This window comes from Janthinobacterium amylolyticum (genome assembly GCF_051380655.1).
Taxonomy (GTDB): Bacteria; Pseudomonadota; Gammaproteobacteria; order Burkholderiales; family Burkholderiaceae_D; genus Janthinobacterium.
In genome coordinates this window covers 225465-281200 of sequence record NZ_JBNYXL010000009.1, presented here as the reverse complement: position 1 = coordinate 281200, position 55736 = coordinate 225465, and the positions used below count along the sequence as shown (strand labels likewise).

The window sequence follows — 55736 nt, the reverse complement described above, 5'->3', positions numbered from 1 at the left end:
TCTACGAATACCCTTTCAATGAACGCATACGTACCTTGTTGCGGCTGGAAGACTTGTACGACAAATTCAAGTTCTTCATTCAGCAAGAACATGCAATGCAGCATCATGTTGCCTTGGCAACTATTTTCGACATGCTCGAAGTGGCCGGCCGCGCCGACCTGAAGTCCGACCTGCTGCAGGAACTCGAGCGCCAGCGCCAGAGTTTGCTGGGCTACCGCAGCAACCCCAATGTGGAACCGGAAACCCTGGATGCCATCTTGGGCGAACTCGACAGTGTCAGCGGCGCCCTGGTGGCGGCGCAAGGCAAGACGGGCCAGAATATCCGCGACAATGAATGGCTGATGAGCATCCGTGGCCGCACCATCATCCCGGGCGGCGCCTGCGAATTCGACTTGCCGTCCTACTTTGCCTGGCAAAAACGCAGCTCGGAGCAGCGCCTGACCGATATCCACGCGTGGTTCGCCCCGCTGGCGCCCCTGTTCGATGCGCTGGCACTCGTGCTGCGCCTGCTGCGCGATTCCGGCGGCCCCGTTAAACTGATCGCCAACGGCGGCAGCTACCAGCAAATGCTGCAAGGCAAGGTGTACCAGATGCTGCGTTTGAGCCTGGATGAAAACAGCGGCGCCATTCCGGAAATTTCCGCCAACAAATACATGCTGTGGGTGCGCTTCACTACCCAGGGCGGCGACTTGAAACCCAAGCCGCTGGAAGAAGATGTCCCATTCGAGCTCACGCTCTGTAATTTTTAACTGTAATTGCCATGACCGTAGTCAACTGCCCTACCTGCGCCGCCAAAGTCGAATGGACTGAAGCCAACAAATACCGCCCCTTCTGCTCGGAACGCTGCAAACAGATCGACCTGGGTGCCTGGGCCGAGGAAAAATACACGATCCCCGCCGCCGACCCGTTTGAAGATCCGCTGGCAGACGAAGACAACAAGCCGCAGTAAGACGTAATAAGCCGCCATACGCCTCACTTAAACGGATTTTCCAGGCGCAGCCCCTGCGCCGCGAAACTGTCGAGCCTGCCACTGACCACCGTCAAGCCATAGGCGATACCCATCGCCGCGATCTGCCTATCGACGCCGTGCGTCTGGCCGCGGGCATGCAGGCGCGCACACACGAGCGCGCAATCGAGGTCGAATTCCAGCAGCCGCGGCGCATACTCCGCCAGCACGGCTTCCAGCCAGCCTTCCAGCGCCAGTGCTTCCAGCGCCGCCTCGCGCCGCCAGCTGCACTGTATCCCTGCGCGCAATTGCGCGATCACCTGCACCGGCACATAGCGCGCCTCGGGCGCCACCCGCTCGAAAAAATCGGCCACGCCCGCCTGTGCGGCGCCGCCCTTGCGCGATGCAACGATCACATCCGTATCGAGCAGGTAAGCGGGCATAATCGTGGTGATTCAGGGGCGGCGCTCGAAATCCGCATCCAGCCCCACGTCGGGCATGCTGCGCAAAATATCGTCGAGCGGACGCTTTGGCAGCGGCCGCAAGGCGCTGCGCAGGATGTCGCGGTGCTCGTCCTCGATGCTGCGCCCGTGCGCGCGGGCACGCTTGTGCAAAGCGGCAATCAGCAATTCATCGGTATCGGTAAAGGTCAGTGTCAGCGGCATGCGAGACTCCCCGGTGCGTGATGAAAGCACTGTAGCGCAAAGCGCGCGCGATACAAGGAAAGTAACAGGAAAGCTTGCGCCAGCACGCAGCATGCTGCTGCCCGCTGGCACAAGTAAGATTATGCGGGCGCGAGGGATTCCCGGCGTACCTCATCCAACCATTCCAGCAGGGGAATGGTGGCAGGCAGCAAGGGCTCGACGCCCACCGTGCCCTGCCAGGCGAACGCCTGCCCTTCCAGGCTTTGCGGCTCGCCCCGCCACTCGCGGCTGATGTAGAAATGCAGGCGCACATGGGCGTGCGGATACACATATTCCACGCCGCACCAGGCTTCGGCGCTGTCGATATACAGGCCCAGCTCCTCGACAAACTCGCGTTTGAGCGCATCGAGAATGGCTTCGCCCGGCTCGACTTTGCCGCCAGGAAACTCCCAATAGCCGTCATACGGCTTGCCGGCCGGGCGCTGGCCCAGCAGCACGTCGCCATTCGGCTTCATCAGGATGCCGACGGCCACGTCGACCGGTTGGATTTTGACTGCGCTCATTGCGGCAGCTTCCCTGCAGGAAGTTTCCCCGCATAGTCGCGCGCGAATTGCCAGGCTACCCGGCCCGAGCGCGAACCGCGCTGCAAGGCCCAGCGCAGGGCGTCGCCGCGCGCTTGCGCGATCTGCTCCGGCGTGCAGCCGAACGTGGCCAGCCAGTGGGCGGCGATATCCAGGTAGTCATCCTGCTTGAACGGGTAGAACGACAGCCACAGGCCGAAGCGCTCGGACAGCGAGATTTTCTCTTCCACCGTCTCGCCCGGATGCAAATCGCCGTTGTCGTCCGTCTTGTAGCTGGTATTGTCCGACATGCGCTCGGGCATCAGGTGGCGCCGGTTCGAGGTGGCGTAGATCAGCACGTTGTCCGATTGCGCGGCGATGCTGCCGTCGAGCGCCACTTTCAGCGCCTTGTAGCCGCTCTCGCCTTCCTCGAACGACAGGTCGTCGCAAAAGATGATGAAGCGCTCGGGGCGCGCCGCCACCATGTCGACGATGTCGGGCAAGTCTGCCAGGTCGGCTTTATCCACTTCGATCAGGCGCAGGCCCTGGCCGGAAAACTGGTTCAGGCAAGCCTTGATCAGCGACGACTTGCCCGTGCCGCGCGCGCCCGTCAGCAGCACATTGTTGGCGGGGCGGCCGCTGACGAACTGGCGCGTGTTCTGCTCGATCTGCGCTTTTTGCGTGCCGATATTGTGCAAGTCGTCGAACGCGATGTGCGACACATGCGCCACGGCCTGCAGGCAAGGCAGCGCGCCCGGCCGGCGGCGCCAGCGGAAGGCAAAGCTGTTCCAGTCCGGCGCGGGCACGGCCTGCGGCAGGATCGCTTCCACCCGCGCCAGCAAGGCCTCGGCGCGGATCAGGAATTGATCGAGGCTGGTCATGAGCGGTAGTCGGCGTTGATCGACACGTAGTCATGCGACAAATCGCAGGTCCACAGGGTGGCCGTGGCATCGCCGCGCGCCAGTTTCACGCGGATGGTGATTTCGCTTTGCTGCATCACGCGCTGGCCGTCCTGCTCCTGGTAGTCGGGATTGCGGCCGCCGTTCTTGGCCACCCACACATCGTCCAGGTACAGGTTCAGCTGGCCCACGTCCAGGTCGTCCACGCCCGCATAGCCGATGGCGGCCAGGATGCGGCCCAGGTTCGGATCGGAGGCGAAGAACGCGGTTTTCACCAGCGGCGAATGGGCGATGGAATAGGCGATCTTGCGGCACTCTTCCACGTTGCGGCCGTCTTCCACCGTGACCGTCATGAACTTGGTGGCGCCTTCACCGTCGCGCACGATGGCTTGCGCCAGGAAGGTCGACAGTTCGGTGACGGCGGCCGCCAGTTCCGCGTAGTGCGGCGAATCGATGGAATCGATCACCAGGCTGCCGGCGCCCGTGGCCACCAGCATGAACGAGTCATTGGTGGACGTATCGCCGTCGATGGTGATGCAGTTGAACGACTTGTCGGCTGCTTGTTTCACCAGCTGGTCCAGCACCGGTTGCGCCACGGTGGCGTCAAACGCCAGGAAACCCAGCATGGTGGCCATGTTCGGCTTGATCATGCCGGCACCCTTGCTGATGCCCGTCAGTGTCACCGCGTGGCCACCGATGGTGACCTTGCGCGAGCCGGCTTTCGGCTGCGTGTCGGTGGTCATGATGGCTTCGGCGGCCGAGAACCAGTTGTCGGACGTCAGCGCAGCCACGGCTTGCGGCAAGCCGGCGACCAGGCGCTGCACCGGCAGCGGTTCGAGGATCACGCCAGTGGAAAACGGCAAAATCTGCTGCGGCGTGCAGCCGAGCAGCTCGGCCAGCGCGGCGCAGCTGGCCTGCGCGTCAGCCAGGCCCGATTCGCCCGTGCCCGCGTTGGCATTGCCTGTATTGACCAGCAGCGCGCGGATCGGCGCGGCGCCGGCTGTGACGGCGGCCAGATTGGCCTTCGAGATTTGCACGGGCGCGGCGCAGAAGCGGTTCAGGGTGAACACGCCGGCCACGGTGGCCGTCGGCGCCAGGTTCAATACCAGCAAATCCTTGCGGTTGGGTTTCTTGATACCGGCTTCGGCAACACCGATTTCAATGCCGGCGACGGCTTGCAAGTCGGCGGCGACGGGCTTGGGAGAATTGACGGCCATAGGAGTTCTTCTGCGAGGGAAAATGGAAGCGCTATTGTAGCGCCTTCGCGGCACCGGTGAACATGCGTGTCCAACCATGCGCGCCCGTCAATTGAAAAGGCATAAAAAAACGGAGACCGTAGTCTCCGTTTTTGCTCAGGCTGTCAAACCGCCTTATGCCAGCTTGCCGTGGCAAGCTTTGTATTTTTTACCGCTGCCGCAAGGGCATGGATCGTTGCGGCCCACTTTGACGCCCATGCTCACGCTCATGTCGTCGACGTTGTCCATGTTGCCGCCGGCCACAGGCGCCAGCAGTTCTTCCGGCGCCGCGTTCGGGTCGAATTCGGCGTGCTGGTAGTGCACGTTTTCCACGTGCGACTGCTGCATTGCCTGTTCGGCGGCATCGACTTCTTCGCGCGACTGGATACGTACCGTCATCACGTGCTTCGTGACGTCGTTCTTGATCATGTCGAGCATCTGGCCAAACAGTTCAAACGCTTCGCGCTTGTATTCCTGTTTCGGATTCTTCTGCGCATAGCCGCGCAGGTGAATACCCTGGCGCAGGTGATCGAGCGCCGCCAGGTGTTCGCGCCAGTGGCTGTCCACGCTTTGCAGCATGACATTGCGCTCGAAGCCGCCAAACGATTCCTTGCCGACGATATCGATCTTCGACTGGTACACGGCGTCGGCCGAGGCCAGCACTTTTTCCAGGATCTCTTCGTCCGTCAGGGTCGGATCGGATTCCAGCATTTGCTGCAGCGGCAAGTCGATCAGCCATTCGCCGGACAAGGTATTTTCCAGGCCCTTGATATCCCACTGCTCTTCCACCGATTCTTCCGGCACGTACTGGTGCACCAGGTCGGTGAACACGCCGTGGCGCAGGGAAGCGATCATGTCCGAGATGTCGGTCGTTTCCAGCAGCTCGTTACGCTGCTGGTAAATTACCTTGCGCTGGTCGTTGGCGACGTCATCGTATTCCAGCAATTGCTTGCGGATGTCGAAGTTGCGCGCTTCCACCTTGCGCTGGGCCGATTCGATCGAACGCGAGACGATGCCTGCCTCGATCGGTTCACCTTCCGGCATTTTCAGGCGGTCCATCACGGCGCGCACGCGGTCGCCGGCGAAGATGCGCAGCAGCGCGTCGTCGAGCGACAGGTAGAAGCGCGACGAACCCGGGTCGCCCTGGCGGCCGGCACGGCCACGCAGCTGATTGTCGACGCGGCGCGATTCGTGGCGTTCGGTGCCGATGATGTGCAAGCCGCCCGCATTGACCACGTGGTCGTGCAGTGACTGCCATTCATCGCGCAGCTTCTGCGCCTGCGCAGCCTTGTCGGCGTCGCTCAGCTCAGGATTGGCTTCGATGAACTTGATCTGGTTTTCCACGTTACCGCCCAACACGATGTCGGTACCGCGACCGGCCATGTTGGTGGCGATGGTGATGGCCTTCGGACGGCCTGCCTGGGCGATGATTTCCGCTTCGCGCGCATGCTGTTTTGCGTTCAGCACGTTATGCGGCAAGCCGGCCTTGGTCAGGATGCCCGACAGCAGTTCCGAGTTCTCGATCGAGGTCGTACCCACCAGCACAGGCTGGCCGCGCTCGTAGCAGTCGCGGATGTCGTTCAGCATCGCGTTGTACTTTTCGGCCGACGATTTGTAGACCTGATCCTGGCGGTCCTTGCGCTGCAGCGGACGGTTTTGCGGGATCACGACCGTTTCCAGGCCGTAGATTTCCTGGAATTCGTACGCTTCGGTATCGGCCGTACCCGTCATGCCGGCCAGCTTGGCGTACATGCGGAAGTAATTCTGGAAGGTGATCGAGGCCAGGGTCTGGTTCTCGTTCTGGATCTTGACGCCTTCCTTCGCTTCGACAGCCTGGTGCAAGCCGTCGGACCAACGGCGGCCCGTCATCAGGCGGCCCGTGAATTCATCGACGATCACCACTTCATTGTTCTGCACCACATAGTGCTGATCCTTGAAGTACAGGGCGTGCGCGCGCAGGGCCGCATACAGGTGGTGCACGAGCGTGATGTTGGCCGAATCGTACAGCGAGGCGCCTTCGGGCAGCAGGCCCATTTCCATCAGGATGCGCTCGGCCTTTTCGTGGCCCGCTTCCGTCAGCAGCACCTGGTGCGCTTTTTCATCCTTGGTATAGTCGCCCGGCACTTCAACCTTGCCCTTGCCGTCCGGCGTTTCTTCGCCGATCTGCAACGTCAGGCGCGCAGGCACTTCATTGATCTTGTGATACAGGTCGGTATGGTTCTCGGCCTGGCCCGAAATGATCAAAGGCGTACGCGCTTCATCGATCAGGATCGAGTCGACTTCATCGACGATGCCGAAGTTCAGGCTGCGCTGCACGCGTTCGCGCGCTTCGTAGACCATGTTATCGCGCAGGAAGTCGAAACCGAATTCATTGTTCGTGCCGTAGGTGATGTCCGAGCTGTACGCCTGCTGCTTGGCGCTGTGCTCCATCTGCGACATGTTCACGCCCGTCGACAGGCCCAGCCACGCATACAGGCGGCCCATGGTCTCGGCATCGCGCTGTGCCAGGTAGTCATTGACGGTAACGATATGCACGCCCTTGCCCGACAAGGCGTTCAGGTAGGCTGGCAAGGTTGCCATCAGGGTCTTGCCCTCGCCCGTGCCCATCTCCGCGATCTTGCCAAAGTGCAAGACCATGCCGCCGATCATCTGCACATCGAAGTGACGCATGCGCAAGACGCGCTTGCTGGCCTCGCGGCAGACGGCAAACGCTTCCGGCAGCAAGGCATCGAGCGATTCGCCAGCGGCGATGCGTTCCTTGAAGGCAGGCGTCTTCGCTTGCAGCTCGGCATCCGACAGTTTTTCGATGGCCGGCTCGAGCGCATTGATCTCGCGTACCGTTTTTTGGTATTGCTTGAGCAGCCGCTGGTTGCGGCTACCGAAAATCTGGGTCAGTAATGACATGCTTGAATTCTTGAAAAAACGCCGTTAAAAAAAGCTCGGTAGGGAACAACGAGGTAGGTATCGTGTCACCGCACGGAGTTCGACTATGGCAAAAGACGATGATTTTATCATGCGTTCCCGACATGGTTGGGGTAATGCGCCATATAACAATAGCTTAATGACAAACAAATGGCAGAAATTGCGGACATTTTCCATACTGTATGGAAATACCGCGAGCCGCCCCGGAAGTCACCGGCCGCCCTGCTCGTCATGCGCGCGCCAGTTGTGATATGTTTCGCCCATGCGAACTCCCACTTATTCTCCGGCACCGCGCCGCGGCTACGGCTTTGCCCGCTCTGGCCCGGCCGTCACGGGCGCGACCGACTTTCTGCGCGGCAATGCGACGATGGCCTCCCTGATGCCCACCGTCACGCGCCTGGCCGCTCTGCAAAAAGACTGCGCCAGGGCCTTGCCGGCCATGTTCGAGCATTGCGACATCCTGCAATTCGAGAGCGGCCAGCTGGTGCTGGCGACGCCGAACGCGGCGCTGGCAGCCAAGCTCAAGCAGCAACTGCCGAAACTGCAGGGAGAACTGGAAAAGAAGGGCTGGCAGATTTCAGGCATCAAGCTGAAAGTGCAAGTGATCAAGAGCATCGCGCCCATCGTGCACACGCGGGCGCTAGTCTTGCCGGAAAAAGCCATGTCGGCCCTGGAAGAACTGAGCACGGCCCTGCCCGCTTCGAAGCAGAATGAACAGCTGATCGCGGCGCTGCGCAACATGGTCCGCCACCACCGCGAACCGCGGGACTGAGAATTACGGCGCTACATTAACGCATATCGCGTAGCTCGGATTAGGCCCTTCGGGCCGTAATCCGACAACACCACGATCAGTGCCAACATGGTTGTCGGATTACGCGGGGCGTCGCCCCGCTAATCCGACCTACGTCAGGGACCACTCGCGCTCCATCTGGCGCAAGTAGGATTGCGGCGCCGCCTCGTTCGTGGCGAACGAAACGATTTCATACGCATCGGGCTGCTCCAGCAGCGCCAGCAGCAGCTGGTTGTTCAGCGCGTGGCCCGACTTGTGCGCCGTGTAGTACGCCAGCAGCGGGTGGCCCACCAGGTACAGGTCGCCGATGGCGTCGAGGATCTTGTGGCGCACGAACTCGTCTTCATAGCGCAAGCCGTCCGCGTTGAGGATGCGGTACTCGTCCATGACGATGGCGTTTTCCAGCGAACCGCCACGCGCCAGGCCCATGCCGCGCAAGCTTTCCACGTCCTGCATGAAGCCGAAGGTGCGTGCGCGCGCCACGTCGTGCACGTAGGACACGTCGCCAAAATCGACGGAGGCGCGCTGCATCGTGCCATCGACGGCAGGATGGTTGAATTCAATGAAGAAATCGAGCTTGAAGCCGTCATACGGCGACAGTCGCGCCCATTTCTCCGCGTCACCCTTGCCATGGCGAACTTCCACGGGCTTGATGACCTTGATGAATTTCTTCGGCGCCTGCTGCTCTTCCACGCCCGCTTGCTGCAGCAGGTAGACGAAGGACGAGGCGGAACCATCCATGATGGGAATTTCTTCCGCATTCACGTCGATGTACATATTGTCCACGCCCAGGCCGGCCGCGGCCGACATCAGGTGTTCCACCGTGGAAACCCTGGCGCCATCCTTGATCAGCACGGATGCCATGCGCGTATCGCCCACGGCCATGGCGCTGGCGGGAAACTCCACCACGGGATCGAGGTCGATGCGGCGAAACACGATGCCCGTGTCGATCGCGGCCGGACGCAAGGTCAGTTCGACCTTGGTGCCTGAGTGCAAGCCGACACCGATGGTGCGGACCAATTGTTTGATAGTGCGTTGTTTTAACATCTGTCGATTATATCCATTTGGCGTCTTTTCGTTGCGGCGAGGCATGATCCACGCCAGAAAAACCACAGCGCGCCGTCAAGGATGCTCGCTTTCCGCATGCACGGCTTCGCGCCGCACCAGGTAAATGCCGCTGCCGATGATGATGGCCGCGCCGATCAATGTGTACTGGTCGGGCAAGGCGCGCCACAGCAGCCAGTCCAGGGCCATGCCCCAGGCCAGGGCCGAGTATTCGAACGGCGCCACGCTGGACGCCTTGCCATGCCGGAACGCCTCGGTAATGGCCAGCTGGCCCAGGAAGCCGCTGACGGACAAGCCCGCCAGCAGCCACCAGTCCTCGCGCCGGATGCTCACCCATTCATGCGCGGACAGGGCCACGCCGCCCAGGGCCATCATCACCATCAGCCAGAAGACCATGCTTTCGCTGGCGTCCGTGCGGCTGAGGATGCGGCCCGTGACGGCCGATATCGCATAGCAGGCGGCCGAGCCCAGCACGGCCAGCCCGGCCAGCGAAAAGAATCCCGAGCCGTCGGGGCGCAGGGCCACCAGCACGCCCAGCAAGCCCACGGCGATGGCGCACCAGCGCGCCAAGTCGACTCGTTCCTTCAGGATAAACACCGACAGGATGGTGATCAGCAAGGGGGCGACGAAAAACAGCGAATACGCCTCGGCCAGCGACATGCGCTTCAGGCCATACGCGAACAGGGTGATCATCATCACGCCGAGCGCGCCGCGCAGCAGGTGCAGCGGCCAGCGCACCCGCATCACATGCTTGAAAGCACCCCGGTACAGCAGGTACAGGCAGACCAGCGGCAACGACGACAAGGCGCGCAAGGCCGTCACCTGCATGGCGGGATAGTGGGCGGACAGCAGCTTCATGGCCGTGTCCATCAGGGAAAACATGGCGACGGCGACCAGCATCACGTAGATGCTGCGCAAGTTGGAATGACGGGATATCAGGACAGACTCCTGGCGAAAGAGCGGGACCGTCATCATGGCGACGGCCGGAGCCAGGACAGCATGGCCTGAAAAGGCAGGGCAAGCGGTCAGCCAGATTATAGCAAGCGCGGCCGCTTTTCCTTATGACACAGGCAACAGCATCACCAGTTTCAATTCATGCTGGCGCGCCAGATGCAGGGTCACCTGATGGTAGCTGAGCAGACCCTGCAGCGGATGCTGGAAGCGCCGCACGCCGCCATCGCGCCCCTGCACCTGCTGCGCGCCCCACCATAGGCGAAATTCAGGGCTGGCCCCGGCCAGTTCGGCGATCAGGCCAGCCAGCGGCACCTGGTCCGCCTGGCGGCCGATGTCGGCGCGAAACTCCGCCACCAGCCGCTGCGCCCGCTCCGGCCAGCCAACGACCAGCGCGCGCGCGCCCGCCTCCAGAAACATGAAGCGCAGCTGGTTCGGTGCGACCGCGTCGTCATGCAGCCAGCCGGCAAACAGGGTGGCCGCCGCGCCATTCCACGCCACGGCGTTCCACGCGCGGTCGAGGATGTACGCGGGCGCGTCAATGGCGGCCACGATGGCGGCCAGCTCGGCGGCGGCAGGACCGTCGCCCTCGCCTGCCCCATGGCTGGGGTCATGCTTGTCCGCCACCTCGAACAGATAGGCGCGCTCGGCCGAGCTCAGCTGCAGCACCTGCGCCAGCCGCGCCAGCATCCTGGCCGATGCCGACACGGGACGGCCCTGCTCCAGCCACGTCAGCCAGGTGGGACTGACGTCGCACAGCTGCGCCAGCTCTTCGCGCCGCAAGCCGGGCGTGCGGCGCCGTCCGCCACCGGGCAAGCCAGCCATGGCGGGGGTGACGGCTTCGCGCCGGGCGCGGATGAATTCAGCGAGTTTATTCGACATGGCAAGTCTGCATGGTAGTGGATATACCAGTATAAGTTATGGTCTTGTTACAGGATAATTTTATCCTTATTCTGCATGTACTCACCCATCACCAGGAGAAAACCATGCAGCAGCACGATGTCGTTACCGAACAGTTTGGCAAGACGGCGAATGCCTACCTGAGCAGCGCAGTACACGCGCAAGGCGCCGACCTGGTGCTGATGCAGGAATGCGCTCGCCGCCATGGCAGGCCGGTAGTGCTGGACCTGGGCTGCGGCGCCGGCCACGCCAGCTTCGCCGTCGCCCCCGAGGCGCAATCGGTCGTCGCCTACGACCTGGCGCAACCCATGCTCGACGTGGTCGAGCACGCCAAGGCACAGCGCGGCTTGCACAATATCAGCACGCAACAGGGCGACGTGGCGCGCCTGCCGTTTGCCGACGCCAGCTTCGACATGGTCGTCACGCGCTTTTCCGCACACCACTGGAACGATGTGGCGGCGGCGCTGGCCGAGGCGTGGCGCGTGCTGCGCCCGAACGGCACCTTGCTGGTGGTCGACATCGTGGCGCCGAAGACGGCCCTGTACGACAGCACCTTGCAGGCGGTGGAAATGCTGCGCGACGCTTCCCACGTGCGCGACTACCGCACGTGCGAATGGGGCGCCAAATTCAACAATGCGGGCTTTAGCCACAGCTTGCGCAGCGTGTGGAAACTGACGATGCAGTTCGACGAGTGGGTGGCGCGCATGCGCACGCCGGGCGAACGCGTGGCAGCCATCCGCAACCTGTTCGACGGCGCGCCAGAGGAAGCGCGGCGCTATTTCGCGCTGCAGGACGATTATTCGTTCAGCATCGATGCGGCCATGTTCGAGGCGACCAAGCCGCAGGTGCAATAAACGTGAAAACGGCGCCGATGGCGCCGTTTTGGTTTACGCGTAGCTTGGGTAGGTTGGATTAGCGCAAGGCGCGTAATCCAACAATGCCAGAGCAAACATGATGCAAACGCAGCACGTCGGCTTACGCTGCGCTAAGCCGACCTACGCCGACCTGCCCAGCCTGCACTCTGCTTAAGCCAGCTGGCCCAGCAGCGTCTCGGCATTCGACACTTCAAACTTGCCGCCCTGCTCGATGTTCAATTGCGTCACGACGCCATTGTCGACCAGCATCGAGTAGCGCTGCGAGCGCGTGCCCATGCCGTGCTTGGAAAAATCGGCGTCCAGGCCCAGGGCCTTGCTGAAGGCGGCATTGCCGTCAGCCATCATGCGTACCACGCCGGTGGCTTTCTGGTCGCGGCCCCAGGCGCCCATCACGAACGCGTCGTTGACGGAGATGCACCAGATTTCATCGACGCCTTTGGCTTTCAGGTCGGCGGCATGCTTGACGTAGCCTGGCACGTGCTGTGCGGAGCAGGTCGGGGTATACGCGCCTGGCAGGCCGAAGATGGCGATCTTCTTGCCCTTGACCAGGTCTTGCACGTTGAACGTGTTCGGGCCCAGTGCGCAGCCTTCGGTTTCGTTTTCGATGAATTCAGCCAGGGTGCCTTCTGGCAGGGTGTCGCCGATCTTGATGGTCATGTTGACTCCTTGTGTACTGTCGGTTGAAGGCGCTGCCCGCTTCTTTGACGCGGACCACGCCCGTGATCTGGTTCTGCCGGCAAGCTGCCGACACTGCGCGATAGTATGCCTGACTTGCCGTATTTGTGCAGAAAATGGCCGAGAAGGCAAAGCCAAAGATCAAGAAGGCGGATAAAAAAACGGCGACCCTCAGGCCGCCGTCATCGCTGCATGCATCAAGCTGCCTTAATCGGCTTGCTTGCGCAGGAATGCTGGAATGTCATACGTCTCCATGCCATTCTTTTCCATCGCGCGCACCTGCTCGGAAGCCGATTCGCGGCGCCATACGGCCGGTGCCTTCATGCCGTCGAAACCGGCTGCCGGCGTGGCCACGCCCACGGTGGTCGTCGCAGCCTGCGCGCCGCCCATCGCCGCCGACGGGGTCAACGGGCTGTTGTGGGTACCGGTGCGCAGCACTTGCTGCGGTACCAGCTGGATGTTTTTCTTCGCGCGGCCCAGGCCCGTCGCCACCACGGTAACGCGGATGTCGTCGCCCATGGCATCGTCGTAGGCGATACCTTGCGCGATCGACGCATCCGGCGCGGCAAACGCGCGCACGGCAGCCATGACTTCCTTGATCTCCTTGCCCTTCAGGCCACGGCTGGCCGTAACGTTGACCAGCACCCCGCGCGCGCCGGACAGGTCAATGCCGTCCAGCAGCGGCGAAGCGACAGCCTGTTCGGCGGCGATGCGCGCGCGATCGACGCCGGACGCCGTCGCCGTGCCCATCATGGCCTTGCCCTGCTCGCCCATGATGGTTTTCACGTCGTTGAAGTCGACGTTGATGTGGCCCGGCACGTTGATGATCTCGGCAATGCCGGCCACCGCGTTATTGAGCACATCATCGGCGTGCTGCATCCATTCCAGCATGCTTTCGTCTTCGTAGATCTCTTCCAGCTTCTCGTTGAGGATGATGATCAGCGAATCGACGTGCAGGGACAGCTGCTCCAGGCCTTCGTCGGCGATGTCCATGCACTTCTGGCCTTCGTACGAGAACGGCTTGGAAACCACCGCCACCGTCAGCGCGCCCAGTTCCTTGGCCACTTCGGCCACGATGGGAGCGGCGCCCGTTCCCGTGCCGCCGCCCATGCCTGCGGCGATGAAGACCATGTGCGCGCCGCGCAGCGAATCGGCGATGCGCGCGCGCGATTCTTCGGCCAGCTGGCGGCCGACTGCAGGCTTCATGCCAGCGCCCAGACCCGTGTCGCCGATCTGGATGATGTTATGGGCCTTCGATGTCGACAGGGCCTGTGCGTCGGTATTGGCGGCAATGAACTCCACGCCCGACATGCCTTTGTTGATCATGTGTTGGACTGCATTGCCACCCGCACCGCCGACGCCGACGACCTTGATGACGGTACCTAAAGCTGTGTTATCGACCATATCGAACTCCATGATGTGCTCCTATCAGATGCGGTTTCCAAGCGCCAGGCCTCATATTGGTAGGAGAACTGGAGATTGAAAACTGCGGTTAAATATAAAATAAAGTTATGTGTGTGTACCTGCGATGCTGCCAAAAAACCTGTACTGCCGGGCGAAAATCATGCCCTTAAAAATTCCCTAAAAACCATTCCTTCATGCGCTGCCAGACTGCCTTCACCGAGCCGTCCTGACGCGTCACGATGTGGCCGCGCAGGTATTGCTTCTTCGCTTCCAGCAGCAGGCCAAGCACCGTGGCATAGCGCGGACTGCGCACCACGTCGGCCAGCTGTCCCCGGTACTCGGGCGTGCCCAGGCGCGCCGGTTTCAGGAAAATATCTTCCGCCATTTCCACCATGCCGGGCATGATGGACGTGCCGCCCGTAAGCACGATGCCCGACGACAGCACGCCTTCATAACCGGATTCGCGCACCACCTGGTGCACCATGGCGAACAGCTCTTCGACGCGCGGCTCGATCACGGCCGCCAGCGCCTGGCGCGACAGGTTGCGCGGGCCGCGGTCGCCCAGGCCAGGCACTTCCAGCGATTCGCCAGGATCGGCCAGGACCTGCTTGGCCACGCCATAGCGGATCTTGATTTCTTCCGCTTCCGCGGTCGGGGTGCGCAAGGCCATGGCGATGTCGTTGGTGATCTGGTCGCCGGCGATGGGAATGACTGCCGTATGGCGGATCGCGCCATCGGAGAACACCGCCACATCGGTCGTGCCGCCGCCGATGTCGATCAGCACCACGCCCAGTTCCTTTTCATCGGGCGTGAGCACCGCATCGGCGGACGCCATCGGCTGCAGGATCAGGTCCGACACTTCCAGGCCGCAGCGGCGCACGCACTTGACGATGTTCTGCACCGCCGACACGGCGCCGGTGACGATATGCACCTTCACCTCCAGGCGGATGCCGCTCATGCCGATCGGCTCGCGCACATCTTCCTGGCTGTCGACGATGAACTCTTGCGGCACCGTGTGCAGCAATTGCTGATCGGTCGGAATGTTAACCGCTTTTGCCGTCTCGATGACGCGCGCCACGTCGGTCGCCGTCACTTCCTTGTCCTTGATGGCCACCATGCCGCTGGAATTGAAGCTGCGGATATGGCTGCCGGCAATGCCCGCGTACACATTGCGGATCTTGCAGTCGGCCATCAGCTCGGCCTCTTCCAGCGCGCGCTGGATGGATTCCACCGTGGCCTCGATATTGACCACCACGCCTTTTTTCAGGCCTTTCGATTCGTGCTGGCCCAGCCCGATCACTTCGTGGCGCCCGTCGGACATCACTTCGGCTACCACCGCCACCACTTTCGAGGTGCCGATGTCGAGGCCGACGATCAGGTTTTTCGCGTCTTTTGTCATTTCTGTCGCCTACTGTATGGGCTATAAATTAAGTTATTGGGTTAAGTCGGTTTTTTAATCGGACTACTGTTTTTCTTCTTCATCACTGGCTTGCCATCCTTGCCCTCGGCCGGTATCACCAGGCCGGCGGAACTGAGCGCCAGGCCATTCTGGTAACGCATGTCGATCGTGTCGATATTTTCCAGGCGGCTCGCCAGCTGCGGATAAATACCCACCAGCCGGTCGACCCGCGCCTTCAGGGTCGTATGATTCTGTTCGCGTCCCAGCGCCACGCTCATGCCGTTATTCAGTTTCACGGTCCACGCATAGCGGCTCGACAGCGACAGGGTTTCCGGCACCATCTTCAGCGGCGCAAACCACTTTGCCAGCTGCACGTAGGTGGCCAGTACTTCCTTTTCGCTGCCATCGGGGCCGGCAAACGCTGGCAATTCATGGTCGTCTTCCGCTTCGGCCACGTTGGCGGTAAACACGTCGCCCTTGACCGACAGCAGCCGTCCATCCTCGCCCCACGTTCCCAGCGCTTCATGTTCTTCCAGCGCCACGATCAGCTGATTCGGCCACTCGCGGCGCACGCTGGCGCGGCGCACCCAGGGTACCGACTCGAACACGCCGCGCACGCTTTCCAGGTTGGTCGTGAAAAAATTGCCCTTGATGCGCCCCAGCGTACCGCTGCGCAGGGTCAGGTAATTCACATGCCGCAGGCCCTTGTCGTCCGCGCTTTCCACCTTGATGGTGCGCAGGTCGAACATCGGACGCTGCGAGACCCACCAGACGCCGGCTGCCACGCACACGACCAGAACCGCGGCCAGCAAGCCGTTGGCGGTCGTGTTCAGGCTTTTAGCGTCATGCCACATATCAGTGCTGTCCCTTGTGCATTTTCAGGCGCGCGCCGGCGACGATTTCCAGGCACAGGTCTTCATAGCTGGTGCCCACCGCGCGCGCTGCCATCGGCACGAGCGAGTGGCCCGTCATGCCGGGCGAGGTATTGACTTCCAGCAGGAACAGCTTGCTGTCGGCCGCGCGCATCAGCACATCGACCCGTCCCCAGCCTTCGCAGCCGAGCGCGCGGTAGGCTTCCACGGCGATGCGTTCCATCTCCGCGACGATCGCCGGGTCCAGCTGCGGCGGGCAGAAATACTGCGTATCGTCCGTGAAGTACTTGTTCTGGTAGTCGTAATTGCCTTGCGGCGCGACGATTTCGATCGGTGGCAGCGCGCGCGCCGAAGCGCCCTTGCCCAGGATCGCCACGGTGAACTCGCGGCCCTTGATGAATTCCTCGGCCAGCACCGAATCATCGAGTCCGGCAGCGATGTCGTAGGCCGCCTGGAAGGCCGATGCCTCGTTGACCGTGGTGATGCCGATGCTCGAACCTTCATGCGGCGGCTTGACGATCAGCGGCAAACCCAGTTCCACGGCCACCTTGGCCAGGTCCGAGCTGTCGTCCAGCACCGCGTACTTGGGCGTCGGCAGCTGGTGCATCAGCCAGATCATCTTGGTGTAGACCTTGTCCATGCCCACCGAGCACGCCATCACGCCGCTGCCCGTGTAGGGAATGCCCAGTTGTTCCAGCGCGCCCTGCAGGCTGCCGTCTTCGCCGAAGCGGCCGTGCAGCGCGATGAAGACGCGGTCGAATTTTTCAGCGGCCAGTTCGGCCAGGCTGCGTTTGCCCGTGTCGAAGCCATGCGCATCCACGCCACGGCTTGTCAAGGCGGCCAGCACCCCCGTGCCGGACATCAGCGACACTTCGCGCTCGGCCGAGCTGCCGCCGAACAGCACGCCGACCTTGCCCAATTGTTTTACATCGATAGCTGAAGCTTGGTTCACATCAGGCCTTTACAGTGTTGGATTGATACGTCGTCAGTTGTTGCGGGATGCCGCTGATGGAACCCGCGCCCATGGTCAGCACGACGTCGCCGTCGCGCGCCACGCTCATGATGGTGTCGGCCATGTCGGTCATGGACTCGACGAAAATCGGTTCGATCTTGCCGCGCGCGCGCAGCGCATGCGCCAGTGCGCGGCCGTCGGCGGCGACGATAGGCGCTTCGCCCGCCGCATACACTTCGGACAAGAGCAGCACGTCCGGGGCGCCCAGCACTTTCACGAAATCCTCGAACAGGTCGCGCGTGCGGCTGTAGCGGTGCGGCTGGAACGCCAGCACCAGACGGCGGCCAGGATAGGCGGCGCGCGCGGCGGCCAGTGTCACTTCCGTTTCCACAGGGTGATGGCCGAAATCGTCGACCAGGGCGAAGCTGCCGCCGTTCGGCAGCGCCACGTCGCCATAGCGCGTGAAGCGGCGGCCGACGCCGGAAAACTCCGCCAGGCCCTGCTGGGTGGCGCTGTCGGCGATGCCGATTTCGCGCGCGATGGCGATCGCCGAGCAGGCATTCTGCACATTGTGCATGCCGGGCTGGTTCAGCACCACGTCCAGGTCCGGATAGCCTTCCTGCAGCACGGTGAAGTGCATTTCCAGTCCCACGGCGCGCGCGTTGACGGCGCGCACTTGCGCGTCTTCCGCGAAACCGTAGGTCGTAACCGGCTTGGTCACGGACGGGATGATGGCGCGCACGTGCGGATCGTCGATGCACAGCATGGCGCGGCCATAGAACGGCAGACGGTGCGTGAACTGCACGAAAGCCTGCTTGAGCTTTTCAAAATCGTGCTCATACGTGTCCATGTGATCGGCGTCGATATTCGTGATGACTTCGATCATCGGCGTCAGGTTCAGGAACGAGGCGTCCGATTCGTCGGCTTCGGCCACCAAGTAGTCGCCCGAACCCAGCTTGGCGTTCGCGCCGGCGCTGGTCAGACGGCCGCCGATCACAAAAGTAGGATCGAGGCCGCCCTGCGCCAGCACGGACGCGACCAGGCTGGTCGTCGTCGTCTTGCCGTGCGTGCCGGCGATGGCGATGCCGCGTTTCAGGCGCATCAATTCACCGAGCATCACGGCGCGCGGCACCAGCGGGATCTTGCGCGCACGCGCGGCCGCCACTTCCGGATTGTCCTGCGGCACGGCGCCCGAGGTCACCACCGCATCGGCGTCGCCGATATTTTCCGCCGCGTGACCGAGCATGACGGTCGCGCCCAGGCTCGCCAGGCGCTGCGTTGCCGCATTGCTGCCCAGGTCGGAGCCCGACACCTTGTAGCCCAGGTTGACCAGCACTTCGGCGATGCCGCTCATGCCGCTGCCGCCAATGCCGACAAAGTGGATATTGTTTACTTTATGCTTCACAGCGCTAACCTCATGCCAGTTTTTCCAATACGTGTGCGATCGCCTCATTGGCGTCGCGCTTGCCTGCTGCCAGTGCCGCCTGCGCCATCTGCTGGCAGGCATCACGCGTCAGCGATGCCAGCAGGGCGCTCAGCGACGCCGCACTCATTTCCGTCTGCGGCAGATGAATCGCCGCACCTTGTTTTGCCATCCATTGCGCGTTGTCGCGCTGGTGGCTGGTGGTCGATGCCACCAGTGGCACCAGCACGCTGGCCACGCCGGCCGCCGTCAGTTCCGACAGGGTGATGGCGCCTGCGCGGCAAATCACCAGGTCGGCTTCCGTATACGCCTTGGCCATGTCGTCGATGAAGTCGACCACATTGGCTTGCACGCCGGCCTGCGCATACGCGGCATGCAGGGCGTCGATATTCTTCTTGCCCGACTGGTGCGTCACCAGCGGACGTTCGCCTGCCGGCATCAAGGCCAGCGCGGCTGGAAGATTGTCGTTCAGCGCTTTCGCGCCCAGGCTGCCGCCCACCACCAGGATGCGCAGCGGCCCGCTGCGGCCAGCGAAACGCGCGGCCGGCGGCGCCATGGCGAGGATTTCCGCGCGCACGGGATTGCCCGTGACGACGGCCTTGCCGGCCGCGCTGCCGAAATCGGCAGGGAAGCCAAAGCACACCTGCTGCGCCAGCGGCACCAGGGTCTTGTTCGACAGCAGCAGCGCCGCGTCGGCATTGACCAGCACCAGCGGCACACCCTTCAGGCGCGCCATCAGGCCGCCCGGCACGGTGACGTAGCCACCCATGCCCATCACCACGTCCGGCTTGCGGCGGGCGATGAAGCGGCGGATCGCAAAGAAGCTGGCCAGCATCCTGAAGCCACCCTTCACCGTGTGCGCCAGACCCTTGCCGCGCATGCCGGAGAACGCGATGGCGTCCATGGGAATGCCGCTTTTCGGCACCAGTTCCTGCTCCATGCCGTGGGTCGTGCCCAGCCAGCTCACTTCCCAGCCGCGCGCGCGCATGGTCTGCGCAATCGCCAGGCCAGGGAAAATATGGCCGCCGGTGCCGGCCGCCATGATCATCAGTCTTTTCGTCGGTTTCAAATTCGTCACGTTGTTCATAGCCGGCCCCCGCGCATGAGGATCCGGTTTTCGTAATCGATGCGCAGCAAAATCGCCAGGCCGATACAGTTAATCAGTACACCCGTGCCGCCATAACTCATCAGGGGCAAGGTCAGCCCCTTGGTCGGCAGCAGGCCCAGGTTCACGCCCATGTTGATGAAGGTCTGCACGCCGATCCAGATAGCGATGCCTTTCGCCGTCAGTCCCGCGAAGGTCTGGTCGATGGCGATCGCCTGGCGGCCGATGTCGAAGGCGCGCTTGATGATCCAGTAAAACATGCCGATCACGATCAGCACGCCCACCAGGCCCAGTTCCTCGCCGATCACGGCCAGCAAAAAGTCTGTATGCGCTTCGGGCAGGTAATGCAGTTTTTCCACGCTGCCGCCCAGGCCCACGCCAAACAGTTCGCCGCGTCCGAAGGCGATCAGCGAGTGCGTCAGCTGGTAAGCCTTGTTCAGCGCATTGTCTTCCTGCCATGGATCGAGATACGCAAAAAACCGCTCGCGGCGGAATTTCGACAAGGCGATGATGGTGACGAAAATCGCCGTCAGCATGGCACCGATGCTACCGAACCAGATGGCGTTGACACCGCCCAAAAACAGAATGCCCATGGCGATGCAGACGATCACGCCAAAGGCGCCCAGGTCGGGTTCCATCAGCAGCAGCAGGCCGACGAAACTGACGGCCAGCGCCATCGGCATGAAGCCCTTGGTCAGCTTGTGCATGTATTCCTGCTTGCGCACCGTGTAGTCGGCCGCGTACAGCACCATTACCACCTTCATCAGCTCGGACGGCTGCGGCCGCAGGCCCGGCAGATTCAGCCAGCGGCGCCCGCCGTTGACCGAGACGCCCAGACCCGGTATCAATACCATCACCAGCAGCACCAGGGTGCCGATGAACAGCCACGGCGCCATCTTTTGCCAGGTGGCGATGCGGATGCGGAACACCATCGCGCCGACGATGATCGACACGCCGATGAACAGCGCCTGGCGCACGACAAAATAATTGTTCGTGTAGGCGGCGAATTTGCGCGCATCCGACAGCGAGATCGACGCCGAATACACCATCACCATGCCCAGCAACATGAGCAGCAGTACCACCCAGACCAGCGGCTGGTCGTACTCCATCATCTTCGACTGCCGCGCGCGGCCATCCAGCGGCTTGGCAGCCGAGCCGGAACCGAAGCGGAATGGCAGTTGGAAGGCCATCAGATATCCTGTCCGTTTTCCAGGGCGATGTCGCGCACGGCGTCGACAAACACCTGCGCGCGATGCGCATAGTTCTTGAACATGTCCATGCTGGCGCACGCAGGCGACAGCAGCACCGCGTCACCCGCCAGCGCCAGGCTGCTGGCGCGCTTGACCGCTTCCGGCAAGGTGGCGCAATCGACGATGTCCACGCCGGCCGGCTCGAGCGCCGCGCGCAAAGCGGGTGCGTCGCGGCCGATCAGCAACACGGCGCGCACATAGCGCGACACCGGTTCTGCCAGCGGCGAGAAATCCTGCCCCTTGCCATCGCCGCCGGCGATCAGCACCAGGCGCTGCTCCGCGCCGCCAAACGCCTTGCCCAGGCCGAACAGGGCCGCCACCGTCGCACCCACATTCGTGCCCTTGCTGTCGTCGTAGTATTCGACCTCATTGACAGCCGTGACCAGTTCCACCCGGTGCGGTTCGCCCTGGTATTCGCGCAAGCCATGCAGCAGCGGCGCGAATGGCAGGCCGATGGCGCGGCACAGGGCCAGCGCCGCCAGCGCATTGGCCGCATTGTGCTGGCCGCGGATTTTCAAGGCGTCGGCCGGCATCAGTTTTTTCGCCATCGTCGGTACCGGTTCCGGCGCCGGATCATTCTTCTTGCGCTTCTTCTCGATCACTTCTTCGCTAGGCACGGCTTGCGCCAGCCAGAAGATGCCGCGCTCGTTGACCAGGCCAAAGCTGTCGACGTCCGCCGGTTCGCCCGTGCCGAAAGTGATGGTGTCGGCCAGCGGATTGGCCATGTGCATGACCAGCGCGTCGTCGCGGTTCAGGATGCGCACGGTTTCATCGCCAAAGATGCGCGCCTTGTCGGCAGCATAGGAGGCCATGTCGCCATGCCAGTCCAGGTGGTCCTGCGACAGATTCAATACCGTGGCCGCATCGGCCTGCAGGCTGAAGGTCGTGTGCAGCTGGAAGCTGGACAACTCCAGGATCCACGCTTGCGGCAAGGTGCTGGCGACAGGTTCGGCCACTTGAATGGCTTCAGCTGCTTCGCCCTCTGCTTCGACAGCGGCGGTAACAGGCGCCGGCTCGGCATCGAGCACTTCGCGCAGCACGTCGAGCGCCGCCGGGCTGATATTGCCGGCCACGCGCGTGGCCAGGCCCGCGCGTTCGCACAGCAGCCCGACCAGGCTGGTCACCGTCGTCTTGCCATTCGTGCCCGTGATGGCGACGACTTTCGGCGCATAGCCGCGTTCGGCCTTCAGGGCGGCCAGCGCCTGCGCGAACAGTTCGATCTCGCCCCACACGGGGATATTTTTTTCGGCGGCGGCCGGCGCGATATGCGCCAGTTCACGCTGCGGCGCCAGACCGGGGCTGACGGCGACGAAATCGACGCCATCGAGCAGTTCCGCCCTGAAGGCGCCAGCGATGAACCGCGCCTGCGGCACGGCGGCCTGCAGGGCGGCCAGGCGCTCCGGCGCTTCACGCGTGTCGGCCACGCGCACGCAAGCTCCGCTGCGCGCCAGCCACAGGGCCATGGCCAGCCCCGATTCGCCGAGGCCCAGTACCAGTGCGGTTTTATCGAGGTACATCATCAGCGCAGCTTCAAGGTGGTCAGGCCGAGCAGCACCAGCATCATGGTGATGATCCAGAAACGCACGACGACTTGCGTCTCTTTCCAGCCTTTTTGTTCAAAATGGTGATGCAGTGGCGCCATCAGGAAGACGCGGCGGCCAGCGCCATAGCGTTTCTTGGTGTACTTGAACCAGACGACCTGGATGATCACGGACAGCGTTTCGACGACGAAGATGCCGCCCATGATGAACAGGACGATTTCCTGGCGCACGATGACGGCGATGGTGCCCAGTGCGCCGCCCAGTGCCAGCGCGCCGACGTCGCCCATGAAGACCTTGGCCGGGTGCGTGTTATACCAGAGGAAGGCCAGGCCGGAACCGGCCAGCGCGCCACAGAAGATCACCAGTTCGCCGGCGCCCGGGATGTGCGGGATGAACAGGTAGCGCGCATAGGTGGCGTTGCCGGTCAGGTAGGCGAACAGGCCCAGGGCCGTGCCCACCATCACGGTTGGCATGATGGCCAGGCCGTCGAGGCCATCGGTGAAGTTGACGGCGTTGCTGGTGCCGACGATGACGCAGTAGGTCAGCGCGATGAAACCCCACACACCCAACGGATAGCTGATGGTCTTGAAGAATGGCACGATCAAGTCGGCTTTTGGCGGCAGGTCCATGGCAAAGCCGGACTGCACCCAGGCGTAGATCAGATTCCATACGTGGCCCGCATCCGGTTCCGAGACGGAGACGGAGAAGGCCAGGTAGAAGGCGGCGACGATGCCGATCAGCGACTGCCAGAAGTATTTTTCGCGCGAGCGCATGCCTTCCGGATCCTGGTGCACCACCTTGCGGTAGTCATCGGCCCAGCCGACGGCGCCAAAGCCCAGGGTGACGATCAGCACGGGCCAGATGAAGCGGTTCGACAGGTCGGCCCACAGCAGGGTGGAAATGCCGATGGCGATGAGGATCAGCACACCGCCCATGGTCGGGGTGCCGTGTTTTTTCAAATGCGTTTGCGGGCCATCCGTACGCACGGCCTGGCCAACTTTCATGCGCGTGAGCATGCGGATCACGGCGGGCCCCGCGCACAGGCCGATCAGGATCGCCGTCAGGGTGGCGAAGACGGCGCGGAACGTGATGAAGTTAAAGACCCGCAGTGGGCCAATGTCGTCCTGGAAATAATGAGCGAGCCAGAGCAGCATGATTAGTGAGCTTCCTTGTTTTTGTTGTTTGAACCAATCAAATGCTGCACGGCCCGTTCCATTTTCATGAAGCGGGAGCCCTTGATTAATACTGTTGCATCCGAACGGCCGGACAAATGCGCATCAAGCGCCGCCAGCAAACCGTCGAACTGTTCGAAAAACTCCACGACCGTGCCTGATTCCTGGCTTGCGGCAGCCTGCGCCGGATTGACCAGATGGCGCGCCAGGCCGCCCGTCGCCAGCACGTGTTCGATGCCTTTGGCGGCGGCGTAGGCGCCGATCTCTTCGTGGAACTGCTGCCCCTGCGTGCCGACTTCGCCCATCTCGCCCAGCACCAGGATGCGCGGCGCGGCCGCTTGCGCCAGCACGTCGATGGCCGCACGCGCCGAATCCGGATTGGCGTTGTACGTGTCGTCGATGATGGTGGCGCCGTTGGCCGCGCGTTTTTTCTGCAGGCGGCCATTCACGGGAGAAAACGCCTGCAGGCCCTGCTTGATATGGTCGATGGCGATACCGGCGCCAATGGCGCAGGCCACCGCCGCCAGCGCATTGCGCACATTGTGCTCGCCAGCCGCCTGCAAGCCGATGAAGAACTGGCGCAGGCTGCCGTCCTGTGCGCGCACGCTGACGAACATGTCGCTGCCAAAATCCTCGGCCGCGCGGTGCGTGCAGCTCACGTCCGCCTCTTTCGACAGGCCGAAGGTGATCACGGCGCGCGCACCGGCCAGCTCACGCCACACGGGCGTAAATTCATCGCCATGCGGGAAGACGGCCACGCCGTCAGCGCCCAAGGCTGCCAGCGCGGCGCCGTTCTCGCGCGCCACCGCTTCCACCGTATGCATGAATTCCTGGTGTTCGCGCTGTGCATTGTTGACCACCGCCAGGGTTGGCGCGGCAATCGCCGCCAGGCGTGCGATTTCACCCGGATGATTCATGCCCATCTCGATGACGGCTGCCTTGTGCTGCCAGCTCAGGCGGAACAGGGTCAGGGGCACGCCGATTTCATTATTCAGGTTGCCGCGCGTGGCCAGGCGGCCTGCTTCGCCAAAGGCCGCCGCCAGGATCGATGCAATCATTTCCTTGACGGTGGTCTTGCCATTGCTGCCGGTGACGCCGATGACGGGTAAATTGAAACGCGCGCGCCAGTGATTGGCGATGCGTCCCAGCGCCACCAGGGTATCGGGCACCACGATGGCCGGCACTCTGACGCTGTCCCAGCTTGCAGGCAGGCGCTCGACCACCACGGCGGCCACGCCGCTGGCGGCCACCTGTTCCAGGAAGTCATGGGCATCGAAACTCTCGCCGCGCAGGGCGACGAACAAGGAACCGGCCGGGGCGCTGCGGCTGTCGGTGGACACGCCGTCAAAAACGGCGTCGCCCGTCAGCTGCGCGCCGTCCAGCGACGGCATCAGTTCTGCCAGGGTAGCGTGCATCAAGCTATCCATCAGTTCGTCCTCATCATCGTCAGGCGCGCGGACAATGCCAGCTGCGCATGGTCGGCATCGGAGAACGGCAGTTTCTTGCCCTTGATTTCCTGGTACGGCTCATGGCCCTTGCCCGCCAACAGGATCACGTCCGGCTTGGCCGCATGCTTGATGGCCGAAAGGATCGCCGCGGCGCGGTCTTCGATCGCTTGCGGCTGCGCGCCATCGGCACGCATGCCGGCGACGATCTGCGCGATGATGGTGTGCGGATCTTCGCTGCGCGGATTGTCGCTGGTGACCAGCACGTGGTCGGCCAGCTGCGCGATGGCGCCCATCTGCGGACGCTTGCCCGGATCGCGGTCGCCGCCGCAGCCGAATACACACCACAGTTCGCCGCCCCGCTCCTGCGCCACCTGGCGCAAGGCAGCCAGGGTTTTTTCCAGCGCGTCCGGCGTGTGCGCGTAGTCGATGACGACCATCGGCGCTTCCTGGCCGCCCACCTGCTGCATGCGGCCCGGGGCCGGCTGCAGCGATTCGATGCCGTCGACGGCGGCGCGCAAGCCGCTGCCGTGCGCCAGCAAGGCACCCAGCACGGCCAGCGCGTTGCTGATATTGAAATGGCCCACCAGCTGCGTCTTGACCAGTGCCACGCCCAGCGGGCATTCCAGGTGGAAGTCCGTGCCCGCATTGCGGCTGCGGAACTGGCTGGCCCGCAGCATCAGCACACCGGGCAGGTCGGGCAAGCTGGCCGCGTCCTGCAAGGTATAGCCGATGACGGGATATTCACCGGCCAACTTGCCGTCCACGTGGCGCGCCAGGCGCAGACCCATGGGGTCATCGAGGTTGATGACGGCCGTTTTCAAGCCCGGCCAGTCGAACAGTTTTACTTTGGCCGCCTCGTAGGCGGCCATGTCGCCATGGTAGTCGAGATGGTCGCGCGTCAGGTTGGTGAACATGGCGACATCAAAATGCATGCCGGCCGCGCGTTCCTGGTCAAGTCCGATGGACGACACCTCGATGGCGACGGCTTGCGCGCCGGCGTCGCGCATGGCGGCCAGTTTGCGCGCCAGCAGCACGGCGTCCGGCGTGGTGTAGCCGGTGACGTCGAATTCGATGGCGCCACGCGGCTTGCACAGGCCAACGCCCAAAGTACCGATGACGGACGCAGTTTCGCCGAGGCGCGCCAGCGCTTGCGCCAGCCACAGCGCGCACGAGGTCTTGCCATTCGTGCCCGTCACGCCGGCGCTGAACATGGCGCTGTCGGGCATGCCGTAGAACGCGTGGGCGATGGGGCCAGCCAGGCGTTTCAGGTCGGCCACGGCCAGCTGCGGCACATTCCAGGCTGCATCCCAGGAGAAACCTGTATCGTCAAACACGATGGCGGCGGCGCCCTGCTCGATGGCGGCGGCGATGAAATGCGTGGCGCCGGCATAGGCGAAAAACACGTCGCCGCGCTGCACGCGGCGCGAGTCGGACGTCAGCTGCCCGTTCGGGGCAGCCGCTTTGATCCACAAACTGATGTCTTGTATGGTCATGAGTGACTTCACATGGCCTCCGGGCCGGCATTGGCCGGGACCACGATTTCGGTAACGGAGGAATCGGGCGGTACGTTCATCGCGCGCAGCGCGTTGGTCGCAATCGCCGCGAAAGCGGGAGCGGCAACCTGGCCGCCATAGTGGGCCGGGCCGGTCGGTTCATCGATCATCACGGCAATGATGAAGCGCGGCGCCGACATCGGCACCATGCCCACGAAAGAGCCGATATATTTGCGCGGCATCGCATAGCGGCCGTTTTCCACTTTATAGGCGGTACCGGTCTTGCCGCCGACCCTGTAGCCGGCGACCTGGGCGCGCTTGGCCGAGCCGTGCGCGCCGGAGACCACCAGTTCCAGCATGGCGCGCATTTCGGCGGCCGTCTTCGGCTTGATCACTTGCTGGCCCACGGGCAGTTCATTGACCTTCTGGAACGACAGGGGAATCGTGTCGCCGTCGCGCGCGAACATCATGTAGGAGCGCGCCAGCTGGATCAGCGAGACGGAAATGCCGTTACCGTAGCTCATGGTCGCCTGTTCCACCGGGCGCCACGATTTATACGGGCGCACACGGCCGGCCACGGCGCCGGGGAAACCCCATTTCGGCTGCTGGCCGAAGCCCACCTTGGTAAACATTTCCCACATTTCCTGCGATGGCATGCCCAGCGCGATTTTCGAGGTGCCGATGTTCGACGACATTTCGATGATTTCGGAGACATTGATCACGCCGTGCGGCTTGGTGTCGGTGATCGTGCGGTCGGCGATGGTGTAGCGGCCAGGTCCCGTGTCGATCAGGGTGCCCGGCTTGACCCGGCCCGTGTCGAGCGCAAGCGAGACAGTGATCGGCTTCAGTGTCGAACCGGGCTCAAAGGTATCGGTCATGACGCGGTTGCGCAGCTGCTGGCCGGTGAGCTTGCGGCGGTCGTTCGGGTCGTAGCTCGGGTAGTTGGCCAGGGCCAGCACTTCGCCCGTGTGCACGTCAAGCACCACGGCGCCGCCGGCCTTGGCATTGAATTTCTCCACCGCTTCCTTCAACTGGGTGAAGGCGATGTACTGGATCTTGCTGTCGACGGACAGGGTCAGGTCCTTGCCGTCGTGCGGTTCGTGGATGAAACCGATGTCTTCGACGATGTGGCCCAGACGGTCCTTGATAACGCGGCGGCTGCCGGTGGTGCCGACGAGGGTTTTCTGCTGCGCCAGTTCCATGCTTTCCTGGCCCACGTCTTCCACATTGGTAAAGCCGACCACGTGGGTCATCACTTCACCCTGTGGATAAAAGCGCTTGTACTCCTTGCGCTCGTCGATGCCGTCGATGCCCAGCTTGGAAATCTTGTCGGCCACGTCCATCTCGACCTGGCGTTTCAGGTAGACGAAGCTGCGGTCCGAATCGAGCTTCTTGCGCAATTCGTTGACGTTCATTTCCAGAAGGCCGGCCAGCGCATTGATTTTTTCGGGCGACGCCTGCAGCACGTCGTCGGGAATCGCCCAGATGGCTTTCACGGGAACGGATGAAGCCAGCACCTGGCCATTGCGGTCGGTGATCTTGCCGCGCGTGGCCGGCAATTCCAGGGTGCGCTCGTAGCGCGCCTTGCCCTGCTTTTGCAGGAACTGCGTCGATACGCCTTGCAGCCACAGGGCGCGCGCGCCCAGGCCGGCGAAAGCGAAGAACAGCAGGAACAGCACGACGCGCGAACGCCAGACGGGCAGACGCACTGCCAGTACGGGGTTCTTCGAGAATGGCACGCCTGTCGATGCCGCCACCCGGCCGTTGCTGTTACCGCCCAACTTCATTATTCACCCTCCGTCAGGTACTGCGTGCGTGCCGCCGTCAGCGGCGTCATGCTCAGGTCGCGCCGCGCAATGGCTTCGATGCGTTCGTGCTTGCCCAGGGTGGACTGGTCCAGCTGCAGCTGCGCCCAGTCGATGTCGAGCTGGCGCGACAGCGCTTGCGCGCGCTCCAGGTCGATCAGCAGGTGGCGCGACTGATATTGCGCGTTCACCAGCGACAGGCCGCAGCACACCAACAGGGCCGACAGCACGACACACAGCTTGCCAGTCATCGGGGGCCGCCAGCTGGAATGGGCAAACGCTGCGCCACGCGCATCACGGCCGAACGCGAGCGCGGATTCGCCTCGATCTCGGCGTCGGACGGCTTCATTTTCGAGATCAGCTTCATTTCCGGCTGCGGCAAGTCGACCGCGCGGATCGGCAGGCGGCGGTCAGGCTGCTCGACGTTCGCCTTCGAGGCGAAGAAGCGCTTGACCATGCGGTCTTCCAGCGAATGGAAACTGATCACGGCCATGCGCGCGCCGGGCGCCAGGCAGGCATACGCCTGATTCAAACCGATCTCGAGATCCTCGAGCTCTTTGTTAATGAAAATGCGTATGGCCTGAAAGGTGCGGGTAGCGGGGTCCTTACCCTTCTCGCGGGTCTTGACGGCGCCTGCCACGATGCTGGCAAGCTGTCGTGTGCTTGAAATTGGCTGGACTGCCCGGCCAGCAACAATCGCCTTTGCAATCTGAAAAGCAAACCGTTCTTCCCCATAATCGCGTATCACTTTCTCTAAATTCTGCTCGGTTTCGACCGCCAGCCATTCAGCTGCGGAGATGCCGCGCGTGGTATCCATGCGCATGTCCAGCGGTCCGTCGTTGCGGAAGCTGAAACCGCGCGCCGCGTCGTCGACTTGCGGCGACGAGATGCCCAGGTCGAGCAGGATGCCATCGACCTGCCGCACGCCACGTTCGGCCAGGCTGGCCGTCATGGTGGCAAAACTGTCGTGGACAATCTGGAAGCGGGGGTCGGCGATCTGTTCGGCCGTGGCGATGGCTTGCAAGTCCTTGTCGAAGCCGATCAGGCGCGCGTCGTCCGCCAGGCGCGACAGAATCAATCGGCTATGCCCGCCGCGGCCAAAAGTGCCGTCGACGTAAATGCCATGCGCGCGTTCGCCCGACAGGTCGAGCGCGTCGACCGCTTCATCAAGCAGCACCGTGCGATGCTGAAATTCCGGCACCGTGAGTAGTGTCATTACGGAGCCTTAGAAAGAAAAATTGGAGAGTACATCGGGGGTGCCGGCATCGATCGCCTGCTGTTCTTGTTCGGCCAGTTTGGCGGCATCCCATATTTCAAAGTGGCTGCCCATGCCGATCATCATCACTTCGCGCGACAGCCCGACGGCGTTGCGCAATTCAGGGGAGATCAGCACGCGGCCCGCCGAGTCCAGCTCGACGTCGCAGGCGTTGCCGAGGAAGATGCGCTGCCAGGCGCGCGCCGACATGGGCCAGGTGGCGATTTGCTGGCGGTGGCTTTCCCACACGGGACGGGGAAAGAACAGCAGGCAGCCATCCGGGTGCTTGGTGAGGGTCAGGCGGCCTTCGCATTGAATCGCCAGCGCGTCACGGTGCTTGGCAGGGATAGACATCCTGCCTTTGGCATCGAGATTGATTGCGGACGCGCCTTGAAACACGGAAGACCTTTTTTAAGCTTGGGTTGCGACATCGTGGTGCCGCGCTGCCAGGGATAATTTCCCACAAAAATACACTTTTTCACACAGTTGCCCACTTTAGAGTAAGCAAAGATAGTGGTCAAGCGGTTTCCGATTGGCAAAACAGGAATTTTATTAATGAAATTAAGGACTTAGCGCATATCGTTGAAGGAGTCTCAAATAAAAATATATCGATAAATTAGATACTTATGACAGATAGTGAATGTGGTACCTCATCTGCACACATGTGTTTTCCTACCGTAAACATCGAAAAAGACGAAATCGAAAAATTGAATTTTTTACAGTTAGTTGACACATGACAATACTTTCGTCAGTCGGACACAACGGTAATTTGCCCGCAGGAAAGACTTGGTTTTCGGCAAAAAAATACTGCACAGGACACCCCCTTCCGCCATTTTCCGGGGCTGGCTTCAGCACCGAAAACTTATTTTGCAATGCAGCAATTAATTAAAACCAAGAAACTTTAACCAATTGTTCATTTTTAGTTGTATATACAACTTTATCTTAAACGCTATATTTTTAGAAACAAAAAAAGCCCCGTTGCGGGGGCTTTTTGGGTGGCGCGCGGCATCCATCTGCCGCGCGCCATGTCGCTGCCTGGCGCGCCAGGAAGCATGAATTCAAGTGAAGCAGGCCGGTAGGCCGGATTTTGTTACGGCGCCTTCCTTGCGGTCGGCGCTATGACAGTCATTCCTCTAGGCGCCAGATTACTCGGGCGCTCAAGCTTTCTACCCGCACGCTCCGCGAGCAGCATCATCGCGTGCCTATTTGAAATTGCACCAGGTGGAGGTTACCGCGTTTCACCGTAACTTAATACGCTCGTCTCTGTGGCCCTATTCCTCGCCTTATACTCCCCCAACATACAAGTACGCCGGGTCGGCTTTCAGCGGACGGCCGTTAACCGTCACCCCGCTCTATGGAGTCCGGACCTTCCTCCCGCCGGCGCATTGCTGCGCCAGCCAGCGACTGTCTGGCCTGCTTCACCCGGCATTGTACCGCGCCGCAGCATGTTTCTGCAAAAAGGCCTGTGCGGGTGCGACACGGCTGTCCGGGCCCTTTGCCGCCCCCCCGCCTGGGGGATTGTGTAATTCGGTGTCGCCATTTCAAAAGCCGGGCCAAATCGGCTCACATAGAATGGCGCAAGCTGCGCGCGTGCCGATGCGGCGCATGCGCACCGTTTGTCCGATTTTTCTTTGCCACCCCCACTAGAACATAAAGAGCCGAACATGACGCAACAATCCCGTACCGGTGGCCAGATCCTGGTCGATGCCCTGCAGATCCACGGCGTCGACACCGCCTTTGGCGTGCCTGGCGAAAGCTACCTCGACGTGCTCGACGCCCTGCACGATTCGGGCATCCGCTTCATCATCAACCGCCAGGAAGGCGGCGCCGCCTTCATGGCAGAAGCCTACGGCAAGCTGACGGGCAAGCCCGGCATCTGCTTCGTCACGCGCGGACCGGGCGCCACCAATGCCTCGATCGGCGTGCACACGGCCTACCAGGATTCGACCCCGATGATCCTCTTCATTGGCCAGGTGGGCAACGATTTCGTCGACCGCGAAGCGTTCCAGGAAATCGACTACCGCCGCATGTACGGCCAGATGGCCAAGTGGGTGGCGCAGATCGACCGCGCCGAGCGCATCCCCGAATACCTGGCGCGCGCCTTCCAGGTGGCCACCAGCGGCCGGCCCGGCCCCGTCGTGCTGGCCTTGCCGGAAGACATGCTTATATCCATGGCGGCCGTGGCCGATACGCGCCCCTACCAGCCCGTGCAGGCGGCCCCTTCCGCGGCACAGCTGCAGCAGCTGCGCGCCATGCTGGCCGGGGCGCAGCGTCCGCTGGTGCTGCTGGGCGGCACCACCTGGACGCCGCAAGCCTGCGCCGACCTGCAGCAGTTCGCCGAAAGCAACCATCTGCCCGTCGCGTGCGCCTTCCGCTTCCAGGACTTGCTCGACAATGCCCACCCGAACTACATCGGCGACGTCGGCATCGGCATCAACCCGAAACTGGCCGCGCGCGTCAAGGCAGCCGACCTGGTCATCGCCATCGGCCCGCGCCTCGGTGAAATGACCACGGGCGGCTATACCCTGTTCGACTCGCCCGTGCCGCGCCAGCGCCTGGTGCACATCCACACGGATGCCGAGGAACTGGGCAGCGTCTATCAGGCTGAACTGATGATCAACAGCGGCATGCCGCAAATATGCGCGATGCTGGCCGCCATGGCGCCCGTCGACGCAGCCGCCTGGCAGCAGACTCCGGCCGAAGCCAGGGCCGAGCTGGCCGCCTACCAGCAGCAGCCGCCCATCTTCCAGGATGGCCAGGCGCCGCTCGACCTGTGGCAGGTAACGCAGGAGATCATGGCGCAAGTGCCGGCTGACACCATCCTGACGAATGGCGCCGGCAACTATGCCTCGTGGGCGCACCGCTTCTACCACTACGGCGGCATGCGCACGCAGCTAGCGCCGACCAACGGCGCCATGGGCTATGGCGTGCCGTCCGGCGTGGCGGCAAAAATCGTGCATCCCGAGCGCACCGTGATCACCTTTGCCGGCGATGGCGAATACATGATGAATGGCCAGGAACTGGCCACCGCCGTGCAATATCAGGCAGGCGTGGTCATCATCGTCTTCAATAACCAGATGTTCGGCACCATCCGCATGCACCAGGAGCGCGACTACCCAGGCCGCGTATCGGGCACGACCTTGCATAACCCGGACTTCGCGGCGCTGGCGCTGGCGTATGGCGCGCACGGCGAAGTGGTGAATACAACGGAAGAGTTCGCTCCCGCCCTGCGGCGCGCGCTGGCGCATGCCCAGGCACACAGCTTGCCGGCCTTGATCGAGCTGCGCTATGACGGCAACCTGATCACGCCGAACGCCACCCTGGCCACCATCCGCGCCACGGCGGAAAAGGCGCAATTGGCAAAATAAGCCCGCTGCAGGCTGCAAAATGGCAAAGGCCCGGTCGATACCGGGCCTTTTTCATTTCAAACGACAACAAGCTACGCGGCGGACGGCGCGGGCGCGCTCTCCTGCAGGGGCGCGGCCGGTGCCGGCTCGGCCGGTGCCGGCTCGGCTGGTGCCGCCTCGGCGGGCGCTTCGGGCACGACCGGGCATGGCGTGCACGTTTTCAAGGCGCGGCCAAAGTCGCGCACGCGGCTTAGCTTCATGGGCATGCGCACATTGCCGCCGCAGTAATCGCCTTCCAGGGTCAGGGTCTGGCCATCCCTGGAAAATTTGCCGGCGATGGTGCGCTCTTCGCTGTCGGCGCCCGTAATGGTGAAGTCGAACGCGCCCGTGGCGGCATCGAGATTGACGTCGCTGGCGACGATGGGCCAGCTCAGGGCGCCTGCCGTGAACTCATAGATGACGGAATCGGCCTCGGCAAACCGGTGCAGGGTAACGCGCTGGCCACCAATTTCGCCGCTGTCCTTCTGCAGGCACAGGTCGGAATACACGGCCACCCCATAGCGTTCCAGTCCGGCAGGCTTCTTGCCCTTGACGGCGGCGGCAGCGGCGCCGCTGGCGCCTGCCAGCAACAGCGCGGCCAGCATGGCGGCCAGGCGCGGCGATTTCATTGAATACATGGCATTCCTATACTTTAGTAACAGCAACATTATAACTGCCGCCGCGAATGCAAAAACGCGCCGCCAGGACTAGCCTGGAGACGCGTTTCTTTGCTTGAAGACATCCCCGAAGGGATGCCTGCAGCGGTACTAAGCTTCGCTTGCGCGAATATTAGAACGAGTGACGAACGCCAACGTTGAAGGCTTTGTCGCCCGTACCAACATTGCTGTTGTTACCAACGGTGTAGCCAGCGCCGTTTTTGTTCTTGATCTTGGCGTACGAAGCGTAGGTGCTCGTGCGCTTCGACAGAGCGTAGGAGTAACCCAGTGCCCATTGATCAGCATCAGCGTTAGCAACGTCTTTGTCGTTCGTGCGGATGAACGAAGCCATCACGGTGCCAGCGGTGCCGACAGGTACGGTTGCGCCAACCAGGATGTTGTTGCTATCGCGGCTGAATGGAGCGTCAACACCACCGAATGCGTTACGGGTCGAGAACGAACCGTTAGCGTTTTGTACGGCGTTGTTAGCGATCGTGCTGTTGTAGCCTTTGTTCACGCCGTATGCGACGTAAGCTTTAACAACTGCGAAGTCGTAGTTAGCTGCCAGCAGGTAGTTACGTGCGCTACCGATTTCGAACTGGGTGTTGTCGGTGTTGTTGTAAGCAAAGCGAGCGTTCAGAGGACCGTTCGAGTAGCCAGCCGACGCGCCGATTTGGCGGCCGATTTTGTTCGAATCAGCGTTTTCGCCGAAGGTGTAAGCTACGTCAGCGTCAAAGCCGTTGAAGCTTGGCGAAGCGTAAACCACGGTGTTGCTGGTGCGGGTGTTCGCTGGGAACAAGTTCTTAGCGGAACCAGCGTAGCCAGCTGCGAATGGGTCAGCAACTTTCGACAGGGTGTTGTACCAAGGCGTGTATTGACGACCCAGGGTCAGGGTACCGGTCGTTTTGCTGCTCAGGCCAACGTAAGCTTGACGGTTGAAGATCGAACCGGCTTTGTCTTGCGTACCGTTGTCAACGTTAAAACCCGTTTCCAGAACGAACAGTGCCGACAGGCCGCTGCCCAGATCTTCGGTGCCTTTGAAGCCGATACGGGAAGCCGAAGCAACGCCGCTGTCCAGCTTGTTAACGTTGCCGTTAACACCGCCGCGCTCGCTGACGAAACCAGCGTCAACGGTACCGTAGATAACAACGCTCGATTGAGCTTGGGCTACGCCGGTGGCTGCTGCCAGGACTGCCAGGGTGATCAGAGTTTTTTTCATTGCAATTTCCTTTAATTTTTGAAGCAAAAAGTAATACAGCCTATGCATCTCGAGCTGCGCTCTAACAGAGCGCTTTTTATGAGTGAGGGCAAGGTCTCCACCTGCCACATTGCTGTTCCGGTCAGAGGAACATTCATATCGGTATCGGCACGCTATTGCACCGATAAGCTTGAGGCTGCATAACGACCGTCATTCGTGCGCCGTTTCGGGTGCTCAGAGGGCACCGGAAGCGGCACTATAACGACCGTTTCACATTCCATCAAGTTCCAACATGTTACTTCCGGTACCAGGCCGAGGGCTTTTTCAGGCATCCCGACCATCGCCAACCGTACTACGCGACAGAGCCAGTGCCCCTTGCCAACCAATGCATTGGCCTGATTGACCATTCCATCATAGCGCATGCCTTGTGAACACCCGTTGTATTAGTGCAACAGTATCAGGCGCATGATTAAAACGTCAACATGCTTTACCCGTCATTCGCCGTCCATGATTTACACGACAAAGCGCACAATTTGTAAGGTGATAATGGATAAACGGGACGAAGCATACACCGCATTGCCAATGTTTGCCGTGGCGTGCCCGAAAATGGGAAATAGTGCGCACTTTTTTGGTGCGCCGCCGCATGATTCCGGGGCGTAGGGAGAAATTTCGACGTCGGCGCAAGCGTTAGTAAACTAGGCAGACTGACAATGGAATAACTGACTTTCCGGTAATTTAAATTGCATTGGCAGAACTATTTTCCATGCCGACCTCAGCCATTTGGCGGAGGTGCCCGACGCCGGTCGCGGACGACTATTGCTTGCAAATTGCGCATCAGTTGAAACAATTTCTTACAATGTTGCCTTCTCAATATTTCGGTATATTTGTTTCAAAAAAACGACACTTTGACCCAGATCAAGCTTCTTGCACAACATTTCGCCGGGCCTGCCGCCACCCTTCAGCCATGTCTTGCCTGAAATGGCGACGCGCCGGCATCAACGCCGCCCTGCGCGCCGCAGCAGGCGCATGAAACCACAGAGCAATGGCAATTTTTCGTACAGTTCCTCGGCGACATCCCAATAGTCACGGTGCAGCACGACCCGCCCCTGCGCATCGAAGCGCACATGGGTGGCGCCGCGGATGCACTGTTCCCCCGCGACCCAGCGTTTCATGCGGAAACGAAACTCCCAGGTCAGGAACGCCTGTTCGCCCTGTCCCATACTGTCGAGCACGACAAAGCGGGGCGCATCGACCTGCACGAACATGTGCTCGAAGATGGCCAGGATGGCGGCATGCCCCGCCACCTCATTGAACGGGTCCTTGAAGCGGGCCTCGGGCGCATACACGGCTCCCAGCTGGGCCAGCCCTTCAAGGCTCAGGTTTTCATAGAAGCCCACCAGGCGCGCAAGCGCGCCTTCGGGGGCAACAGCGGGCACGACACTGCTCTCTTGTTCAGTCATAGTCCTGTTACCTTGCGAATCAACCAAAAATACGCGCGGTACGGCAATAGCCGCGCCAGCCGCATGCTATTGGTAAAGCGCTTGGGGAAGTGGATGTGGAACCGCCCCCGTTCGATGCCATCAAGCATGGCCGCCGCCGCTTGCTGCGCCGTGATCAGGGCCGGCATCGTGAAATCATTGCCGGCGGTCAAGGGGGTGGCAACAAAGCCAGGGTTAATTTGATACACATCAATCCCGCGTGGATGCAAGTCCAGATACAGCGACTCCGTCAGGTTGATCAGCGCCGCCTTGCTGGCGCCATAGGCGAGCGCCTTCGGCAAGCCGCCGTAGCCTGCCACCGAGGCGACGATGCCGATCCCGCCCGCGCCCTGGCGCAGCAGCAACGGCAAGGCCTGCGCCAGGCAATTGAAGACGCCGCCCACGTTCAGGGCCAGCAGGCTTTGCGCCGCTTCCAGGTCGAAATCGTCGGCACGCATGGCCTGGTAGCCGCCGGCGACCACGAGTATCAGGTCGACATGCGACCATTGCCGGATCAGCTCATCGCACACGGCGCGCACTTGCAGCGGTTCGGTGATATCGAGCGGCAAGGCCAGCGCCAGCGGCTGTCCTACGCACAATTGCTCCAGGCTGGCACGGTGGCGCGCAGACAGGGCCACGCACGCGCCCTGCTCCAGCAGCATGCTGGCGCAGGCCGCGCCGATGCCGCTGGAGGCGCCGATGATCCACACGTGCTTGCCTGCCCAGCTGCTGATCTTGCGATTCATGGGGCCGCCTGCGGGCGCTTGCTGAACGACAGGGTCACGGCGCCCAGGCCGAAGCCGAATTTGCTCATGGCGGCGCGGTTGAGCATGACCTTGTCGTCCATCAGGAACATCCAGTCCTCGAAGTCGACGTGGTACACCGTGCCATCGACGGGCAGCGCCAGCACATATTGCCAGCGCAGCGCGTTGCCGGCCACTTCGCCGACGGCCTCGCCGATCACGTCAGGTGCCGTGCCGATGAAGCGCCCCGGCGCCGTCTTGCGCAAGGTCCACACGCGCCGCTGCTTGCTGCCATCAGAATAGGTGAAATCCTCGTCGAGCGTCCCCGTCTCGCCCACCCAGCTGGCGCGCATCACCACCGTGAAGCGTTTGACGACTTTGCCGCCGCGATCCTGGAAGATGCCGTGCGCATCGAGGGTGCCATTGAAGTATTGCTGCAGGTCCAGCTTCGGCAATTCCTGCGCGTAGGTGGCCGGCGTGGGCGGCGTGGAGCAGGCGGCCAGCGCCAGCAGCAAGGCCGCCGCTGTCATGCCGCGTTTGCAAAAAGTCATGAGGCGCATATGCGGGTCTCCGTAGTATGTGTATATATATGTTGCAGGGGCGCGCGCCACAGCAGCAGCGCCGCCAGCAATTTCAGGACGCAGGGCAGCAAGGCGTAGGCCGCCGAGAGGGCTGGCAAGCCGCCGCCCTGCCCCGGCACATAGCCGAGCCAGGCCAGCAGGGGCAAGGCGATGCCGGCCGCCAGGGCTAGGCTCATCTGCACGCCCCAGTTCCACCAGCCGAAATACGCCGCTTCGTGCCGTTCGGCATGGCCGGCAGCGCCGATCAGTCCCGCCAGCAGGGCCGGCGGCAAGGCCAGGTCGGCGCCCAGGGCCAGGCCCGACAGCAGGCAAATGGCCGCGAAACCCCAGGCGGCGCCCGCGCCGAGGCCATAGGCCCAGACAAAGACGGCGGCGGCCAGCAGCATGGCGCCACCCCAGGCGCGCGCCTCGCCAAAGCGGCGCGCCAGGGCCACCCACACGGGCATCGAGACGGCCGCCGCGCAAAAATACACGATCAGGAAGGGACCCGCGTAGTGGCCAAGGCGCAAATAGTCGCTGGCAAAGAACAGGAACAGGGTGGCGGGAATGGCGGCCGCCACGCCATTGACGAGCAGCACGGCAAACAGCCAGCGAAACGCGCGCTGGCGAAACGGCACTTTCCAGCCGCCGGGCGACGGCGCTTGGGCTCTGGCGTGCACGGCGGGACGGGGGGCGCGCGCCAGCAGCAGCGCACCCGACGCCAGCAGGCAGATGGCAAAGGCCAGCGACAAGCCGTCGTAGCCGAAAACGGCGGTCAGGCCCGCCGCCAGGATCACGCCCAGCAGGCCGCAGCCTTCGCGCACGGCCGCCACGCGCGCGCGCTGCGCCCGCGCCTGCGTGAGCGCGGCGCCCCAGCTCTGGTGGGCAATGCTGGCCAGGCCGTAGGCGGTGTAGACGAGCAGCAAGGTTGCCAGGAACCATGCCAGGGTGGCCGCTTCCTGCATGGCGGGCGGATGGAACAGGGCGCCAAAGCCCAGCAGCAGCAAGGGCAGCGAGATGGCGACATACACGGCATACGCGCGCCCGCCACGCGCCATCCAGGCGCCCAGGGCCGGATCGATAAAGGCGGCGGCGATCCTGGCCGCCAGCAGCACGGCGCCGATCTGCGCCAGGTCCAGGCTGCTGCGCTGCGCATAAAACGGCGCGACATATATATAGATGGGCAGCGCCAGCATGGCCAGCGGCAAGCCGAACAGGCCATAGCGGAACAAGGCCGGCAAGGTCAACGCGCCAGCCCCGGCATTCATGGCAGCGGCGCCGCATTCTGCAGCAGCGCGCTGCGCAGCTTCGGCGCCGTCGTGGCGGGCGCGAGCCAGATGGCGAAAAAGGCGCGCGCGAAGTCGCCATCGCTCACATCGGCCAGCACTTTGCCATCGAGATAGAAGCGCACGCCGGGCGCGATGCCGGCCCGGTAGGCGCCCGCGATGCGCTGGCCTTCCCTGACGTCAGGAAAGATGCGCTGCATGGTCGATAGCCAGGCCAGGCGCTGCTCCGGTGTGCCCACGCCGATTTTCTGCATCTGTTCGTAGCTGGCTTCGGCGATCTTCTTGCCGTCGAGCGAACGCGCATAGCGCAGTTCCAGCACGAACGGCGCCGTTTCGGACGCCGCCCCCTGGTAGCCCAGCGGGCCCACCCACAGCTGCGCCTGATAAATGCGCATGCCAAACCAGGTGTAATCGCCTTCTCCCGCCAGGCGGGCTTCGGGCACATCCCCGGTCACAAAGGCCGGAGGCGCGGCAACGGCAGCAAATACGCTGAAGGACAGCACAACGGCGGCAAGCAGTCGGCGCATGGTCACTCCTTGATGAGGGTAAATTGCATGACATCCGTGTTGTGGGCCAGGAAAGCGGCCTCGCAATACGCCAGGTAAAACTCCCAGGTCAGCAGGAAACGGCCATCGAAGCCCTGTTTTTCCAGCGCCACGCGCTGCGCCAGGAAGCTGGCGCGCCACTGGCGCAGGGTTTCCGCGTAATCGAGGCCAAAGCTGAAGGCGTCTTCCACGCGCAAGCCCTGCGCTTCGGCGGCGCGGCGAAACTCCGCCGGCGACGGCAGCATGCCGCCCGGAAAAATGTACTGCTGAATAAAGTCAGTGCTCTTGCTGTAGCGCTCGAAAAGCTCGTCGGCGATGACGATGGTCTGGATGCAGGCGCGGCCGCCCTGCTTCAGGTTGCGCGCCACGCAGGCGAAATAGCCGGGCCAGTAGCTTTGCCCCACGGCTTCGAACATCTCGATCGAGGCGATGGCGTCGTACTGGCCGGCGCTGTCGCGGTAATCGCACAACTGCAAGTCAGCCTGTTGCGCCAGCCCCGCGTCGTGCAGACGCTGGCGTGCATACGCCAGCTGTTCGGTAGACAAGGTCAGGCCCGTCACATGGGCGCCATGCTCGCGCGCCGCCGTTTCCGCAAAGCCGCCCCAGCCGCAGCCGATTTCCAGCACCCTGGCGCCTGGCTGCAACTGCAGCTGACCGGCGATGCGCCGGTACTTGGCCACTTGCGCCTGTTCCAGGCTGGCGCCGTCGCTGAACAGGGCGCTCGAATACGTCATCGACGGGTCCAGCCACAGCTGATAAAAGGCGTTGCCGATGTCGTAATGGGCGTGGATATTCTTCTTGCTGCCCTTGCGCGAATTACGGTTGAGCAAATGGCGGACTTTGTAAATCACATTGCCCCACCAGTTACCGTAGATCAAGGACTCGATCTGCGCGCGGTTGCGTATCATCAATTCGATCAGGCCCGGCAGATTGTCCGTGCGCCAGTCGCCCGCGATGAACGTTTCAGCAAAACCGATGTCGCCCGAGCGCAGCACGGCCGCGCACAGGCGCCAGTTGTGCAAGTCCAGCGTGACGGGGTGGCTGCCGTCGCCGTACAGCAAGACGCTGCCGTCCGGCGTGCGCAGGCGCAAGGCGCCATATTGCAATTTTTCCAGCAGGCGCAGAATCATGCGCGCGCTCGCGGGCAGGTCCAGATGCGCATGGTCGGCGGCCGTGCTGCTGCGCGCATGCAGGCCGGTCGGCAGGGAGTCGGAGCTCATCGTGACACCTTTTCTTGTGGGGGTAGGGGTTTGCTGAAAAACGGCACGCGGCGCAGCCACAGGCGCAAGGCTTGCCAGTGGATGCGCGCCATCACGCCAAACGTCATCAAGGGGTAGCGCAGCAGGGCCCAGGCGATGGCGCCATCGCGCAGCGGCTGCGCCGTGCCGGCCAGGCTGGTCTGCAACAACGGGCCGTCCAGGTCGTCGTAATCGACCCTGGCCAGGTGGCGCTCGCCAGCCTTTTCGCTATTGCGCAGGAAACGGAAGCGGTACTGCCCTTCCACCTTGCAAAAAGGCGAGACGTGGAAAATCTTCTTCGCGCGCAACTCGCTGCCGTAGGCGATCGCATCGCCGTGGTCGAGCAGGTACAAATGGCGTTCGCCAAAGGTATTGCGCACATCGCACAGCACGGCGCGCAACGCGCCATCGGGACGGTGGCAAAACCAGAAGCTGACAGGATTGAAGACATAGCCGAACATGCGCGGCATGGTTTGCAGCCAGATTTCGCCGCCCGCGTCCGTCACGCCATGCTGGCGCAGCAGGCCATCGATCCACTCCTGCAGCGGCGTCGCGCCATCGCCATGGTCGCTGTCACGGAAGGACAGCACATTGGCGCGGTTGCGCGAAATCAGCCGCGCGGCGAAATCCTGCGTGCCCATGCTGCGCAGGGGCAATCGCAGATAAAACATGCCATAGCTGAAGGCATGCGCGCGCGGGCGCAGGCGCGCATGGCGCACCAGCCCCAGGCACAGCTGGGGCCGCGCCTGGGCTGGCTGGCCGGGATCACGCGGCATGGCCGAGCTCCGCCGCCGCCATGCCATTCAGCGCTTCGGCCACGGACAGGCCCGACTTCAAGCCGTCTTCATGGAAGCCATACCCGGTCCAGGCGCCGGCGAACCACGTGTGCTGCGTGCCCTGGAAACCGGCAAGGCGCTCTTGGGCGGCGATGGCGGCGCCATCGAACACGGGATGGGCATAGGAAAACTCGTCGATGACCTTGGCCGGGTCCGGCTCGTCGAGCGGATTAAGCGAGACGATGACGGGGGTGGTGAATGGCAAGGGCTGCAGCTGGTTCAGCAAATAATGCACGCACACTTGCGGTGCATCACCCTGCGCGGCCGGCCGACCCTGGTAATTCCAGGCCGACCAGGCGCGGCGCCGCTGCGGCAGGCAGGAAGCGTCCGTGTGCAGCACAGCCCGGTTCGGCTGGTAGCGCACGGCTTCGAGCACCTTGCGTTCATCGTCGCGGATATCGCCCAGCAGGGCCAGCGACTGGTCGCTGTGGCAGGCCAGCACGACATGGTCGACATGCTCGACGCCGGCCGCCGTGTGCAGCTCGACCATGCGTGCGCCGCCGTGCGGCTGGCGGCGCACGGCCAGCACGGGACACGCCAGGCGCTGCTGCGGGATGCCTGCCAGTAATTTTTTCACATACTCGCGCGAGCCGCCGCGCACCGTGCGCCACTGCGGCCGGTCGCTCACTTGCAGCAAGCCATGGTTGTGGCAGAAGCGGATGAAGGTGGCCAAGGGAAAGGCCAGCATCTGGCGCGCCGGGCACGACCAGATGCAGGCGGCCATCGGCAGCAAATACCAGTGGCGGAATTCCTCGCCATAGCCGTGCAGGTCAAGAAACTCGCCCAGCGACAGGGCCGGTGCCGGCACGCCGCCCGTGGCCAGGGCACTGGCCTGGCGGTTGAAGCGCAGGATATCGCGCAGCATGCGCAGGAAGGCGGGGCGCAGCAGATTGCTGCGCTGGGTAAACACGGTATCGAAATTGGCGCCCGCCCATTCCAGCACGCGCGCATCGGATGCGGTACCCAGCGGCATCTTCACGGAAAACGACATGTCGCTGTCTGCCGCTTCGACGCCCAGCTCGTCGAACAGCTGCACCAGGTTCGGGTAGGTGGCGTGGTTAAACACGAGAAAGCCCGTATCGACGCCATGCGTGGCACCATCGAGCGTCACATCCACCGTATGGCTGTGACCGCCAAAATAGTCGCCGGCCTCATACAAGGTGACATCCTGGCCAGCTTGCGCCAGGCGATAGGCACACGACAATCCTGCAATTCCTGCTCCGACGACGGCAATTTTCATGAATACACCTGTGTTAAGTTTGTCCTGGACAAAAAGGCCTCATGGATAATCGATGAAATATTGATTTATGTCAATGAGCGCTCTCGGCAGTTCACAAACTTATACGCCAGCAATTTTCAATCGGATTCAGCTATTTGGTACGGGGCAGCGGAAGGCGTAAAATGCATGCCACGTTCTTTTGCAAGCGAGCAAAGCCCCTCTGGTATGGATACTGACCTGCAACCTACTCCCGCCTTCAGCATCAGCGATGTCGAGCGCGACACCGGGCTGGCCAAGGAAACCTTGCGTGTCTGGGAGCGCCGCTACGCCTTTCCCCAGCCGCAGCGCGATGCCTTTGGCGAGCGCAGCTATCCAGCCGAGCAGGTGCAAAAATTGCGCATGGTCAAGCGCTTGCTGGACTTGGGCTTTCGTCCCGGAAAAATCATGCAGCACAGCACTGCCCAGTTGCAGCAGCTGGCCGGCGCGGGCGCCAGCACGCCGGGACAGGCGGCGCCACAGCTGGAGCACTACCTGGCGCTGTGCCGCGGCCACCGCATGGCGGAACTGGGCGATGCCCTGCGCCAGGCCTTGGCGGTGCTGGGCCTGAAAGCCTTCACCATCGACGTCATCGCGCCCCTGACGGGCATGGTGGGCGAGGCCTGGGCCTGCGGCGACCTGGCCGTGTATGAAGAACATTTATATAGCGAAACCCTGCAGACGGTGATGCGCCACGCCATTTTTTCCCTGCCGCAGGCAAGCAGTCCCAGCATCCGCACGCCGCGCATCGTCCTCAGCACCCTGCCGCAGGAACGCCATGGCCTGGGCCTGCTGATGGCCGAAGCGCTATGCACGGCGGCCGGCGCCCAGTGCCTGTCGCTGGGCGTGGAGACGCCGCTGACGGACATCGTCGCGGCTGCCCGCGCGCAGCGGGCCGATATCGTGGCGCTGTCGTTTTCCAGCGCCAGCAAGGAACGGCAGGCGCGCGACAGCCTGCAGCAGCTGCACGCGAGCTTGCCGCCAAGTATGGAACTGTGGGCCGGCGGACGCAGCCCCGTCCTTTACCGGCGCCCGCCGTCTTTCCTGCACGTGCTGGACTTGCGGCAAGTCGAGGAAAGCATCGCCGACTGGCGCCGCCGGCATCAGGCCGATGCCCTGCAAACGCACTGAACGCGGCAGAACTGCGGCGATCTTCGTGGATACCCGCGCAATGTTGCCAATCGAACAGTAAAGCATGAAGGGCCGGGCGCGCTCTGGTAGAATAGCCCCATCAACAGTGTCCGGCGCCGCCGGGCCTAAGGTCAGCACCCGCCACCACATATCCATGTTTAGTTTCTTCAAGAAAAAAACCGCCGCCCCCGAGGCCGCGCCAGCCGAGCCCCTCGCCCCTCCCGCCGCCACGCCGCCTGCCGCGCCTGCCTCCGCGCCGTCCGCCGCTCCCTTGAGCGGGGCGCCGGCCGAAGTCGTGCCCGTGATCGTGGCCACCGAACCCGAGAAAAAATCGTGGATGACGCGCCTGAAGGCGGGCCTGTCGAAAACCTCGAACACCTTGTCCGTGCTGTTCGTCGGCGCGAAGATCGACGACGCCCTGTATGAAGAGCTGGAAGCGGCGCTGCTGATGTCCGACGCGGGCATCGACGCCACCGAATTCCTGCTCACGGAATTGAAGAAAAAGGTCAAGGAAGACAAGCTGCTTGACGCCGCCGCCGTCAAGGCCGCCTTGAAAGTGCTGCTGATCGACCTGCTCTCTCCGCTGGAAAAACGCTTCGAGCTGGGCCGCCACAAGCCGCTGGTGATGATGATTTCCGGCGTGAATGGCGCCGGCAAGACCACCACCATCGGCAAGCTGGCCAAGCACATGCAGTCGAACAATCAGTCCGTGCTGCTGGCCGCGGGCGACACCTTCCGCGCCGCCGCGCGCGAACAGCTGATGGTCTGGGGCGAGCGCAACAACGTTACCGTGATTTCGCAGGAATCTGGCGACCCGGCCGCCGTGGCATACGACTCGGTGCAGTCGGCGAAGGCGCGCGGCATCGACGTGGTGATGGTCGACACGGCGGGACGCTTGCCGACACAGTTGCACCTGATGGAAGAATTGAAGAAAATCAAGCGCGTGATCGGCAAAGGCATGGAAGGCGCGCCGCATGAAACCCTGCTCGTCATCGACGGCAACACGGGCCAGAATGCCCTGACGCAAGTGAAGGCCTTCGACGACGCCCTGCAGCTGAGCGGCCTGGTGATCACCAAGCTGGACGGTACCGCCAAGGGCGGCGTGCTGGCGGCGATCGCCCGCGTGCGTCCCGTACCCGTGTATTTCATCGGTATCGGTGAGAAAATTGAAGACTTGCAGCCCTTCGTGGCTGCCGAATTTGTCGAAGCGCTGCTCGGATAAACTACCTACATGATTGAATTTCAGCACGTCTCCAAGCAATACTCCCCCGACGCAGTGGCGCTCAGCGACATTTCGCTGAATATTGCCAAAGGCGAACTGGTGTTTTTAGCGGGCCCGTCGGGCGCCGGCAAATCCACCCTGCTGAAAATGATCGCCGCCATGGAACGTCCCACTTCGGGCAAGCTGATCGTCAATGGCCAGGACATGGCGAAGATCAAGCCGGCCGGCGTGCCCTTCCTGCGCCGCAACATGGGCCTGATCTTCCAGCAGCAGAAACTGCTCAACGACCGCTCCATCCTGGCCAACGTCATGCTGCCGCTGCTCGTCGTCGGCGCGCACAAGGCGGCCGCCGAGCAGCGCGCGCGCGCCGCGCTCGACAAGGTCGGCTTGCTGGACCGCGCCATGGCGCGTCCGCTGTCGCTGTCGGGTGGCGAGCAGCAGCGCGTGTCGATCGCGCGCGCCATCGTCAACCGGCCGCAGATCATCCTGGCCGACGAACCGACGGCCAACCTGGACCGCGCCAGCGCCAACAAGGTGCTCGACGCCCTGAAAGCCTTCCACTCCGTGGGCGTGACCTGCCTCATTTCCAGCCATGACGAACAAATGCTCGACGCCGCCGCCCGCGTGATCCACCTGAAAAACGGCCAGCTGGTGGCCATCGACAAGGCCACGCAGGCGCCCGTGTTCGCCCCGCCCGATCCCGATTTTTCACCAACGCCCACGCCTGGCCAGGATGATGCCGAGGGAGAACGCGCATGAGAGGCTGGTTCCGTCAACACCGCTTCGCACTGGGCTCGGCGCTGATCCACCTGCGCAAGTCGCCGGGCGGCTTTTTATTGAACGTGGTGGTGGTCGCCATCGCCCTGTCGCTGCCGTTCGCCGGCTTGACCATGCTCGACAATGTACGTCCGATGTCGGAACAGATGTCGGTCGACCCGGAAATCAGCATTTTCCTGAAAATCGACACGCCGCGCGAGCAGGCCGTGGCCCTGGCCGGCGAAATGCGCAAGATCGTGCGCGACCAGAAGGCGAAGATCGTCTTCGTGCCGCGCGAGCAGGCGCTCGATGCGCTGAAAAACAAGAGCGGCCTGGCCGACGTGCTGAGCACCCTGGGCGACAATCCCTTGCCCGACAGCTATGTGCTGAAACTCGACGCCTTCAACAGCGCCAGCGAGGCGCAGGATGTCGATGCGGTGGCGGAACAGCTGCGCCACCTGCCCGGCGTGGAGTCGGCGCAGGTCGATTCGGCCTGGGTCAAGCGCCTGGCGGCCCTGCTGGGCGTGCTGCGCCTGGTGCTGCTGCTGCTGGCCATCACCCTGGGCGTGGCCGTGATCGCCGTTGTCTTCAACACCATCCGCTTGCAGGTGATGCAGCAGCGCGATGAAATCAGCATCTCGAAACTGATCGGCGCGACGGATACTTTCATCCACCGCCCCTTCTATTACACGGGCGCCCTGCTGGGCCTGTGCGCCGGCGCGCTGGCGCTGGGTGCGGTGGCGCTGGCCCTGCAGCCACTGAATACGGCAATTGCCGAGTTTGCCCGCCTGTATGCGTCCGAATTCCAGCTGGTGCCGCTGGCGCCGCTGCCGATGGCCGGCTTGCTCGCCCTCAGCGCGGGCCTGGGCCTGATCGGCGCCTTCCTCTGCGTACAGCGCCATCTGGCGCGCCTGAACTGACCTTCCTCCCCATGGCGGCGCCTGCGGTGCCGCCATGCCTGACTGCCTCTTGTTTTTTTGCTATTCGCCCCATACTGCGATTATCTTGATATTTAGCAAGTATTCTTAAGGCTCGCTTCAGCTTGCGGCCGTAGACTATGCATGTTGTCGTGAAGAAGGTGTGGCCCTGTGAGGCAAGAGCGGAACGGTGCATGACGCAGCCACCATGCGGCCTGGCGCCGCGTTTCAGAGAAAATATCAACTGGCGATTCGCCATAGCATTTAGGCTATCACGACGATTAAATGTGCCGATTGGCACTCTCTGACAGAGAGTGCTAATATACAGACATACCAAGGCAGACACGCCAAGGGCGCCAAATGAAGATGGTGCCGCGATCTGCCAAGCGCAAGACCGAATACGCAAAAAACGAACGAAAATCGGGCCATGTCGTGTGACATGGCCAACTGGAACAAAGCAAGACTACGAGGGAGAAAACATGACTATGATGTCCGCAACGTCCGCATTGGTTCCGACCAAAAATAATGCGCTGGGCCTCGGGTTCACCGGCAATCTGGGCAATATCGATGCCTATATTTCGGCCGTGAACCGTCTGCCCATGTTGACCCATGACGAAGAAATTTCGCTGGCGAAACGCCTGCGTGAAAAAAATGACCTGGCCGCCGCGCAAGAGCTGGTGCTGTCGCACCTGCGCCTGGTGGTCTCGATTGCCCGCGGCTATCTGGGCTATGGATTGCCGCACGCCGACCTGATTCAAGAAGGCAATATCGGCTTGATGAAAGCCGTGAAACGTTTCGATCCGGACCAGGGCGTGCGCCTGGTGTCGTACGCCATGCACTGGGTGAAAGCCGAGATGCATGAGTACATCCTGAAAAACTGGCGCCTGGTCAAAGTGGCGACGACGAAGGCACAGCGCAAGCTGTTCTTCAACCTGCGCAGCCACAAGACGGGCCTGGACGCGATGACGCCCAAGCAAGTCGATGCGCTGGCCAAGCTGCTTGACGTGAAACGCGAAGAAGTGATCGAGATGGAAACGCGCCTGAGCGGCCGCGACATCGCCCTGGAATCGCCGACCGACGATGAAGACGACAAGTTTTCGCCGATCGCCTACCTGTCGTCGGAGCAAACCGAGCCGACCAAGGTGCTGGAAGCGGAACAAGTGACGCGTCTGCAATCGGAAGGCCTGGAAACGGCCTTGAGCAAGCTGGACGCCCGTTCGCGCCGCATCATCGAAGCGCGCTGGCTGGCCAACGATGACGGTTCCGGCGCCACGCTGCACGCGCTGGCGGAAGAGTTCGGCGTCTCGGCCGAACGCATCCGCCAGATCGAAGTGGCGGCACTGAAAAAAATGAAGGGCGCTTTGGCGGCCTACGTGTAATGGACGTGTAACACCACGCTACAGCCGCAGTAAAAAAGGCGCCGCAAGGCGCCTTTTAGTTTTGAACTTTAATGTTTATCAACAGATAAACATTGTCGCCCGTTAAGCTGCAGCCAAGCCCTTGGCGATCAGCTCGGCGACTACCTCATTCAGATCCGCGCCGCGCTCCTTGGCGATGTTCTGCAATTGCAAGACCAGATCGCTGTTGAGCTTGACGGCGAATGGCACCAGGCCCAGGGCCTGATCGCGCTTGCGCTGTTCGCGGCGGTCGATGACCACTGCTTCCTTACCGAATGCACCGGCGCCGGGAACGTGCATCTTTCCCATCAGTTTCTTGGCATCGCTTTTGGCCAGGTCGGTTTTTTTCATGGTTGTTTCCTGATTTTCAAAACAGCCATTCTACGCAGTAATCGGTGTGCCGCGTGGCCGGCGCAGCAATTCATCCGCAGCGCGCCAGGAGTGCGCCGGAAAAATATCAATTTGTTATTATCATTTTAATCTCTTGCGTGGCCGCCACGCCAAGGACGCTCTATCTGAAAGGAAAAGCATGCATTATCTGACCCGCTCTTACCGTACCTTGTTACTCCCCTTGCTGCTCGCCTGCCTGGCCGTGCTGGCTGGCTGCGGCGCTGCCGGCAGCGCCGGCGACGCTGAAAACACGCCGCGCAGCCTCACCCACGTACTCTCGCCGGGCGAGCAAGTGGCCATCACGGCCACCGACACCCTGAAACTCGAACGCGTGAACGACAGCCGCTGCCGCAAGGGCGCCGTGTGCGTGTGGAAAGGCTACGTCAGCTACAGCTTCAGCCTGATCAACAAGGCCGGTGCCACGGATATCGTCCTGTCCGATTCCATGCCCGGCGGCGCCAGCTCCGCCAGCGTCAAGCACCTGACATTTACCCTGCTGGACGTCGATCCGGCCACGCCGCCGGCGCTGGACGCGGAACAACCCACCTACCGGGTCAAAGTGAAAATCACGCAGAACGCCCTGCCCCGCTGATTGTCCAGCGTCAATTCCTGTCGCTAGGCAGGCGCCTGCTTGACGCGTTATGATCGTGCAACTCATTCACCAAGGCAGCACGATGATCGCATTCCAGGGCCTGGCCAAACAGTACGGCAGCTTCGAGGCCGTCAAGCCGCTCAGCTTGCAAGTCAATAAAGGCGAAGTCTTCGGCTTCCTGGGACCGAATGGGGCGGGAAAAACCACCACCATCCGCATGCTGATGGGCATCCTCGTGCCCAGTGCCGGCAAGGTCCTGATCGACGGCCTCGATTGCCACCGCGACGGCGCCGCCGTCAAGCGCAAGGTGGGCTACCTGCCCGACAATCCGATTTTTTACGATTATTTGCGCGGCCGCGAAATCCTGCAGTTCGTGGCCGAAATGCATGGTTATCCCCGCGCCGAGGCGGCCGCGCGCGCGGCGCGCCTGCTGACGGAATTCGGCCTGGACGAAGCGAGCGAGGATTTCGCCGTGAATTACTCGCTGGGCATGAAGAAAAAGCTGGGCCTGGCATGCGCGCTGATCCATGACCCGGCCGTGCTGATCCTCGACGAGCCCATCAACGGCCTCGACCCGCGCGCCTCGCGCGACGTGCAGGAACGCCTGCTGCGCATCGCTGCGGCCGGCACCACCATTTTTGTGTCCACGCATTTGCTCGACATGGCGCAAAAACTGTGCAGCCGTGTTGCCATCATCCACCGGGGCGCGCTGGCGGCCACGGGCAGCCTGGACGATATCCGCCAGCAGCTGTCGAGCGACGGCAGCCTGGAAGACATCTTTTTACAGCTGACCGACGAAACGGTCGCCGCGTGACGCCCGCGCCACCGGGTGCCTGGCGCGCCGTCTGGCTGCTGACCCGCTTGCGCCTGCAGCGCCTGCTCAATGTCAGCGGCAAGGGCCTGTCGTTCAACAAGGGCGGCAAGAGCCGTCCCGCCACGCCGGGCAAGAAACGGGCACCCTGGCTGCTGGGCGCGCTGCTGCTCTTGCCCATGCTGTTCTCCTCAGGCAATATCGCCCGCCACAACCTGCTGAACATGCATTGCCTGCTCGACCAGGTGGCCGTTTGCCAGGCCAAGGGCAGCATGCAGGCCGGCGAGCGCGTGCTGGCGCCCGTCATCGCCCACCTGATGGAACAGCCCTTCAGCACAGCGCTGGCGGGCGCCCTGACCCTGCAATTGGTGCTGCTGTGGCTGGTGAGCCTGCTGCTGCCGCTGGGCATGGGGGAACTGTCGAAACCGGACTGGGACCTGGAATGGCTGGTCACCCTGCCCGTCGACAAGGGCACCCTGCTGTGGGCGCGCGTGCTCGAGCGCACGCTGGTCAACCCGCTCGGCCTGCTGGTGCTGTGGCCCGGCACCACCATGATCGCCTGGTACTCGGGCCAGGGCTGGTTTGCGCCACTGTCGGGCCTGCTCGCCTGCCTGCTCCTGCTGGCCTTGGCGGCCATGCTGCGCACCCTGGTCGATACGGGCCTGCGCCTGTCGCTCAGTCCGGCGCAGCTGGGCAACCTGCAGGCGCTGCTCTCGGTGGCCGGCCTGTTTCCCATGTATATGGGCATGTCGTTCGGCATGGGCACGGGCGGCTTTGCCCATGCATGGGCGGCGGCCATGCCCGCCTGGAGCGCCTGGACACCGCCCGGCCTGCTGGTGCGTCTGCTCAATGCCAGGGGTGCGGCGGCCGCGCTGCCGGCCGCCCTGCTGCTGGCGCAATGCCTGTGCCTGATGCTGCTGGGCATGGCGATGCTGCGCCGCCAGCTGCGCCACGGCGTGGTGGGCGCGGGGCAGCGCGAGGCCGGCCGCAAGCGCTCCTCGGTGGCACAGCCCACAGGCAGGTGGCGCACCGGCATCGGCACCGTGATCCAGCGCCGCGAACTGACCCTGCTGTTGCGTGACCGCAATTTTCTCGTGCAAACCCTGCTGCTGCCCTTGCTGATCCTCGGCGGCCAGGCCTTGTTCTCGGGCCAGGCGCGCGACCTGCACGAACTGCTGTCCAGTCCCACCCTGCTGGCCTGCACCGGCTTTTTCCTCGGCACCTATGTGCTGATGATGTCGGCCTTCCAGACCCTCAACAAGGAAGGCGGCGCGCTGTGGCTGCTGTACACCTTTCCCGGTTCCGTCGACCAGGCGCTGCGGCAAAAGGCCCAGCTGTGGGCCGCGCTGGCCCTGCTCTACCCCCTGATCCTGTTCGGCGCGGCGCTGGCCTGGCAAGATGCCTGGCGCTGGGACATGGCGGGCCTGATGCTGCTGGCCCTGGCCGGCATTCCCCTGTACGCGGTGATCGCCGTGGCGCTGGGCGTGTTTTCCAGCGACCCGCTGGCCACCGAGGCGGCGGCCAAAATACGCCCCGCCTACACCTATCTGTACCTGCTGCTGACGGGCCTGTACATCGCCGCGCTGGCGGTCGGCAGCCTGGCGCAGCAGTTGGTGTTCGTCGTGCTGACGGCGGCGCTGGCCGTGGCCTTGTGGCAAAAGGCGCGCGATGCCATACCGTATCTGCTCGATCCGGCCGCCTCGCCGCCGGCCCGCGTCTGCGCCTCCGATGGCCTGATCGCCGCCATGCTGTTTTTCACCCTGCAGACGCTGGCCTGGCTGTTGCTGCAGGGCCGCGTGGCGGCGCCGCTGGCGCAGGTGGCCCTCGCCTTCGGCAGCGCCGGCGCGCTCACGTATCTGCTGGTGCGTCTGGTCTACTGGCGCAGCAAGACGGCTGGCGTGCCGCGCATCGGCGGGGGCCGGCAAGCGTGGCGCCGGGGGGCGGCGGGCGCGACGCTGGCGGCGCTGTTTGGCATCGCCTGCACGCTCGTGCTGCAGCCGCCCGCGGCCACACCGCTGGCCGACCATCCGTGGAACGGCGTGTGGCTGTTGGGCCTGACGGTGCTGGCCGCGCCCCTGTGCGAAGAATTCATTTTCCGCGGCCTGATCCAGGGCGGCTTGCGCCGCTCGCTGCCCGCCTGGCAGGCGATCGGCATTGCCGCCGCCATCTTTGCCATCATGCATCCACCCGCCTCCATGCTGCCCGTCTTCGTGCTGGGACTGTGCGCGGGAGTCGCGTACGAGCGCAGCGGCGCGCTGCTGGCGCCCATGCTGGTGCATGCGGGTTATAACGCGGCCATCCTGGCATTCCAGCTGAGCAGGTGAAGCCTTGCGTATTTGCTAGAATCGCACACGCCGCGTTTCTCATACGCTTAGTGTCCGTATCCCAACCCATGACTACGCACCGATCACGCATGAAATTATCCTTGCTCGCGCCCCTGTGCTATGCCGCCATGCTGAGCGGCTGCACGGTGCTCGCCCTGCGCCCGAACAGCGGTATCGAGAACAGTACCTTCGCGGTACAGGAAACCCCGCGCCTGCGCATCGATGCGCCCAAGGCGCGCATCCAGAATCCCCAGCCCAGCGACCATTTCATCGGTATCGCCCTGTCAGGCGGCGGCAGCCGCGCCGCCAATTTCTCGGCCGCCGCGCTGGAGCAGCTGGAGCAGTTCGGTCTCGTCAGTGGCGCCTCGGCCATCTCCGGCGTCTCGGGCGGCGCCATCGCGGGCGGCTATTACGCGCTGCATGGGCGCAACACGGACTGGCCAGTGCTGCGCGGCAAGCTCAAGACGGATTTCTTCGGCCAGACCATCCTCAAGCCCGCCAACCTGACAACGATGTTGTTGACGAACAAGACCCGTACCTCCTTCCTGTCCGACGTGTTCGACGATGTGCTGTACGACAAGAAGACCTATGCGGACCTGCCGCACGACGGCCCCATCTTTCTGGCCAATGCCACAGACGCCACGAATGGCGGCAAACGCATGGTGTTTTCCTACGAATATTTTTATAACACCCTGCATTCGCCGATCAAGGATATCCGCCTGGCCACGGCCGTGGCCACCTCGGCCGCCTTCCCTGGCGTCTTCGATTCCGTCACCTTCGAGCGTTTCCGCCCCAAAAACAGTTTCGTGCCGGAACTCGGCTCCGAATCGCGCGACTCGCCGTCATACGTGCACCTGTTCGATGGCGGCGCGGCCGACAACCTGGGCGTGGAAACCCTGTGGGATGTGGCCCTGACGCAGCTGTACGGCAACGACATGGCCTTCGTGCCGGCGCGCCTGAACAGCAAGCCTTTCATCCTTCTGTCCATCGATGCCAACGCGCCCAATTCGAGCGCCGTGTTTGAAAAAATGTCGGATGAGCGCCAGCCGCTGGACCGCATCTTCAACAAGAATATCTACGATGCCGTCGATGCCCTGTTCTCGCGCCAGCGCAAGGAAAACCTTGTCAAGATGGGGTTTGGACAAGCCCGCTTCGATACCATCACGCATGAGAATTTTGGCGACCTGAGCCAGAAATTCGTGAAGGGCAAGCGCACCTCCACCTTTGCCATTCCCGTGCTGTGCCGCCCTCATCTGGGGCTGTTCCACTGCGAAGTCGATGCGGCCGATCCCCTGCCGGGCCAGGTGCGCACCATGCTGGAAGGCTTTGCCTGGCATATCTCCATCGATGAAATCGCCTCGCTGGCGCTGCGCCTGTCCAGCGACGATGCGCAAGTCAATTTTTCCCGCAAACAGGAACGCGCCGCCCTCGTCAAACTGCAGCGCCTGGCCACGCAGACGAAAACCCATCTGAAGCTGACCGGCCCGGAAAACTGCAGCCCGGACGTGCTGCAGTCGGCACTGTACAGCGCCGCGCGCGTGCTGATCCTCGACGACGAGGACTCGCGTTTCGCCCTGTGCGACTACATGCTGACGGGCGGACTGATCAATGACGCCACCGTCTGCAAGCAGCGCTACGTGCACACCGTCCCCAGCTTTGCCATCGAGAGCGAAGACCTGCAATACCGCAACCTGAGTTCGGACGGCAATTCCGTGAATGTGCCGATACGCTGCAAGAAGTAAGCGGCCTGCCGGGACAAGTAGCAATCTTGATTGCAATCAAGACAGGAAACATGCTGGCGATGATGAATGGGCTGTATGCCTGTTGCGGGGAATAAACCCATGCACGGCAGCCTCATGGCCAACAGTCATCGTCAAGGATAGCCCATGTTTTGCACTGCCTGCGGAACCCAGCGACCAGAGGGCAATGTGCGAGGCCGATAGCGAGCAGTAGCACAGCACACGCCAGCTGCACCACGCGCACAAAAAAGCCCGCACGATCGCTCGTGCGGGCTTTAGCGCAAGGATTCCAAGCGCCCGGCTGATTTAGATCAGCCGACTACGCCTGCGCATGTAGCTGCGGCTTAACGCACCTTCCAATTCCTGCTCCGTTTTATGCTGGTTCACCGTGTACAGGGCCCACAGGGCCGCCGGCGCCCAGCCGATCACAGTGCACTGCAAGATCAAGGCGGCGGCACCGGCCAGCGGGCGCCCCAGCATGAAAAACGTAAGACACGGAAGTAGCAAGGCTATCAGCAATCGCATCACGACATACTCTCCTTCAATATAGAGCAGCGGACAAGGGCCGGTATCCGGTCCGTCCCCCGCCCGCTGCGTACTGCTCTTTAATAACGTCTGGCAAAATCGTCGCGAGCGAATGCGAGTTGTGGCCGAGAAGCGCAGCTGTGCGACGGCACGGGGCCGCCGAGGCAGTGAGCATCACAGGCCGCAAATCGCGGCGCGCAGCAGATTTGGCCTGACGTTTATAGATGCACGGCAATCTGCGGCATCAGGTCGTCAAAGGTACGACCGTTGCCGTTTTCGCCGATGGCGTGCATCTTCCATTCGCCGTTATGGCGATACAGCTTGGCCATGATCTGTGCCGTGTGGGAACCTTGCACAGACAGGTTGAAACGCGCGACTTCCTGGTTATTGCTGGCATTCAAGATGCGGCAATAGGCGTTTTCCACCTGCGAGAAGTTCTGGCCGGTAAAGCTGTTGACGGTGAAGACCAGGCTTTTCACGTTCGCCGGCACCTTCGACAGATCGACATTGATCTGTTCGTCGTCGCCATCGCCCGCGCCCGTGCGGTTGTCGCCCGTGTGGACGATACTGCCGTCCTTGCTTTTCAGCTGGCGGAACCAGACGATGTCGGCGGTGCTATTGTTTTCATCGAACATGACGCACGAGGCGTCCAGGTCGACGGCTTCCGTCTTCGAACCGAAACCCAGGAAACCCTTGGTCTTGGCCGCATCCCAGCCCAGGCCCATGGTGATACGGGTCAGGGTGGTACCAGCTTCTTTGTCCAGAGAAATCTTCTGGCCCTTGCTCAAATTGACAGACATACGCATTGCTCCTGTTTGGTTAGTTGCATCAGTTAGTTGCATCAATTACGTGTTACGCCGACTTGCCTTGCGTCCAGGTGAGGAAGGCCGCGCGGTTGCGCGAGCACACGAGGATTTTTCCCGTGCCTGAAAACTTCAGTACCATGCCCTCGCCACTGGTCTGGCTATTGATCAAATTGCCCAGAAAGCCGCCGCTGCTGCCGGTCGTGATGGAAATTTCGTATTGCAGGCGGTTGTCCCAGCACACGACGTGGGCGTTATCGATCACCACGTCCTTGCCAGGCGTCACTTCCAGTTCGGATATCGCGCCAAAACCGGACACCGCCAATTGACCGCTGCCTGCCGTCTCGGTAATGAAAAAACCACCGCT

The 55736-nt window shown here is 62.6% G+C and carries 53 protein-coding genes and 1 other RNA gene (2 of these 54 cut by a window edge); 14 read left to right on the top strand and 40 right to left on the bottom strand.

What is annotated here, in order from left to right; genetic code table 11:
* Both zapD and yacG read left to right on the top strand, forming a co-directional pair.
* Positions 1-749: the 3' portion of a cell division protein ZapD gene (gene zapD / locus ACQ4WR_RS20545; protein ID WP_034748811.1), read on the top strand. The gene continues 7 nt to the left of window position 1, outside the view; the window shows 749 of its 756 coding nt (coding positions 8-756); its start codon lies beyond the left edge, outside the window; the stop codon is at positions 747-749.
* A gap of 11 nt (positions 750-760) precedes the next feature.
* A complete protein-coding gene (gene yacG / locus ACQ4WR_RS20540; RefSeq protein WP_071325269.1) occupies positions 761-949 on the top strand; it encodes a DNA gyrase inhibitor YacG in 189 nt (62 codons plus the stop codon).
* 23 nt (positions 950-972) lie between these two features.
* On the opposite strand, the gene ACQ4WR_RS20535 is transcribed toward yacG, so the two are convergent.
* The 6 genes from ACQ4WR_RS20535 to secA all read right to left on the bottom strand — a co-directional run bounded on the left by ACQ4WR_RS20535 (position 973) and on the right by secA (position 7188).
* Positions 973-1389 (bottom strand): PIN domain-containing protein, encoded by a 417-nt coding sequence (locus ACQ4WR_RS20535; RefSeq protein WP_436489566.1) that lies wholly within the window; start codon positions 1387-1389, stop codon positions 973-975.
* Between the two features lie 12 nt (positions 1390-1401).
* Positions 1402-1611 (bottom strand): FitA-like ribbon-helix-helix domain-containing protein, encoded by a 210-nt coding sequence (locus ACQ4WR_RS20530; RefSeq protein ID WP_102295525.1) that lies wholly within the window; start codon positions 1609-1611, stop codon positions 1402-1404.
* A gap of 119 nt (positions 1612-1730) precedes the next feature.
* Positions 1731-2153 (bottom strand): NUDIX domain-containing protein, encoded by a 423-nt coding sequence (locus ACQ4WR_RS20525; protein ID WP_436489564.1) that lies wholly within the window; start codon positions 2151-2153, stop codon positions 1731-1733.
* Positions 2150-3031 (bottom strand): ATP-binding protein, encoded by an 882-nt coding sequence (locus ACQ4WR_RS20520; protein ID WP_436489562.1) that lies wholly within the window; start codon positions 3029-3031, stop codon positions 2150-2152. The genes ACQ4WR_RS20525 and ACQ4WR_RS20520 overlap by 4 nt, the downstream gene beginning before the upstream one ends.
* The gene (gene argJ / locus ACQ4WR_RS20515; RefSeq protein ID WP_436489560.1) at positions 3028-4266 is read right to left on the bottom strand and encodes a bifunctional glutamate N-acetyltransferase/amino-acid acetyltransferase ArgJ; all 1239 of its coding nucleotides are present in this window, start codon (positions 4264-4266) and stop codon (positions 3028-3030) included. Before argJ ends, ACQ4WR_RS20520 begins: the two co-directional genes overlap by 4 nt.
* Positions 4267-4419: 153 nt before the next feature.
* Positions 4420-7188 (bottom strand): preprotein translocase subunit SecA, encoded by a 2769-nt coding sequence (gene secA, locus ACQ4WR_RS20510; protein WP_102295532.1) that lies wholly within the window; start codon positions 7186-7188, stop codon positions 4420-4422.
* Between the two features lie 280 nt (positions 7189-7468).
* On the opposite strand from secA, the gene ACQ4WR_RS20505 reads away from it, so the two are divergent.
* Entirely contained in the window at positions 7469-7978 is a 510-nt protein-coding gene (locus ACQ4WR_RS20505) for a DciA family protein (RefSeq protein ID WP_102295534.1), read from the top strand.
* Positions 7979-8107: 129 nt separating this feature from the next.
* On the opposite strand, the gene lpxC is transcribed toward ACQ4WR_RS20505, so the two are convergent.
* The 3 genes from lpxC to ACQ4WR_RS20490 all read right to left on the bottom strand — a co-directional run bounded on the left by lpxC (position 8108) and on the right by ACQ4WR_RS20490 (position 10894).
* On the bottom strand, positions 8108-9043 hold the full coding sequence (gene lpxC, locus ACQ4WR_RS20500) for a UDP-3-O-acyl-N-acetylglucosamine deacetylase (protein WP_102295536.1): 936 nt from the start codon (positions 9041-9043) through the stop codon (positions 8108-8110).
* 75 nt (positions 9044-9118) lie between these two features.
* Positions 9119-9961 (bottom strand): DMT family transporter, encoded by an 843-nt coding sequence (locus ACQ4WR_RS20495; RefSeq protein ID WP_102295576.1) that lies wholly within the window; start codon positions 9959-9961, stop codon positions 9119-9121.
* A 159-nt stretch (positions 9962-10120) separates the two neighbouring features.
* A complete protein-coding gene (locus tag ACQ4WR_RS20490) occupies positions 10121-10894 on the bottom strand; it encodes a helix-turn-helix transcriptional regulator (RefSeq protein WP_436489557.1) in 774 nt (257 codons plus the stop codon).
* Between the two features lie 104 nt (positions 10895-10998).
* Between ACQ4WR_RS20490 and ACQ4WR_RS20485 the strand changes: the two genes are divergently transcribed.
* Positions 10999-11766 carry a class I SAM-dependent methyltransferase gene (locus ACQ4WR_RS20485; protein WP_436489555.1) on the top strand — a complete coding sequence of 256 codons (768 nt, stop codon included), beginning with the start codon at positions 10999-11001 and terminating at the stop codon, positions 11764-11766.
* Positions 11767-11937: 171 nt separating this feature from the next.
* On the opposite strand, the gene ACQ4WR_RS20480 is transcribed toward ACQ4WR_RS20485, so the two are convergent.
* From ACQ4WR_RS20480 to rnpB, 17 genes are all read right to left on the bottom strand, one after another.
* Positions 11938-12444 (bottom strand): peroxiredoxin, encoded by a 507-nt coding sequence (locus ACQ4WR_RS20480; protein ID WP_102295541.1) that lies wholly within the window; start codon positions 12442-12444, stop codon positions 11938-11940.
* A gap of 225 nt (positions 12445-12669) precedes the next feature.
* On the bottom strand, positions 12670-13878 hold the full coding sequence (gene ftsZ, locus ACQ4WR_RS20475) for a cell division protein FtsZ (RefSeq protein ID WP_102295543.1): 1209 nt from the start codon (positions 13876-13878) through the stop codon (positions 12670-12672).
* A 154-nt stretch (positions 13879-14032) separates the two neighbouring features.
* Positions 14033-15265, bottom strand: a complete 1233-nt coding sequence (ftsA, locus tag ACQ4WR_RS20470) for a cell division protein FtsA (RefSeq protein ID WP_010394955.1) — start codon at positions 15263-15265, stop codon at positions 14033-14035.
* A gap of 41 nt (positions 15266-15306) precedes the next feature.
* On the bottom strand, positions 15307-16119 hold the full coding sequence (locus tag ACQ4WR_RS20465; RefSeq protein ID WP_102295545.1) for a cell division protein FtsQ/DivIB: 813 nt from the start codon (positions 16117-16119) through the stop codon (positions 15307-15309).
* 1 nt (position 16120) lies between these two features.
* Complete coding sequence (locus ACQ4WR_RS20460; RefSeq protein WP_436489552.1) at positions 16121-17089, bottom strand: D-alanine--D-alanine ligase; 969 nt, start codon at positions 17087-17089, stop codon at positions 16121-16123.
* Position 17090: 1 nt separating this feature from the next.
* Positions 17091-18494: a UDP-N-acetylmuramate--L-alanine ligase gene (gene murC / locus ACQ4WR_RS20455; RefSeq protein ID WP_102295549.1), complete on the bottom strand. Its 1404-nt coding sequence runs from the start codon at positions 18492-18494 to the stop codon at positions 17091-17093.
* A 10-nt stretch (positions 18495-18504) separates the two neighbouring features.
* A complete protein-coding gene (gene murG / locus ACQ4WR_RS20450) occupies positions 18505-19599 on the bottom strand; it encodes an undecaprenyldiphospho-muramoylpentapeptide beta-N-acetylglucosaminyltransferase (protein ID WP_436489550.1) in 1095 nt (364 codons plus the stop codon).
* Positions 19596-20807 carry a putative lipid II flippase FtsW gene (gene ftsW, locus ACQ4WR_RS20445; protein WP_102295550.1) on the bottom strand — a complete coding sequence of 404 codons (1212 nt, stop codon included), beginning with the start codon at positions 20805-20807 and terminating at the stop codon, positions 19596-19598. The genes murG and ftsW overlap by 4 nt, the downstream gene beginning before the upstream one ends.
* Positions 20807-22387 carry a UDP-N-acetylmuramoyl-L-alanine--D-glutamate ligase gene (gene murD / locus ACQ4WR_RS20440; protein WP_436489548.1) on the bottom strand — a complete coding sequence of 527 codons (1581 nt, stop codon included), beginning with the start codon at positions 22385-22387 and terminating at the stop codon, positions 20807-20809. Before murD ends, ftsW begins: the two co-directional genes overlap by 1 nt.
* Complete coding sequence (mraY, locus tag ACQ4WR_RS20435; RefSeq protein WP_034748886.1) at positions 22387-23562, bottom strand: phospho-N-acetylmuramoyl-pentapeptide-transferase; 1176 nt, start codon at positions 23560-23562, stop codon at positions 22387-22389. The genes murD and mraY overlap by 1 nt, the downstream gene beginning before the upstream one ends.
* A 2-nt stretch (positions 23563-23564) precedes the next feature.
* Positions 23565-24995, bottom strand: coding sequence for a UDP-N-acetylmuramoyl-tripeptide--D-alanyl-D-alanine ligase (locus tag ACQ4WR_RS20430; protein WP_436489602.1), 1431 nt, complete (start codon positions 24993-24995; stop codon positions 23565-23567).
* 11 nt (positions 24996-25006) lie between these two features.
* The gene (locus ACQ4WR_RS20425; RefSeq protein ID WP_436489546.1) at positions 25007-26521 is read right to left on the bottom strand and encodes a UDP-N-acetylmuramoyl-L-alanyl-D-glutamate--2,6-diaminopimelate ligase; all 1515 of its coding nucleotides are present in this window, start codon (positions 26519-26521) and stop codon (positions 25007-25009) included.
* A gap of 8 nt (positions 26522-26529) precedes the next feature.
* A complete protein-coding gene (locus ACQ4WR_RS20420) occupies positions 26530-28308 on the bottom strand; it encodes a peptidoglycan D,D-transpeptidase FtsI family protein (protein ID WP_102295557.1) in 1779 nt (592 codons plus the stop codon).
* The gene (ftsL, locus tag ACQ4WR_RS20415; protein WP_010394930.1) at positions 28308-28577 is read right to left on the bottom strand and encodes a cell division protein FtsL; all 270 of its coding nucleotides are present in this window, start codon (positions 28575-28577) and stop codon (positions 28308-28310) included. The genes ACQ4WR_RS20420 and ftsL overlap by 1 nt, the downstream gene beginning before the upstream one ends.
* Entirely contained in the window at positions 28574-29542 is a 969-nt protein-coding gene (rsmH, locus tag ACQ4WR_RS20410; protein ID WP_102295558.1) for a 16S rRNA (cytosine(1402)-N(4))-methyltransferase RsmH, read from the bottom strand. The genes ftsL and rsmH overlap by 4 nt, the downstream gene beginning before the upstream one ends.
* 9 nt (positions 29543-29551) lie before the next feature.
* Complete coding sequence (gene mraZ / locus ACQ4WR_RS20405; protein WP_086145305.1) at positions 29552-29980, bottom strand: division/cell wall cluster transcriptional repressor MraZ; 429 nt, start codon at positions 29978-29980, stop codon at positions 29552-29554.
* Between the two features lie 661 nt (positions 29981-30641).
* Positions 30642-31001, bottom strand: an RNA gene (gene rnpB, locus ACQ4WR_RS20400) — RNase P RNA component class A.
* Between the two features lie 244 nt (positions 31002-31245).
* On the opposite strand from rnpB, the gene ACQ4WR_RS20395 reads away from it, so the two are divergent.
* Positions 31246-32949 (top strand): thiamine pyrophosphate-binding protein, encoded by a 1704-nt coding sequence (locus tag ACQ4WR_RS20395; RefSeq protein WP_436489543.1) that lies wholly within the window; start codon positions 31246-31248, stop codon positions 32947-32949.
* 71 nt (positions 32950-33020) lie between these two features.
* On the opposite strand, the gene ACQ4WR_RS20390 is transcribed toward ACQ4WR_RS20395, so the two are convergent.
* From ACQ4WR_RS20390 to ACQ4WR_RS20345, 10 genes are all read right to left on the bottom strand, one after another.
* On the bottom strand, positions 33021-33605 hold the full coding sequence (locus ACQ4WR_RS20390; protein ID WP_436489542.1) for a hypothetical protein: 585 nt from the start codon (positions 33603-33605) through the stop codon (positions 33021-33023).
* Positions 33606-33756: 151 nt separating this feature from the next.
* On the bottom strand, positions 33757-34842 hold the full coding sequence (locus ACQ4WR_RS20385) for a porin (protein ID WP_436489540.1): 1086 nt from the start codon (positions 34840-34842) through the stop codon (positions 33757-33759).
* A gap of 974 nt (positions 34843-35816) precedes the next feature.
* Entirely contained in the window at positions 35817-36281 is a 465-nt protein-coding gene (locus ACQ4WR_RS20380; protein WP_436489538.1) for a nuclear transport factor 2 family protein, read from the bottom strand.
* Positions 36278-37045, bottom strand: coding sequence for an SDR family NAD(P)-dependent oxidoreductase (locus ACQ4WR_RS20375; protein ID WP_102295567.1), 768 nt, complete (start codon positions 37043-37045; stop codon positions 36278-36280). Before ACQ4WR_RS20375 ends, ACQ4WR_RS20380 begins: the two co-directional genes overlap by 4 nt.
* On the bottom strand, positions 37042-37593 hold the full coding sequence (locus tag ACQ4WR_RS20370) for a DUF3833 domain-containing protein (protein WP_436489535.1): 552 nt from the start codon (positions 37591-37593) through the stop codon (positions 37042-37044). The genes ACQ4WR_RS20375 and ACQ4WR_RS20370 overlap by 4 nt, the downstream gene beginning before the upstream one ends.
* Positions 37590-38870 (bottom strand): MFS transporter, encoded by a 1281-nt coding sequence (locus ACQ4WR_RS20365; RefSeq protein ID WP_436489533.1) that lies wholly within the window; start codon positions 38868-38870, stop codon positions 37590-37592. Before ACQ4WR_RS20365 ends, ACQ4WR_RS20370 begins: the two co-directional genes overlap by 4 nt.
* Complete coding sequence (locus tag ACQ4WR_RS20360) at positions 38867-39415, bottom strand: chalcone isomerase family protein (RefSeq protein ID WP_102295837.1); 549 nt, start codon at positions 39413-39415, stop codon at positions 38867-38869. Before ACQ4WR_RS20360 ends, ACQ4WR_RS20365 begins: the two co-directional genes overlap by 4 nt.
* A 2-nt stretch (positions 39416-39417) precedes the next feature.
* Positions 39418-40653, bottom strand: coding sequence for a class I SAM-dependent methyltransferase (locus tag ACQ4WR_RS20355; RefSeq protein WP_436489531.1), 1236 nt, complete (start codon positions 40651-40653; stop codon positions 39418-39420).
* A complete protein-coding gene (locus tag ACQ4WR_RS20350; RefSeq protein WP_102295835.1) occupies positions 40650-41447 on the bottom strand; it encodes a DUF1365 domain-containing protein in 798 nt (265 codons plus the stop codon). The genes ACQ4WR_RS20355 and ACQ4WR_RS20350 overlap by 4 nt, the downstream gene beginning before the upstream one ends.
* Positions 41437-42747, bottom strand: coding sequence for an NAD(P)/FAD-dependent oxidoreductase (locus ACQ4WR_RS20345; RefSeq protein WP_102295833.1), 1311 nt, complete (start codon positions 42745-42747; stop codon positions 41437-41439). The genes ACQ4WR_RS20350 and ACQ4WR_RS20345 overlap by 11 nt, the downstream gene beginning before the upstream one ends.
* 204 nt (positions 42748-42951) lie before the next feature.
* Between ACQ4WR_RS20345 and ACQ4WR_RS20340 the strand changes: the two genes are divergently transcribed.
* From ACQ4WR_RS20340 to rpoH, 5 genes are all read left to right on the top strand, one after another.
* Positions 42952-43893, top strand: coding sequence for a MerR family transcriptional regulator (locus ACQ4WR_RS20340; RefSeq protein WP_436489528.1), 942 nt, complete (start codon positions 42952-42954; stop codon positions 43891-43893).
* Between the two features lie 154 nt (positions 43894-44047).
* Entirely contained in the window at positions 44048-45115 is a 1068-nt protein-coding gene (gene ftsY / locus ACQ4WR_RS20335; protein WP_436489526.1) for a signal recognition particle-docking protein FtsY, read from the top strand.
* 9 nt (positions 45116-45124) lie between these two features.
* Positions 45125-45874, top strand: a complete 750-nt coding sequence (locus ACQ4WR_RS20330) for a cell division ATP-binding protein FtsE (protein ID WP_436489524.1) — start codon at positions 45125-45127, stop codon at positions 45872-45874.
* The gene (gene ftsX / locus ACQ4WR_RS20325; protein WP_102292960.1) at positions 45871-46791 is read left to right on the top strand and encodes a permease-like cell division protein FtsX; all 921 of its coding nucleotides are present in this window, start codon (positions 45871-45873) and stop codon (positions 46789-46791) included. The genes ACQ4WR_RS20330 and ftsX overlap by 4 nt, the downstream gene beginning before the upstream one ends.
* A gap of 482 nt (positions 46792-47273) precedes the next feature.
* A complete protein-coding gene (gene rpoH, locus ACQ4WR_RS20320; protein WP_102292959.1) occupies positions 47274-48167 on the top strand; it encodes an RNA polymerase sigma factor RpoH in 894 nt (297 codons plus the stop codon).
* Between the two features lie 102 nt (positions 48168-48269).
* Here the strand turns inward: rpoH and ACQ4WR_RS20315 are convergent, their stop codons facing one another.
* Entirely contained in the window at positions 48270-48536 is a 267-nt protein-coding gene (locus ACQ4WR_RS20315; RefSeq protein WP_102292958.1) for a hypothetical protein, read from the bottom strand.
* A gap of 178 nt (positions 48537-48714) precedes the next feature.
* Here ACQ4WR_RS20315 and ACQ4WR_RS20310 point away from each other — a divergent pair, with 178 nt between their 5' ends.
* The 4 genes from ACQ4WR_RS20310 (at position 48715) to ACQ4WR_RS20295 (ending at position 54044) form a co-directional block, all read left to right on the top strand.
* Positions 48715-49167 carry a hypothetical protein gene (locus ACQ4WR_RS20310; protein ID WP_102292957.1) on the top strand — a complete coding sequence of 151 codons (453 nt, stop codon included), beginning with the start codon at positions 48715-48717 and terminating at the stop codon, positions 49165-49167.
* Between the two features lie 82 nt (positions 49168-49249).
* Entirely contained in the window at positions 49250-49981 is a 732-nt protein-coding gene (locus tag ACQ4WR_RS20305) for an ABC transporter ATP-binding protein (RefSeq protein ID WP_102292967.1), read from the top strand.
* On the top strand, positions 49978-52302 hold the full coding sequence (locus ACQ4WR_RS20300; RefSeq protein ID WP_436489521.1) for a CPBP family intramembrane glutamic endopeptidase: 2325 nt from the start codon (positions 49978-49980) through the stop codon (positions 52300-52302). The genes ACQ4WR_RS20305 and ACQ4WR_RS20300 overlap by 4 nt, the downstream gene beginning before the upstream one ends.
* Before the next feature lie 89 nt (positions 52303-52391).
* Entirely contained in the window at positions 52392-54044 is a 1653-nt protein-coding gene (locus ACQ4WR_RS20295; protein ID WP_436489519.1) for a patatin-like phospholipase family protein, read from the top strand.
* 303 nt (positions 54045-54347) lie between these two features.
* Here the strand turns inward: ACQ4WR_RS20295 and ACQ4WR_RS20290 are convergent, their stop codons facing one another.
* The 3 genes from ACQ4WR_RS20290 to ACQ4WR_RS20280 form a co-directional block, all read right to left on the bottom strand.
* A complete protein-coding gene (locus ACQ4WR_RS20290) occupies positions 54348-54566 on the bottom strand; it encodes a hypothetical protein (RefSeq protein WP_034784905.1) in 219 nt (72 codons plus the stop codon).
* 218 nt (positions 54567-54784) lie between these two features.
* Positions 54785-55366, bottom strand: a complete 582-nt coding sequence (locus ACQ4WR_RS20285) for a TerD family protein (RefSeq protein WP_436489517.1) — start codon at positions 55364-55366, stop codon at positions 54785-54787.
* A gap of 52 nt (positions 55367-55418) precedes the next feature.
* Positions 55419-55736, bottom strand: the final stretch of a protein-coding gene (locus ACQ4WR_RS20280) for a TIGR00266 family protein (RefSeq protein ID WP_102292954.1). The gene runs 378 nt beyond the window's last position; the window shows 318 of its 696 coding nt (coding positions 379-696); its start codon lies off the right edge, out of view — the gene reads right to left on this strand; it ends in the stop codon at positions 55419-55421.

What these genes read in the sequence shown, in the direction of transcription:
- ftsA (WP_010394955.1), bottom strand. Translation starts at nt 15,265, where the DNA reads ATGACAAAAGACGCGAAAAACCTGATCGTCGGCCTCGACATCGGCACC.
- ACQ4WR_RS20480 (WP_102295541.1), bottom strand. Translation starts at nt 12,444, where the DNA reads ATGACCATCAAGATCGGCGACACCCTGCCAGAAGGCACCCTGGCTGAA.
- ACQ4WR_RS20430 (WP_436489602.1), bottom strand. Translation starts at nt 24,995, where the DNA reads ATGCACGCTACCCTGGCAGAACTGATGCCGTCGCTGGACGGCGCGCAG.
- murG (WP_436489550.1), bottom strand. Translation starts at nt 19,599, where the DNA reads ATGAACAACGTGACGAATTTGAAACCGACGAAAAGACTGATGATCATG.
- ACQ4WR_RS20330 (WP_436489524.1), top strand. Translation starts at nt 45,125, where the DNA reads ATGATTGAATTTCAGCACGTCTCCAAGCAATACTCCCCCGACGCAGTG.
- mraY (WP_034748886.1), bottom strand. Translation starts at nt 23,562, where the DNA reads ATGCTGCTCTGGCTCGCTCATTATTTCCAGGACGACATTGGCCCACTG.
- ftsY (WP_436489526.1), top strand. Translation starts at nt 44,048, where the DNA reads ATGTTTAGTTTCTTCAAGAAAAAAACCGCCGCCCCCGAGGCCGCGCCA.
- ACQ4WR_RS20385 (WP_436489540.1), bottom strand. Translation starts at nt 34,842, where the DNA reads ATGAAAAAAACTCTGATCACCCTGGCAGTCCTGGCAGCAGCCACCGGC.
- ftsL (WP_010394930.1), bottom strand. Translation starts at nt 28,577, where the DNA reads ATGACTGGCAAGCTGTGTGTCGTGCTGTCGGCCCTGTTGGTGTGCTGC.
- lpxC (WP_102295536.1), bottom strand. Translation starts at nt 9,043, where the DNA reads ATGTTAAAACAACGCACTATCAAACAATTGGTCCGCACCATCGGTGTC.
- yacG (WP_071325269.1), top strand. Translation starts at nt 761, where the DNA reads ATGACCGTAGTCAACTGCCCTACCTGCGCCGCCAAAGTCGAATGGACT.
- ACQ4WR_RS20530 (WP_102295525.1), bottom strand. Translation starts at nt 1,611, where the DNA reads ATGCCGCTGACACTGACCTTTACCGATACCGATGAATTGCTGATTGCC.
- ACQ4WR_RS20315 (WP_102292958.1), bottom strand. Translation starts at nt 48,536, where the DNA reads ATGAAAAAAACCGACCTGGCCAAAAGCGATGCCAAGAAACTGATGGGA.
- ACQ4WR_RS20355 (WP_436489531.1), bottom strand. Translation starts at nt 40,653, where the DNA reads ATGAGCTCCGACTCCCTGCCGACCGGCCTGCATGCGCGCAGCAGCACG.
- ACQ4WR_RS20425 (WP_436489546.1), bottom strand. Translation starts at nt 26,521, where the DNA reads ATGACCATACAAGACATCAGTTTGTGGATCAAAGCGGCTGCCCCGAAC.
- ftsW (WP_102295550.1), bottom strand. Translation starts at nt 20,807, where the DNA reads ATGGCCTTCCAACTGCCATTCCGCTTCGGTTCCGGCTCGGCTGCCAAG.
- ACQ4WR_RS20305 (WP_102292967.1), top strand. Translation starts at nt 49,250, where the DNA reads ATGATCGCATTCCAGGGCCTGGCCAAACAGTACGGCAGCTTCGAGGCC.
- ACQ4WR_RS20495 (WP_102295576.1), bottom strand. Translation starts at nt 9,961, where the DNA reads ATGCTGGTCGCCGTCGCCATGTTTTCCCTGATGGACACGGCCATGAAG.
- ACQ4WR_RS20390 (WP_436489542.1), bottom strand. Translation starts at nt 33,605, where the DNA reads ATGTATTCAATGAAATCGCCGCGCCTGGCCGCCATGCTGGCCGCGCTG.
- murD (WP_436489548.1), bottom strand. Translation starts at nt 22,387, where the DNA reads ATGATGTACCTCGATAAAACCGCACTGGTACTGGGCCTCGGCGAATCG.
- ACQ4WR_RS20345 (WP_102295833.1), bottom strand. Translation starts at nt 42,747, where the DNA reads ATGAAAATTGCCGTCGTCGGAGCAGGAATTGCAGGATTGTCGTGTGCC.
- rsmH (WP_102295558.1), bottom strand. Translation starts at nt 29,542, where the DNA reads ATGACACTACTCACGGTGCCGGAATTTCAGCATCGCACGGTGCTGCTT.
- ACQ4WR_RS20365 (WP_436489533.1), bottom strand. Translation starts at nt 38,870, where the DNA reads ATGAATGCCGGGGCTGGCGCGTTGACCTTGCCGGCCTTGTTCCGCTAT.
- ftsX (WP_102292960.1), top strand. Translation starts at nt 45,871, where the DNA reads ATGAGAGGCTGGTTCCGTCAACACCGCTTCGCACTGGGCTCGGCGCTG.
- argJ (WP_436489560.1), bottom strand. Translation starts at nt 4,266, where the DNA reads ATGGCCGTCAATTCTCCCAAGCCCGTCGCCGCCGACTTGCAAGCCGTC.
- ACQ4WR_RS20420 (WP_102295557.1), bottom strand. Translation starts at nt 28,308, where the DNA reads ATGAAGTTGGGCGGTAACAGCAACGGCCGGGTGGCGGCATCGACAGGC.
- ACQ4WR_RS20350 (WP_102295835.1), bottom strand. Translation starts at nt 41,447, where the DNA reads ATGCCGCGTGATCCCGGCCAGCCAGCCCAGGCGCGGCCCCAGCTGTGC.
- ACQ4WR_RS20535 (WP_436489566.1), bottom strand. Translation starts at nt 1,389, where the DNA reads ATGCCCGCTTACCTGCTCGATACGGATGTGATCGTTGCATCGCGCAAG.
- ACQ4WR_RS20340 (WP_436489528.1), top strand. Translation starts at nt 42,952, where the DNA reads ATGGATACTGACCTGCAACCTACTCCCGCCTTCAGCATCAGCGATGTC.
- ACQ4WR_RS20485 (WP_436489555.1), top strand. Translation starts at nt 10,999, where the DNA reads ATGCAGCAGCACGATGTCGTTACCGAACAGTTTGGCAAGACGGCGAAT.
- ACQ4WR_RS20525 (WP_436489564.1), bottom strand. Translation starts at nt 2,153, where the DNA reads ATGAGCGCAGTCAAAATCCAACCGGTCGACGTGGCCGTCGGCATCCTG.
- ACQ4WR_RS20360 (WP_102295837.1), bottom strand. Translation starts at nt 39,415, where the DNA reads ATGCGCCGACTGCTTGCCGCCGTTGTGCTGTCCTTCAGCGTATTTGCT.
- ACQ4WR_RS20370 (WP_436489535.1), bottom strand. Translation starts at nt 37,593, where the DNA reads ATGACTTTTTGCAAACGCGGCATGACAGCGGCGGCCTTGCTGCTGGCG.
- ACQ4WR_RS20285 (WP_436489517.1), bottom strand. Translation starts at nt 55,366, where the DNA reads ATGTCTGTCAATTTGAGCAAGGGCCAGAAGATTTCTCTGGACAAAGAA.
- rpoH (WP_102292959.1), top strand. Translation starts at nt 47,274, where the DNA reads ATGATGTCCGCAACGTCCGCATTGGTTCCGACCAAAAATAATGCGCTG.
- secA (WP_102295532.1), bottom strand. Translation starts at nt 7,188, where the DNA reads ATGTCATTACTGACCCAGATTTTCGGTAGCCGCAACCAGCGGCTGCTC.
- ACQ4WR_RS20465 (WP_102295545.1), bottom strand. Translation starts at nt 16,119, where the DNA reads ATGTGGCATGACGCTAAAAGCCTGAACACGACCGCCAACGGCTTGCTG.
- ftsZ (WP_102295543.1), bottom strand. Translation starts at nt 13,878, where the DNA reads ATGGAGTTCGATATGGTCGATAACACAGCTTTAGGTACCGTCATCAAG.
- ACQ4WR_RS20490 (WP_436489557.1), bottom strand. Translation starts at nt 10,894, where the DNA reads ATGTCGAATAAACTCGCTGAATTCATCCGCGCCCGGCGCGAAGCCGTC.
- ACQ4WR_RS20380 (WP_436489538.1), bottom strand. Translation starts at nt 36,281, where the DNA reads ATGACTGAACAAGAGAGCAGTGTCGTGCCCGCTGTTGCCCCCGAAGGC.
- ACQ4WR_RS20395 (WP_436489543.1), top strand. Translation starts at nt 31,246, where the DNA reads ATGACGCAACAATCCCGTACCGGTGGCCAGATCCTGGTCGATGCCCTG.
- ACQ4WR_RS20290 (WP_034784905.1), bottom strand. Translation starts at nt 54,566, where the DNA reads ATGCGATTGCTGATAGCCTTGCTACTTCCGTGTCTTACGTTTTTCATG.
- ACQ4WR_RS20520 (WP_436489562.1), bottom strand. Translation starts at nt 3,031, where the DNA reads ATGACCAGCCTCGATCAATTCCTGATCCGCGCCGAGGCCTTGCTGGCG.
- ACQ4WR_RS20375 (WP_102295567.1), bottom strand. Translation starts at nt 37,045, where the DNA reads ATGAATCGCAAGATCAGCAGCTGGGCAGGCAAGCACGTGTGGATCATC.
- ACQ4WR_RS20505 (WP_102295534.1), top strand. Translation starts at nt 7,469, where the DNA reads ATGCGAACTCCCACTTATTCTCCGGCACCGCGCCGCGGCTACGGCTTT.
- ACQ4WR_RS20295 (WP_436489519.1), top strand. Translation starts at nt 52,392, where the DNA reads ATGAAATTATCCTTGCTCGCGCCCCTGTGCTATGCCGCCATGCTGAGC.
- ACQ4WR_RS20310 (WP_102292957.1), top strand. Translation starts at nt 48,715, where the DNA reads ATGCATTATCTGACCCGCTCTTACCGTACCTTGTTACTCCCCTTGCTG.